The sequence below is a fragment of the Ruegeria sp. E8 genome (assembly GCF_056533985.1).
In genome coordinates this window covers 54516-108228 of the sequence record NZ_JBQFOY010000007.1, presented here as the reverse complement: position 1 = coordinate 108228, position 53713 = coordinate 54516, and the positions used below count along the sequence as shown (strand labels likewise).

General features: G+C 58.1%; 65 protein-coding genes (2 of these 65 only partly in view). 41 read left to right on the top strand and 24 right to left on the bottom strand.

From position 1 onward, the window contains the following. From ACR0LF_RS11745 to smpB, 10 genes are all read left to right on the top strand, one after another. Positions 1-574 carry the 3' end of an MFS transporter gene (locus ACR0LF_RS11745; protein WP_480579722.1) on the top strand. Its footprint begins 794 nt before the window's first position, so only the last 574 of its 1368 coding nucleotides appear in the window; its start codon lies off the left edge, out of view; its stop codon occupies positions 572-574. Beyond that, positions 571-1434, top strand: a complete 864-nt coding sequence (gene mepA / locus ACR0LF_RS11740; RefSeq protein WP_480579724.1) for a penicillin-insensitive murein endopeptidase — start codon at positions 571-573, stop codon at positions 1432-1434. The genes ACR0LF_RS11745 and mepA overlap by 4 nt, the downstream gene beginning before the upstream one ends. Continuing rightward, a complete protein-coding gene (locus tag ACR0LF_RS11735; RefSeq protein ID WP_480579726.1) occupies positions 1407-2291 on the top strand; it encodes an esterase-like activity of phytase family protein in 885 nt (294 codons plus the stop codon). The genes mepA and ACR0LF_RS11735 overlap by 28 nt, the downstream gene beginning before the upstream one ends. A 91-nt stretch (positions 2292-2382) precedes the next feature. Continuing rightward, entirely contained in the window at positions 2383-3027 is a 645-nt protein-coding gene (locus tag ACR0LF_RS11730) for a queuosine precursor transporter (RefSeq protein WP_480579728.1), read from the top strand. A gap of 263 nt (positions 3028-3290) precedes the next feature. Continuing rightward, positions 3291-3710 (top strand): alternative ribosome rescue aminoacyl-tRNA hydrolase ArfB, encoded by a 420-nt coding sequence (arfB, locus tag ACR0LF_RS11725; RefSeq protein ID WP_480579730.1) that lies wholly within the window; start codon positions 3291-3293, stop codon positions 3708-3710. 60 nt (positions 3711-3770) lie between these two features. Further along, positions 3771-4517: an SDR family oxidoreductase gene (locus ACR0LF_RS11720; RefSeq protein ID WP_480579732.1), complete on the top strand. Its 747-nt coding sequence runs from the start codon at positions 3771-3773 to the stop codon at positions 4515-4517. A gap of 82 nt (positions 4518-4599) precedes the next feature. Continuing rightward, on the top strand, positions 4600-5616 hold the full coding sequence (locus ACR0LF_RS11715) for a P1 family peptidase (protein ID WP_480579734.1): 1017 nt from the start codon (positions 4600-4602) through the stop codon (positions 5614-5616). A gap of 113 nt (positions 5617-5729) precedes the next feature. Then, positions 5730-6143: a c-type cytochrome gene (locus tag ACR0LF_RS11710; protein WP_480579736.1), complete on the top strand. Its 414-nt coding sequence runs from the start codon at positions 5730-5732 to the stop codon at positions 6141-6143. A 199-nt stretch (positions 6144-6342) separates the two neighbouring features. Continuing rightward, positions 6343-6885 (top strand): isopentenyl-diphosphate Delta-isomerase, encoded by a 543-nt coding sequence (gene idi / locus ACR0LF_RS11705; protein ID WP_480579738.1) that lies wholly within the window; start codon positions 6343-6345, stop codon positions 6883-6885. 58 nt (positions 6886-6943) lie between these two features. Further along, positions 6944-7420 carry an SsrA-binding protein SmpB gene (gene smpB, locus ACR0LF_RS11700; protein ID WP_480579740.1) on the top strand — a complete coding sequence of 159 codons (477 nt, stop codon included), beginning with the start codon at positions 6944-6946 and terminating at the stop codon, positions 7418-7420. On the opposite strand, the gene glpK is transcribed toward smpB, so the two are convergent. The 3 genes from glpK to panB form a co-directional block, all read right to left on the bottom strand. Next, entirely contained in the window at positions 7417-8895 is a 1479-nt protein-coding gene (gene glpK, locus ACR0LF_RS11695; RefSeq protein WP_480579742.1) for a glycerol kinase GlpK, read from the bottom strand. The genes smpB and glpK overlap by 4 nt on opposite strands. 69 nt (positions 8896-8964) lie before the next feature. Then, positions 8965-9816: a pantoate--beta-alanine ligase gene (gene panC / locus ACR0LF_RS11690; protein ID WP_480579744.1), complete on the bottom strand. Its 852-nt coding sequence runs from the start codon at positions 9814-9816 to the stop codon at positions 8965-8967. Beyond that, positions 9813-10652, bottom strand: coding sequence for a 3-methyl-2-oxobutanoate hydroxymethyltransferase (panB, locus tag ACR0LF_RS11685; RefSeq protein WP_480579746.1), 840 nt, complete (start codon positions 10650-10652; stop codon positions 9813-9815). Before panB ends, panC begins: the two co-directional genes overlap by 4 nt. 170 nt (positions 10653-10822) lie before the next feature. Here panB and ACR0LF_RS11680 point away from each other — a divergent pair, with 170 nt between their 5' ends. The 6 genes from ACR0LF_RS11680 (at position 10823) to ACR0LF_RS11655 (ending at position 18322) form a co-directional block, all read left to right on the top strand. Next, positions 10823-12310 carry an ABC transporter substrate-binding protein gene (locus ACR0LF_RS11680; RefSeq protein ID WP_480579748.1) on the top strand — a complete coding sequence of 496 codons (1488 nt, stop codon included), beginning with the start codon at positions 10823-10825 and terminating at the stop codon, positions 12308-12310. 63 nt (positions 12311-12373) lie between these two features. After that, positions 12374-13444 (top strand): ligand-gated ion channel, encoded by a 1071-nt coding sequence (locus ACR0LF_RS11675; protein ID WP_480579750.1) that lies wholly within the window; start codon positions 12374-12376, stop codon positions 13442-13444. Positions 13445-13484: 40 nt separating this feature from the next. Continuing rightward, entirely contained in the window at positions 13485-14432 is a 948-nt protein-coding gene (locus ACR0LF_RS11670; RefSeq protein WP_480579751.1) for an ABC transporter permease, read from the top strand. After that, entirely contained in the window at positions 14429-15244 is an 816-nt protein-coding gene (locus tag ACR0LF_RS11665) for an ABC transporter permease (protein WP_480579753.1), read from the top strand. The genes ACR0LF_RS11670 and ACR0LF_RS11665 overlap by 4 nt, the downstream gene beginning before the upstream one ends. Next, positions 15241-16839 carry an ABC transporter ATP-binding protein gene (locus ACR0LF_RS11660; protein WP_480579755.1) on the top strand — a complete coding sequence of 533 codons (1599 nt, stop codon included), beginning with the start codon at positions 15241-15243 and terminating at the stop codon, positions 16837-16839. The genes ACR0LF_RS11665 and ACR0LF_RS11660 overlap by 4 nt, the downstream gene beginning before the upstream one ends. 31 nt (positions 16840-16870) lie before the next feature. Then, complete coding sequence (locus ACR0LF_RS11655; protein ID WP_480579757.1) at positions 16871-18322, top strand: aldehyde dehydrogenase family protein; 1452 nt, start codon at positions 16871-16873, stop codon at positions 18320-18322. Here the strand turns inward: ACR0LF_RS11655 and pncB are convergent. Continuing rightward, complete coding sequence (gene pncB / locus ACR0LF_RS11650) at positions 18319-19611, bottom strand: nicotinate phosphoribosyltransferase (protein ID WP_480579759.1); 1293 nt, start codon at positions 19609-19611, stop codon at positions 18319-18321. The genes ACR0LF_RS11655 and pncB overlap by 4 nt on opposite strands. Positions 19612-19775: 164 nt before the next feature. Here pncB and ACR0LF_RS11645 point away from each other — a divergent pair, with 164 nt between their 5' ends. Beyond that, complete coding sequence (locus tag ACR0LF_RS11645) at positions 19776-20306, top strand: hypothetical protein (RefSeq protein ID WP_480579761.1); 531 nt, start codon at positions 19776-19778, stop codon at positions 20304-20306. Here the strand turns inward: ACR0LF_RS11645 and pncA are convergent. Continuing rightward, positions 20303-20896 carry a bifunctional nicotinamidase/pyrazinamidase gene (gene pncA, locus ACR0LF_RS11640; RefSeq protein WP_480579763.1) on the bottom strand — a complete coding sequence of 198 codons (594 nt, stop codon included), beginning with the start codon at positions 20894-20896 and terminating at the stop codon, positions 20303-20305. The two genes, ACR0LF_RS11645 and pncA, sit on opposite strands and share 4 nt — an antisense overlap. Before the next feature lie 96 nt (positions 20897-20992). Here pncA and trhO point away from each other — a divergent pair, with 96 nt between their 5' ends. Both trhO and ACR0LF_RS11630 read left to right on the top strand, forming a co-directional pair. Further along, positions 20993-21898: an oxygen-dependent tRNA uridine(34) hydroxylase TrhO gene (trhO, locus tag ACR0LF_RS11635; protein ID WP_480579765.1), complete on the top strand. Its 906-nt coding sequence runs from the start codon at positions 20993-20995 to the stop codon at positions 21896-21898. A gap of 65 nt (positions 21899-21963) precedes the next feature. Further along, entirely contained in the window at positions 21964-22473 is a 510-nt protein-coding gene (locus ACR0LF_RS11630) for a potassium channel family protein (protein ID WP_480579767.1), read from the top strand. A gap of 7 nt (positions 22474-22480) precedes the next feature. Here the strand turns inward: ACR0LF_RS11630 and ACR0LF_RS11625 are convergent, their stop codons facing one another. Continuing rightward, positions 22481-22810, bottom strand: a complete 330-nt coding sequence (locus ACR0LF_RS11625) for a hypothetical protein (RefSeq protein ID WP_480579769.1) — start codon at positions 22808-22810, stop codon at positions 22481-22483. 187 nt (positions 22811-22997) lie between these two features. Here ACR0LF_RS11625 and betB point away from each other — a divergent pair, with 187 nt between their 5' ends. After that, on the top strand, positions 22998-24452 hold the full coding sequence (betB, locus tag ACR0LF_RS11620) for a betaine-aldehyde dehydrogenase (protein WP_480579771.1): 1455 nt from the start codon (positions 22998-23000) through the stop codon (positions 24450-24452). Positions 24453-24873: 421 nt separating this feature from the next. Here the strand turns inward: betB and ACR0LF_RS11615 are convergent, their stop codons facing one another. From ACR0LF_RS11615 to ACR0LF_RS11595, 5 genes are read right to left on the bottom strand one after another with little or no spacing between them, the layout of a single operon-like run. After that, on the bottom strand, positions 24874-27009 hold the full coding sequence (locus tag ACR0LF_RS11615; protein ID WP_480579773.1) for a hypothetical protein: 2136 nt from the start codon (positions 27007-27009) through the stop codon (positions 24874-24876). After that, positions 27006-27875 (bottom strand): flagellar motor stator protein MotA, encoded by an 870-nt coding sequence (motA, locus tag ACR0LF_RS11610; RefSeq protein ID WP_480579775.1) that lies wholly within the window; start codon positions 27873-27875, stop codon positions 27006-27008. The genes ACR0LF_RS11615 and motA overlap by 4 nt, the downstream gene beginning before the upstream one ends. A gap of 47 nt (positions 27876-27922) precedes the next feature. Further along, complete coding sequence (locus tag ACR0LF_RS11605; protein WP_480579777.1) at positions 27923-28507, bottom strand: MotE family protein; 585 nt, start codon at positions 28505-28507, stop codon at positions 27923-27925. Further along, positions 28504-28989 (bottom strand): hypothetical protein, encoded by a 486-nt coding sequence (locus ACR0LF_RS11600; RefSeq protein ID WP_480579779.1) that lies wholly within the window; start codon positions 28987-28989, stop codon positions 28504-28506. Before ACR0LF_RS11600 ends, ACR0LF_RS11605 begins: the two co-directional genes overlap by 4 nt. Before the next feature lie 9 nt (positions 28990-28998). Then, a complete protein-coding gene (locus tag ACR0LF_RS11595) occupies positions 28999-29496 on the bottom strand; it encodes a flagellar basal body-associated FliL family protein (RefSeq protein ID WP_480579781.1) in 498 nt (165 codons plus the stop codon). 118 nt (positions 29497-29614) lie between these two features. Here ACR0LF_RS11595 and fliF point away from each other — a divergent pair, with 118 nt between their 5' ends. Genes fliF through fliP form a run of 4 tightly spaced genes read left to right on the top strand, consistent with a single transcriptional unit; the run spans position 29615 to position 32802 of the window. Next, on the top strand, positions 29615-31198 hold the full coding sequence (gene fliF / locus ACR0LF_RS11590; protein WP_480579783.1) for a flagellar basal-body MS-ring/collar protein FliF: 1584 nt from the start codon (positions 29615-29617) through the stop codon (positions 31196-31198). Beyond that, the gene (locus tag ACR0LF_RS11585) at positions 31198-31794 is read left to right on the top strand and encodes an ABC transporter ATP-binding protein (RefSeq protein WP_480579785.1); all 597 of its coding nucleotides are present in this window, start codon (positions 31198-31200) and stop codon (positions 31792-31794) included. The genes fliF and ACR0LF_RS11585 overlap by 1 nt, the downstream gene beginning before the upstream one ends. Next, on the top strand, positions 31787-32074 hold the full coding sequence (locus ACR0LF_RS11580) for a FliM/FliN family flagellar motor switch protein (protein WP_480579787.1): 288 nt from the start codon (positions 31787-31789) through the stop codon (positions 32072-32074). The genes ACR0LF_RS11585 and ACR0LF_RS11580 overlap by 8 nt, the downstream gene beginning before the upstream one ends. After that, complete coding sequence (gene fliP, locus ACR0LF_RS11575) at positions 32074-32802, top strand: flagellar type III secretion system pore protein FliP (RefSeq protein ID WP_480579789.1); 729 nt, start codon at positions 32074-32076, stop codon at positions 32800-32802. Before ACR0LF_RS11580 ends, fliP begins: the two co-directional genes overlap by 1 nt. Positions 32803-32912: 110 nt before the next feature. On the opposite strand, the gene ACR0LF_RS11570 is transcribed toward fliP, so the two are convergent. Beyond that, positions 32913-33512, bottom strand: coding sequence for an MlaC/ttg2D family ABC transporter substrate-binding protein (locus tag ACR0LF_RS11570; RefSeq protein WP_480579791.1), 600 nt, complete (start codon positions 33510-33512; stop codon positions 32913-32915). Beyond that, on the bottom strand, positions 33502-34272 hold the full coding sequence (locus ACR0LF_RS11565; protein ID WP_480579954.1) for an MlaA family lipoprotein: 771 nt from the start codon (positions 34270-34272) through the stop codon (positions 33502-33504). Before ACR0LF_RS11565 ends, ACR0LF_RS11570 begins: the two co-directional genes overlap by 11 nt. 348 nt (positions 34273-34620) lie before the next feature. Here ACR0LF_RS11565 and ACR0LF_RS11560 point away from each other — a divergent pair, with 348 nt between their 5' ends. Genes ACR0LF_RS11560 through ACR0LF_RS11545 form a run of 4 tightly spaced genes read left to right on the top strand, consistent with a single transcriptional unit; the run spans position 34621 to position 37363 of the window. Beyond that, positions 34621-35076 (top strand): RidA family protein, encoded by a 456-nt coding sequence (locus tag ACR0LF_RS11560; protein ID WP_480579793.1) that lies wholly within the window; start codon positions 34621-34623, stop codon positions 35074-35076. Further along, positions 35073-35840 carry a glycerophosphodiester phosphodiesterase family protein gene (locus tag ACR0LF_RS11555; RefSeq protein WP_480579795.1) on the top strand — a complete coding sequence of 256 codons (768 nt, stop codon included), beginning with the start codon at positions 35073-35075 and terminating at the stop codon, positions 35838-35840. The genes ACR0LF_RS11560 and ACR0LF_RS11555 overlap by 4 nt, the downstream gene beginning before the upstream one ends. Positions 35841-35885: 45 nt before the next feature. Further along, positions 35886-37073: a GNAT family N-acetyltransferase gene (locus ACR0LF_RS11550; protein WP_480579797.1), complete on the top strand. Its 1188-nt coding sequence runs from the start codon at positions 35886-35888 to the stop codon at positions 37071-37073. Then, a complete protein-coding gene (locus ACR0LF_RS11545; RefSeq protein WP_480579799.1) occupies positions 37070-37363 on the top strand; it encodes a 4a-hydroxytetrahydrobiopterin dehydratase in 294 nt (97 codons plus the stop codon). Before ACR0LF_RS11550 ends, ACR0LF_RS11545 begins: the two co-directional genes overlap by 4 nt. Here ACR0LF_RS11545 and ACR0LF_RS11540 read toward each other — a convergent pair. From ACR0LF_RS11540 to ACR0LF_RS11525, 4 genes are all read right to left on the bottom strand, one after another. Beyond that, positions 37360-37668, bottom strand: coding sequence for a hypothetical protein (locus ACR0LF_RS11540; RefSeq protein ID WP_480579801.1), 309 nt, complete (start codon positions 37666-37668; stop codon positions 37360-37362). The genes ACR0LF_RS11545 and ACR0LF_RS11540 overlap by 4 nt on opposite strands. 24 nt (positions 37669-37692) lie before the next feature. Then, positions 37693-38040 carry an EF-hand domain-containing protein gene (locus ACR0LF_RS11535; protein WP_480579803.1) on the bottom strand — a complete coding sequence of 116 codons (348 nt, stop codon included), beginning with the start codon at positions 38038-38040 and terminating at the stop codon, positions 37693-37695. An 11-nt stretch (positions 38041-38051) separates the two neighbouring features. Continuing rightward, entirely contained in the window at positions 38052-38297 is a 246-nt protein-coding gene (locus ACR0LF_RS11530) for a glycine zipper 2TM domain-containing protein (protein ID WP_480579805.1), read from the bottom strand. Positions 38298-38399: 102 nt separating this feature from the next. After that, positions 38400-38885, bottom strand: a complete 486-nt coding sequence (locus ACR0LF_RS11525) for a redoxin family protein (protein ID WP_480579807.1) — start codon at positions 38883-38885, stop codon at positions 38400-38402. Between the two features lie 99 nt (positions 38886-38984). Here ACR0LF_RS11525 and ACR0LF_RS11520 point away from each other — a divergent pair, with 99 nt between their 5' ends. Genes ACR0LF_RS11520 through ACR0LF_RS11505 form a run of 4 tightly spaced genes read left to right on the top strand, consistent with a single transcriptional unit; the run spans position 38985 to position 41584 of the window. After that, positions 38985-40196: an NAD(P)/FAD-dependent oxidoreductase gene (locus ACR0LF_RS11520; RefSeq protein WP_480579809.1), complete on the top strand. Its 1212-nt coding sequence runs from the start codon at positions 38985-38987 to the stop codon at positions 40194-40196. Continuing rightward, a complete protein-coding gene (rsmD, locus tag ACR0LF_RS11515; protein ID WP_480579811.1) occupies positions 40193-40753 on the top strand; it encodes a 16S rRNA (guanine(966)-N(2))-methyltransferase RsmD in 561 nt (186 codons plus the stop codon). Before ACR0LF_RS11520 ends, rsmD begins: the two co-directional genes overlap by 4 nt. After that, a complete protein-coding gene (locus ACR0LF_RS11510) occupies positions 40746-41381 on the top strand; it encodes an HAD family hydrolase (RefSeq protein WP_480579813.1) in 636 nt (211 codons plus the stop codon). Before rsmD ends, ACR0LF_RS11510 begins: the two co-directional genes overlap by 8 nt. Before the next feature lie 35 nt (positions 41382-41416). Further along, complete coding sequence (locus ACR0LF_RS11505) at positions 41417-41584, top strand: hypothetical protein (RefSeq protein ID WP_480856336.1); 168 nt, start codon at positions 41417-41419, stop codon at positions 41582-41584. On the opposite strand, the gene map is transcribed toward ACR0LF_RS11505, so the two are convergent. The 3 genes from map to sfsA all read right to left on the bottom strand — a co-directional run bounded on the left by map (position 41572) and on the right by sfsA (position 44058). Then, positions 41572-42384, bottom strand: a complete 813-nt coding sequence (gene map / locus ACR0LF_RS11500) for a type I methionyl aminopeptidase (protein ID WP_480579817.1) — start codon at positions 42382-42384, stop codon at positions 41572-41574. The genes ACR0LF_RS11505 and map overlap by 13 nt on opposite strands. A 237-nt stretch (positions 42385-42621) precedes the next feature. Then, entirely contained in the window at positions 42622-43335 is a 714-nt protein-coding gene (locus ACR0LF_RS11495) for a Rieske (2Fe-2S) protein (protein WP_480579819.1), read from the bottom strand. A 15-nt stretch (positions 43336-43350) separates the two neighbouring features. Continuing rightward, positions 43351-44058 (bottom strand): DNA/RNA nuclease SfsA, encoded by a 708-nt coding sequence (sfsA, locus tag ACR0LF_RS11490; protein WP_480579821.1) that lies wholly within the window; start codon positions 44056-44058, stop codon positions 43351-43353. Between the two features lie 51 nt (positions 44059-44109). Between sfsA and ACR0LF_RS11485 the strand changes: the two genes are divergently transcribed. Genes ACR0LF_RS11485 through ACR0LF_RS11470 form a run of 4 tightly spaced genes read left to right on the top strand, consistent with a single transcriptional unit; the run spans position 44110 to position 47026 of the window. Next, positions 44110-44832 (top strand): competence/damage-inducible protein A, encoded by a 723-nt coding sequence (locus tag ACR0LF_RS11485; protein WP_480579823.1) that lies wholly within the window; start codon positions 44110-44112, stop codon positions 44830-44832. Further along, complete coding sequence (locus ACR0LF_RS11480; RefSeq protein ID WP_480579825.1) at positions 44829-45539, top strand: GNAT family N-acetyltransferase; 711 nt, start codon at positions 44829-44831, stop codon at positions 45537-45539. Before ACR0LF_RS11485 ends, ACR0LF_RS11480 begins: the two co-directional genes overlap by 4 nt. Positions 45540-45569: 30 nt before the next feature. Further along, positions 45570-46127, top strand: coding sequence for a peroxidase-related enzyme (locus ACR0LF_RS11475; RefSeq protein ID WP_480579956.1), 558 nt, complete (start codon positions 45570-45572; stop codon positions 46125-46127). Beyond that, complete coding sequence (locus ACR0LF_RS11470; protein WP_480856335.1) at positions 46124-47026, top strand: OmpA family protein; 903 nt, start codon at positions 46124-46126, stop codon at positions 47024-47026. The genes ACR0LF_RS11475 and ACR0LF_RS11470 overlap by 4 nt, the downstream gene beginning before the upstream one ends. A gap of 189 nt (positions 47027-47215) precedes the next feature. On the opposite strand, the gene ACR0LF_RS11465 is transcribed toward ACR0LF_RS11470, so the two are convergent. Continuing rightward, positions 47216-48121 (bottom strand): LysR family transcriptional regulator, encoded by a 906-nt coding sequence (locus ACR0LF_RS11465; protein WP_480579829.1) that lies wholly within the window; start codon positions 48119-48121, stop codon positions 47216-47218. Between the two features lie 227 nt (positions 48122-48348). Here ACR0LF_RS11465 and ACR0LF_RS11460 point away from each other — a divergent pair, with 227 nt between their 5' ends. Beyond that, on the top strand, positions 48349-48789 hold the full coding sequence (locus tag ACR0LF_RS11460; protein WP_480579831.1) for a DUF4399 domain-containing protein: 441 nt from the start codon (positions 48349-48351) through the stop codon (positions 48787-48789). Positions 48790-48811: 22 nt separating this feature from the next. On the opposite strand, the gene ACR0LF_RS11455 is transcribed toward ACR0LF_RS11460, so the two are convergent. The 3 genes from ACR0LF_RS11455 to ACR0LF_RS11445 all read right to left on the bottom strand — a co-directional run bounded on the left by ACR0LF_RS11455 (position 48812) and on the right by ACR0LF_RS11445 (position 51562). Then, the gene (locus ACR0LF_RS11455; protein WP_480579833.1) at positions 48812-49189 is read right to left on the bottom strand and encodes a hypothetical protein; all 378 of its coding nucleotides are present in this window, start codon (positions 49187-49189) and stop codon (positions 48812-48814) included. Then, positions 49186-49437, bottom strand: a complete 252-nt coding sequence (locus ACR0LF_RS11450) for a hypothetical protein (protein ID WP_480579835.1) — start codon at positions 49435-49437, stop codon at positions 49186-49188. The genes ACR0LF_RS11455 and ACR0LF_RS11450 overlap by 4 nt, the downstream gene beginning before the upstream one ends. A 97-nt stretch (positions 49438-49534) precedes the next feature. After that, the gene (locus ACR0LF_RS11445) at positions 49535-51562 is read right to left on the bottom strand and encodes an FAD-dependent oxidoreductase (RefSeq protein WP_480579837.1); all 2028 of its coding nucleotides are present in this window, start codon (positions 51560-51562) and stop codon (positions 49535-49537) included. 137 nt (positions 51563-51699) lie between these two features. Here ACR0LF_RS11445 and ACR0LF_RS11440 point away from each other — a divergent pair, with 137 nt between their 5' ends. The 4 genes from ACR0LF_RS11440 to ACR0LF_RS11425 form a co-directional block, all read left to right on the top strand. Further along, positions 51700-52185 carry an RNA pyrophosphohydrolase gene (locus tag ACR0LF_RS11440; RefSeq protein ID WP_480579839.1) on the top strand — a complete coding sequence of 162 codons (486 nt, stop codon included), beginning with the start codon at positions 51700-51702 and terminating at the stop codon, positions 52183-52185. Between the two features lie 6 nt (positions 52186-52191). Then, positions 52192-52731, top strand: a complete 540-nt coding sequence (sigZ, locus tag ACR0LF_RS11435; protein ID WP_480579841.1) for an RNA polymerase sigma factor SigZ — start codon at positions 52192-52194, stop codon at positions 52729-52731. A 66-nt stretch (positions 52732-52797) separates the two neighbouring features. Then, complete coding sequence (locus tag ACR0LF_RS11430; RefSeq protein WP_480579843.1) at positions 52798-53508, top strand: glutathione S-transferase family protein; 711 nt, start codon at positions 52798-52800, stop codon at positions 53506-53508. 72 nt (positions 53509-53580) lie between these two features. Beyond that, positions 53581-53713, top strand: partial view of a radical SAM protein gene (locus tag ACR0LF_RS11425; RefSeq protein ID WP_480579845.1) — the start only. It continues 1241 nt past the right edge of the window; the window shows 133 of its 1374 coding nt (coding positions 1-133); it begins with the start codon at positions 53581-53583; its stop codon lies off the right edge, out of view.

The window sequence follows — 53713 nt, the reverse complement described above, 5'->3', positions numbered from 1 at the left end:
CATGTTCTATCGTGACGCGCTGAACGGGCTGTACAGTTTTGGTGGCGTCTACGCACGGCTGGTGCTGGAATGGGACCTGATCAAGATCGGCGTCTTTGGTATCGTCAGCGTTCTTGCCTCGGCCGTTTTTGCGTGGATCGGGGGGAAGGCGGATAAGAAATATGGCCCGAAACCGGTGATTTTGGTGGCGATCTGGGTGTTGATCTTTGTTTGCATCACAGTGGTGATGATGGACCGGACGCAGATCTACGGCATCAGCCTGCCCGAAGGGTCCAACCTGCCAGACCTGGTTTTCTTTGGCTGCGGTGTGCTTATCGGCGGCATGGGCGGTATTCTGCAATCGGCCAGCCGTTCGATGATGGTACGCCACACCGACCCCGAAACTCCGGTCGAAAGCTTTGGTCTCTATGGCCTATCGGGGCGCGCGACGGCTTTTGCGGCACCGTTGTTGATCGGGATTGCAACAACCGCAACCGGCAGTGCGCGTCTGGGGGTGTCACCAATCATTCTGTTGTTTATTCTGGGGCTATTCCTGATGCGCTGGGTCAGACCTGAAGGGGATCAGAGCAGATGATTTTACTACGTTTTTTGGCACTACTGGCAATCACGGCGCTGGCGAACACGGCCGCAGCGCAACCCTTGGCAAAGCAGTTGTTCGGGGCACAGAAGATAAGCTCGCAACAAAAAGCGGCTGCTTTCGGCAGTTATTCGCGCGGATGTGCAGCCGGGTCTGTGCAATTGCCCGAGACCGGGCCCACATGGCAAGCCATGCGACTGTCGCGCAATCGCAACTGGGGGCATCCCCAAGCGATCGATTACGTGCAGGACCTCAGCCGGTTTGCGGCAAAGCAACCGGGGTGGAATGGTCTCTATATCGGCGATATCAGCCAGCCACGGGGCGGGCCGATGACTTCGGGCCACCGTTCGCACCAGTTGGGGTTGGATATCGATATCTGGATGCTGCCGGGCGACAACATGCGCCTGTCGCGCAAGGCGCGCGAGAATATCTCGTCCATCTCGCTGCGTCGTTCCAATGGGGCTTACGTCAACAGCAACTGGACCAAACAGCACCACGCGGTTCTGCGCGAAGCCGCAAAAGACAAGCGCGTCGCGCGAATCTTTGTGTTCCCCGGCGCCAAGGTTCAAATGTGCAACGATGAAAAAGGTAATCGTGCTTACCTGCGCAAGATCAGGCCGTGGTGGGGGCATCACTATCACTTCCATGTGCGCCTGAAATGCCCGAGAGGGTCAAAGGGGTGCGTCAATCAGGATGCGCCACCCAAAGGCGATGGCTGCGCCGAAGCCCAGCAATGGGTGCGCAACATCCTGAACCCACCGCCGCCCGATCCAAACGCGCCGCCGCCCAAGAAACGCCGGGAATATGTTCTGGCAGATTTGCCAAAACAATGCGCCGCCGTTTTGCAATCCAACTGACTGCAGCGCTGTTTCTGGCCTCGACGGCCCTGGGAGTGGACGTAAAAACAGCCACGCACCAAACCAGTTTCGCATGGCGTCATCAGGCCGGTTGGTTTGGCGGGTTCTCGGCGCTTCATATTTCGGACAATGGGCGCCAGATGATCGCGCTCAGCGACCGGTCGCGGCTTGTAACCGCGCGTATTGAGCGGAGCGGGGGCGAGATCACCGGCATTCGCGTTCTGGGGCAATGGCCGGTTCTGTCCAGCAAAGGGCGTATCATGTCAGGGGGTGTCGGCGATTCCGAAGGGATCGCAGCGGCTGAAGACGGTGGTTTCTATGTCTCGTTCGAAGGGGTGCACAGGGTCGCTTATTACCGTGCTCCGGGTACAAAGGCACGCGTGTTGCCGCGCCCGGATGCATTTCGGGATCTCGCCGACAACGGTTCCTTTGAAGCTCTGGCCATCGACCCGCGCGGGCGGCTTTATACCATGCCGGAAAAAAACCGCACCGCCCGTGGGGACATCCCCGTCTATCGCTGGAACGGTACTGTCTGGTCGACCCCTTTGGTCCTGCCTCAGCGCAGCGGGTTCAAGCCGGTTGCCGCAGATTTCGGCCCTGATGGGCGGTTTTACGTGCTGGAGCGCAAGCTCTCGGCCTTTGGGTTTCGTTCGCGTTTGCGACGTTGGGAATTGACGAATGACATGCCAAGTGCCGAGGAAACCCTGTTCGAAACCGGGACCGGTCTGCATGACAATCTCGAAGGATTGTCGGTCTGGCGCGATGATCAGGGGCGGTTGCGGGCCACGATGATCTCGGATGACAACTTTCTGGCCCTGCAGCGGACCGAATTGGTCGAATACCTGCTGCCTGATTGACACGAGACAGATGAGGGTCTAAACGCACGGCTTGCCTTGGGACGAGCCCTTGGCCAAGTCGCCGCTACCTTGTCAAAACGGGCATCAAAACATGCAACGCGCTTACATACCCGGCATTATTGCCATGGCTGCCATTGTCGTGGCCTCAAACTTCCTGGTCCAGTTCCTGATCCTTGATGGGCTGCTGACCTGGGGTGCTTTCACCTATCCGCTGGCCTTTCTGGTCACCGACATCATGAACCGCGTCTATGGCGTCGGTCCGGCCCGCAAGGTCGTGTTCGCCGGGTTTGTCACCGGTATCATCTGCTCGCTGATCGGCAGCCAGATCATGCTTCAGGGTGACGGGTTCACCTATGCCGCCGTTCCGCTGCGGATTGCGGTTGCGTCCGGTACAGCCTTCCTGCTCGCGCAGCTGACCGACGTCACCGTATTCAACGCGATGCGTGGTGGCCGCTGGTGGCGCGCGCCGCTGGTGTCGACTCTGGTCGGATCGGCGCTGGACACCGCGCTGTTCTTCACCATCGCCTTCTCGGCCTCGGTTACTTTCTTCGGCGCCAATGCTGACGCCGCCATCAACTGGGCATGGGAGCCCGTGCCCTTCATGCTGTCGGGCCCGATGGCGCCGCTCTGGGTGACGCTGGCGTTTGCCGATTGGCTGGTGAAACTGTCGCTGGCTCTGATCGCTTTGATCCCGTTCCGGGTGATCGTCGCGCGACTGACTGCGCAGCCTGCGTAAAAAAGTGCTTTGAGAATGGCTCATCTTGTGTCAGGCTCAAAGTTAACCGCAACAGATAGAAAAGGAGGTGATCCAGTGTCAAGAAAGAGATTGGAGAGAGGTGTCGGAACAACCGGGGGGAAAGCCTGCTAGGGCAGCCCTTGGCGGAGCGCTCGCTCCGGCTGGTCGATTGATCTAACCGACCCGACCTCCTGAACTTTCGAAGGGCCGTCCCACCGGGGCGGCCCTTTCTGTTTCTGGCCACGCAAGTTAAGGTCGCGCCCATGTTGCGGATCACCGACGATATCGCCCTGCAGGATTGGGAAATGACCGAAAGCTTTGTGCGGTCCTCCGGCCCCGGTGGGCAGAACGTGAACAAGGTCTCGACCGCGGTTGAGCTGCGGTTCGAGGCTGCGCGCTCTCCCTCTTTGCCCGACCCGGTGAAGAACCGGTTGAAACGGCTGGCTGGTCGTCGCTGGACCAAGGATGGCGCGATCATCATTCAATGCGAAGAAACCCGATCGCAAGCCCGCAACCGGGAAATTGCGCGTACAAGGTTGGCTGAACTGATCACCCGCGCGTTGGTCAAACCCAAAAGGCGCATCGCTACGAAACCCACCTATGGCTCGGTCAAACGTCGACTTGCTGCGAAGAAAGCGCGCGGCGACGTCAAAGCGTTGCGGGGTAAGGTGCCCGAAGAATGATCTGGCATCTTGTCGGGGCGTTGATAGTCTGACCGCCAAAAGGGGTAGGAGGACAACGCCATGAGGCTGGAGGGAAAAACCGCAATCGTCACAGGTGGTGCATCCGGGTTCGGCGCTGGGATCGTTCAGAAGTTTCTGGCCGAAGGCGCACGTGTCATGATCGCGGACATCAATGGCGACGCAGCAAACGACTTGGTGGCGCAGCTTGGTTCCAACGCGGTGGCGCAGCAGGTCGATGTCGGCGACGGTGCCTCGGTCAATAAGATGGCGGACACGGCGCTCGCTTTGTTCGGGCAATTGGATATTCTGGTGAACAACGCGGGTGTCACCCACCTGCCCACACCGCTTGAGGATGTCAGCGAGGACGATTTCGACCGCGTATTCAATGTGAATATGAAATCCGTCTACCTGACCGCCCGCGCGTTGGTACCGCATATGAAGGCCCGCGAAACAGGCGCAATATTGAACGTTGCTTCAACCGCAGGCCTGTCGCCGCGCCCCAAGCTGAACTGGTACAATGCATCCAAGGGTTGGATGATTACCGCAACCAAGACAATGGCGGTCGAGCTGGCGCCAACGGGTGTGCGTGTGAACGCGATTTGCCCAGTGGCGGGTGAAACCCCATTGCTGAAATCCTTCATGGGCGAAGACACGCCCGAAATCCGCGCCAAATTCCTGTCGACAATCCCGCTGGGCCGCTTTTCAACCCCTCAGGATATGGCCAACGCCGCCTGTTTCCTATGTTCGGACGAGGCCAGCATGATCACCGGCACCGCGCTTGAGGTCGACGGAGGACGGTGCATCTGATCCGCTCTTCTTCTGTTCAAAAATACCTCCGCCGGAGGCAGCGCGCATCAGCGCGCTCTCCCGCTCAACCGCAGAGACTGAAATGACCCCCGGACCCAAAAACCTGATCACAGATGTCCCTGGCCTGATGGTCGGAAACGCTCAGGATGCCGCTTTGAAATCCGGCGCGACTGTCCTGACAGCCAATGACCCGTTCGTGGCATCGGTTCACGTTATGGGCGGCGCGCCGGGCACCCGCGAAACCGATCTTCTCGCGCCGGAAAAAACCGTGACACGAGTAGATGCGATTGCACTTTCGGGCGGGTCGGCGTTTGGGCTGGATGCCTGTTCCGGCGTCTCTGATGCCTTGCACCAGCAGGGCCGAGGGTACCCGGTCGGTGATGTTGTCGTGCCAATCGTTCCTGGCGCAATCCTGTTCGACCTGCTGAATGGTGGCGACAAGACCTGGGACAAGAACCCCTACCGCGACTTCGGTCGTGCCGCGTTCGAATCCGCATCGGATCAGTTCGAACTTGGGACCGCGGGCGCAGGCACCGGAGCGCTGGCCGCGATGCACAAAGGTGGCTTGGGCTCTGCTTCGCTGGTCTTGGACAGTGGTTTTACCGTGGGAGCGTTGGTTGCGGTCAACCCGCTGGGCAGCGTCACCACGCCGGGGGACCGGCATTTCTGGGCGGCACCGTTTGAGATAGATGGTGAATTCGGCGGTGTAGGGCCTGATACCAGCGCTGGACTCGGCTATCCATCGGCCAGCCGCAAGGCACAGGTGATGCGGCTCGTCGATCCCGACAAGGCGAACACCACCATTGCCATCGTTGCCACCGACGCAGCCTTGACCAAACCGCAGTGCCAGAGGTTGGCCGTTGCCGCACATGACGGTATTGCCCGCGCCATCGTGCCCGCCCACACGCCGGGGGATGGTGATCTTGTGTTTGGGGTCAGCACGGGCGCACAGGCCATCAAATCCGAAGCTGAGCCGGGCGTCATCGGGCACGCCGCCTCGCTGTGTCTGGCGCGGGCCATCGCTCGTGCCGTGTATCTGGCAACTCCGGCGGCAGGTGACCTTTTACCTTGCTGGTCCGAGGGACATGACAAAAGTTAAGGACACACTATTTGTCGCAGTGGCACAGTATATGCGCGCGGCAATCTGCGCGTTGACTCTTTTTTGCGCCGACGGTCCATTCGGTGCAGCCAATTTGTATCGGAGCAAAAGCTATGAATCGCATCCTCGCTACCGCAATCGTCGGCCTTCTGGCCCTGCCCGCCTATGCCGAAGGCGACGCCGAGGCCGGTAAGAAGGCCTTCAACAAATGCAAATCCTGCCACATGATCGCTGACCCGGAAGGCGAAGTCATCGTCAAGGGCGGGAAAACCGGCCCCAATCTCTATGGGATCGCTGGCCGTACCGCCGGAACCTATGAAGGCTTCAAATACGGTGACAGCATCGTCACCGCCGGTGAGAACGGCCTGGTCTGGGACGAGACAACCTTTGTCGAGTATTCGCAGGATCCCAAGGCATTCCTGAAAACCTATCTGGACGACACTGCTGCCAAGTCGAAAATGACCTTCAGGCTGAAAAAAGGTGGCGAAGACGTCTATGCGTACATCGTCAGTGTATCGGGCGAATAACAGCTGATACCGTGCATCCATGCGCAAGGACCAAAGGCCGCAGCCCCTGCGGCCTTTGGTGCGATTGATACCAGGATAAAACAGCGCCACTTTGGTATCTGACGGCAAACCGCAGAGTATGCCGCAACGCCAAGCCGACCCGGCAACAGCTAAACCCAACATCAGCCCAGTCAGGCGGATTGGCAGCAGGAGAGGACAGATGGGAATCATGATCCCGGCTTGGGTCGACGGAGAATTGACCCCTGTAGACAAGCTTGAAGCGCATGAAAAAGGGCTCAAGCACAAGGCTGTGTCGGTATTTGTCGTACGGGGGACCGAGATTCTGTTACAGCGCCGTGCATTGGGCAAGTACCACACGCCCGGCCTGTGGGCGAACACCTGCTGTACGCATCCGGATTGGGACGAAAGTTCATCGACCTGTGCCGTGCGCCGCCTGCGCGAAGAGCTTGGGATAACCGGTCTTTATCCTGAATACCGCCACCGGCTGGAATATCACGCCGATGTTGGCAACAGCATGGTGGAAAACGAGGTTGTCGATGTCTTTCTGGCCCATGTCCGCGGGCCGCTGAAAATTGAGCCTAACCCCGAGGAAGTCATGGAAATCCGTTGGATCGACTACCATGATTTGCTGGCCGAGGTGAAACGCCACCCGGATCGGTTTACGCCCTGGTTGAAGATTTACCTTCACAACCATGCCGACACGATTTTTGGCCCGGATCTGATCATTTCGGCCAAATCCTGACCGCTGCGGGAAATCCCTGCCTTGCAAGGGCGGCTCAAGCCGCCTAAATCAACGCGTCATGGCCAAGCAGAAGACAGACCCGAATTACAAGGTAATCGCCGAAAACAGGCGCGCCCGCTTCGATTATGCAATCGAAGAGGACATTGAATGCGGCGTCGTTCTGCAAGGGTCCGAGGTCAAATCCCTGCGCGCAGGTGGTTCTAACATCGCCGAAAGCTATGCCACGGTCGATAATGGCGAGCTATGGCTGGTTAACAGCTACATCGCGCCTTACGAGCAGGCCAAGGTGTTCAAACACGAAGAACGTCGTCGCCGTAAACTGCTGGTGTCACGCAAGCAGATGTCAGACCTGTGGAACGCGACCCAGCGCAAAGGCATGACGCTGGTGCCTTTGGTTTTGTACTTCAACCACAAGGGGTTGGCCAAGATTAAGATCGGCGTTGCCAAGGGTAAGAAAACCCATGACAAGCGCGAAACTCAGGCCAAGCGCGATTGGTCACGGCAGAAGCAACGCTTGTTGAAGGACCACAGCTAGAACGCCATTGCCGCCTGTACCGCGCGTTGCCAGCGGTCATAGGCCGCGTCACGCTCGGCTTGTTCTTGTGTCGGCTCGAACCGGTGATCCAGCGCCCATGTTTCGGCAAACCCGACCTGATCCGGGTAGATCCCGGCTTGCATACCTGCCAGCCATGCGGCCCCAAGGGCGGTCGTTTCCTGCATGACCGGGCGATCGACGGGAGCGCCTAGGCAGTTCGAAAGGCCCTGCATGGTCCAGTCAGACGCGCTCATCCCGCCATCGACGCGCAGAATGACATCGGCCTCAGCGCCCCAGTCGCCTTGCATGGCATGCCACAGGTCACGGGTCTGAAAGGCGATGCTTTCCAGCGTGGCACGAGCGAACTCGGCCCTTCCTGAATTGCGCGTCAGCCCGAACATCGCGCCGCGACAGTCAGGTTTCCAATAAGGCGCCCCGAGGCCGGTGAAGGCAGGCACAAGAACCACGTGCTGGTTCGGATCGGCCTGCGCTGCCAGATCACCGCTTTGTGGGGCTGCATCGATGATCTGCATTGCATCGCGCAGCCATTGCACGGCGGCCCCGGCAATAAAGATCGATCCCTCCAGCGCATAGGTCCGCTGGCCGTCCAACTGATAGGCAATTGTCGTCAACAGGCGGTTTTTCGACTGAACCGGCTGCGCGCCCGTGTTCAGCAACGCAAAGCAGCCCGTTCCATAGGTGGATTTCATCATGCCCGGCTGGAAACAGGCTTGCCCGATGGTGGCCGCTTGCTGGTCGCCTGCAACGCCCAGAATAGGAATGTCACCCCCGAACAAAGTCGTGGTGCCGAAGTCCGAGGCGCAATCCCTAACCTCGGGCAAGAGGGTCAGGGGCACATCCAGTAGATCGCAAATCTCGGCGCTCCACGCGCCTTTGTGAATATCGAACAGCAGGGTACGGGCGGCGTTGGTGGCATCGGTTGCGTGAACACGGCCTTCGGTCAGTCGCCAGATCAGGAAACTGTCAATTGTGCCGAACAGCAGCTCTCCGGCTTCGGCCCGTTCGCGGGCCCCTGAAACGGTATCCAGCAGCCATTTGACCTTGGTGCCCGAGAAATACGGATCCAGCAGCAGACCGGTTTGGGCGGTGACGTCATCCTCGCACCCGGCCTGTTTGTAGCGCGCGCAGATATCGGCGGTGCGACGGTCCTGCCAAACGATGGCGTTGTGGATCGCTTTGCCGGTCTGTTTGTCCCAGACAACTGTCGTCTCACGTTGGTTGGTGATCCCGATCCCGGCGATCTGATCCGCTGATACGCCAGTGGCCTCTATCACCTCGTGGCACACGTGCAGAACGCTGGACCAGATATCCTCGGGGTCATGTTCAACCCAACCTTCCTGCGGGAAGTGCTGGGGAAACTCGTGCTGTGCGGTGCCGACGGGCCGCATCTGCGCATCAAACAGAATGGCGCGCGAGGATGTGGTGCCCTGATCGATTGCCAGAATATAGGTCATGTCCGCTCTCCCCCGGTATCGTTTTGCGGGACTTTAGCGCAAACAATGCCGAAGGGGCCAGAGCAGAATTCAGACCGGATTGACCGGGATATTGTCGATCAGGCGGACACCATCAGCCCAGGCGGTGACGAACAAACGCGCAGGCTTGTTGGCCTTGGGCAGGCTTTCCAGCGTCTCGGCACAGCGCAGGTCGACATATTCGATGTCCGTAAATCCGGCATTCAACAAGGTCGACTTGGCATCCTGCGCCAGAGTGGCGAAATCACCGCCCGCGGCAAGGTCATCGGCCAATTGGCGCATGACCACATTCATGTGCGCCGCAACCTTCAAGCCCTCCGGTGACAGCAGAAGGTTGCGGGATGACATCGCCAGTCCCGAGGGTTCCCGCACTGTCGGGCAGCCAACAACCTCAATTGGAATATCCAGATCACGCGCCATGCGGCGGACGACCAGCAACTGTTGATAGTCTTTTTCTCCAAAATAGGCTCGATCTGCTTGGGTTTGCAGAAACAGCTTGGCGACCACGGTGGCCACGCCTTCGAAATGGCCGGGGCGGAACGGGCCTTCCATCACATCGGTCAGCCCGCCAACCGTAACTGTAGTCGAAAATCCGTCAGGGTAGATTTCCTGGGGGTCCGGCACATAGATCGCATCCACGCCATAAGGGGTCAGCTTCTCAGCGTCCTCATGCTCGGTGCGCGGATAATTTGCCAGATCGTTTGGGTTGTTGAATTGCTTGGGGTTCACAAAGATCGTCACAATCACCCGGTCGCAGCCCTCTTTCGCGGCCTGCGCCAGGGATAAATGCCCTTCGTGCAACGCGCCCATGGTCGGAACGACGCCGATCATTTCACCGCTACGGTGCCATTCGGTAGTCTTAGCACGTAGTTCAGCCAGAGAGCGCAAAATCGGTGCGGTCATGCTTTGGGTCCTTTGGTCGGAGCCCGATCGGCAAAGACATGTTCGTCTGCCGGAAAGGTCCGCGCGCGCACTTCGGCGGCGTATTCTGCGATGGCTGCTTCGGCCAACGGGCCCAGCTCGGCATAGCGTTTGACGAATTTGGGTTTGAATGCGGTGAAAAAGCCAACCATGTCGTCCACGACCAAAATCTGCCCGTCGCACCCGGCGGATGCGCCAATTCCGATGGTCGGGATCGCGATCTCTTGGGTGATCTGGTCGGCAAGACCTTGGGGGACTTTTTCCAGAACGACTGAAAACGCTCCGGCTTCGGTCACAGCGCGGGCATCTGCCATGACAGCTTCTGCCTGCTCATCCCGGCCCTGCACCTTATAGCCGCCCAGAGTGTTGATCGATTGCGGGGTCAGACCGATATGAGCCATCACCGGGATGCCGCGCTTGACCAAAAAGCGGATGGTTTCAGCCATTTCGACTCCACCTTCCAGCTTGACCGCGCCAGCACTGGTTTCCGCCATCAGGCGGGCGGCGCTTCGGAATGCCTGTGCCGGGCTTTCCTCATAGCTGCCAAACGGCATGTCGATGACTATCATCGCCTTGTCCAGCCCACGCGACACGGCCTGACCGTGCAGGATCATCATCTCCATCGTGACGCCCAGCGTGGATTCCAACCCGTGCAACACCATACCGACGCTGTCGCCCACCAGAACAAAGTCGCAATGCGCATCCATCAGGCGCGCCATGGGCGTTGTATAGGCGGTCAGTGAGACCAGCGGCTCGCCACCTTTTCGGGCGCGAATATCCTCGGCATTCGGGGCTTTCTTGCGGGCGGTGGCGCTCATGGGTCGCTCCTGCAGGTATTATGTTGCAGTGCGGCATAGCAGATCAGACGGGGACGAAGAAACCCCGGTTGCGCGAACATTCCCTTGATTGACCTCAGGTTTAAAGGAAGACTGGTCTTAAAACGGCCCTGAAAACAAGGGCACAGCCAGTTTCAGTAGGGAGAGTTCACATGACAAAATTCATGTTGCGGACATTTGCATCGACCTTGGCGGTAGGCGTTGGCCTGCTTGCCTCGCAGGCTTTGGCCAAGTCCGACATCACCATCGCGATGCAACTTGAACCCCCGCATCTGGATCCGACCAGCGCTGCGGCGCAGGCGATTGACTCGGTGGTCTACACTAATATCTTCGAAGGTCTGACCCGATTTATGGGCGATGGTTCGGTCGTACCTGGCTTGGCTGAAAGCTGGGAGATTTCTGACGATGGCACGGTCTACACCTTCAAACTGCGCGATGGTGTGACGTTCCATGACGGCACAACCATGGATGCCGAGGACGTCAAGTTTACCCTTGACCGCGCCACCGCCGAGGACAGTGCGAACGCTCAGAAGGCGTTGTTTGCCGGTATCGAAAGCGTTGAGGTTGTTGACCCGCTGACCGTCAAAGTCACTTTGTCCGAACCGAACGGCAATTTCCTGTTCAACCTGGCTTGGGGGGATGCGGTCATTGTCGCGCCCGAAAGCATCGACAACATCAAAACCAATCCGGTTGGCACCGGGGCCTACACCTTTGGCAACTGGGTGCAGGGCGACAGCATAACATTGAACCGCAATCCCGATTATTGGGGCGATCAGCCAGCGTTAGAGACGGCGACGTTCAAGTTTATTTCTGACCCAACCGCCGCTTTCGCCGCCATGATGGCCGAGGATGTCGACGTGTTTGACAACTTCCCCGCACCGGAAAACCTGCCTCAATTCGAAGCCGATCCCCGGTTTCAGGTTCTGGTGGGCACGACCGAGGGTGAAACGATCCTGTCCACCAACAACAAGCAGCCTCCGTTTGACGACATCCTTGTCCGGCAGGCACTGGCCCACGCCATCGACCGGCAGGCCATTATCGACGGGGCGATGTTTGGCTATGGCACCCCGATAGGTACGCATTTCGCGCCGCACCACCCGGCCTATGTCGATCTGACTGGTCAGTCTGCTTATGATCCTGAAAAGGCCAAAGCGATGCTGGCAGGAGCCGGATTTGAAAACGGGTTCGAGACCACACTGCACCTGCCACCGACCTCTTATGCCCGTCGTGGGGGTGAAATCGTCGCCGCTCAACTGGCCGAGGTCGGCATCACCGCCGAGATTATCAACGTGGAATGGGCGCAATGGCTGGAGTCGGTGTTCAAAGGCAAGGAATTTGGTCTGACCATCGTCAGCCACACCGAACCGATGGATATCGGCATCTATGCCCGGCCTGACTATTACTTCCAGTATGACAGCACGGATTTTCAGGCGTTGATGGACACGCTGAACGCCACCACCGACCCCGTGGAACGCACACGTCTGCTGGGAGAGGCGCAGCGCCTGATCTCAACCGATTATGTCAACGGGTACCTGTTCCAACTCGCGAAACTGGGGGTCGCAAATGTCGGTGTTCAGGGGCTGTGGGAGAACGCGCCCACGGCCGCAATTGATCTGACGCAGATCAGTTGGTCTGAATAAAAGCACCAACCGGGGCTGCCCGGTGCGGCCCCGGCACTTCACGAGGTTTGGCTGGGTTTTGTTATGACGTTGTTTCGTGCCATTTGCCTTATCGTCTCAGCCGCTTGCCTTACATCTTTTTCCCCGGGGCAGGCTGCAGCTCAGAACGTGTTGGGAGGGCGACTGGATGCCTTGGCCGGTACACCGGAAAACCCGCTGGAGGTCGGTATCGGCATTCGCATCGACCAGATAACCAGCGTCGATCAAAAAGCCGAGAATTATGGGGCGGTCGTTGTGCTGCGGGCGGAATGGACGGATCCGTCACTGTCATTTGATCGCGAAGAACTGGGGCGCGATATCCGGGTTTTCAATCCGCCCAACCTGGCCGATCATGCAGCGGAAATCGGTGCAGTCCTGCCCGCGTTTGTCATTCACAACCAGCAATCCAACAAGTGGATACACGAAAACGCGGCCTCTTTGCGGTATGACGGGCGGGTCATCTACGTCGAGAAATCCTCGCTGACGTTACAGGCACCGCATTTTGATTTCCGAAAATATCCGTTCGACACGCAGGAGTTTCACTTTGAAGTCGTGTCCATCTTTCCGACGGAATACGTCTCTTACTATCCGTTGGAAGAATACTCGGGCCTTGGCGACCTGCTGGGCGAAGAAGAGTGGATTTTGGATAACGCCCGTTTGGAAACGTCCGAGGTCATTGGCTTATCTGGCAGGAAAAGCGATCAGGTCGCGCTTGTTTTCGAAGGTCACAGGCACCTGACCTACTATGTCATTCGGGTGTTCCTGCCGATGCTGGTTCTGATTTCGGTTGGCTGGGCCCTGTTTTTCCTGGACGAATACCGCCGCAGGATCGAGATTGCAGGCGGCAATCTGTTGGTCTTCGTCGCGTTCAACTGGGCGATCTCTGCTGATCTGCCAAAGCTTGGTTATCTGACCTTTCTGGATTTTGTTCTTCAGTGCATGTTCCTGATGACCGGAGCATTGATCGTGTTCAACGTGGCTCTGCGGAAACTTAAAGTGTCCGGAAAGGAAGGCGCAGCGCGGACGTTGGACAATTACGCGATCAAGTGGATTTACCCGCTGGGTTATGCCGCGATCGTGGCCTACGCGGTTTTTGCCTATCTTCTGGTGCCTTAGGTGCTGGACCAGCACCAGATGTGACCCTAACGTGGTGCCAATGCTCCGCTACGCCTTCAAAAGACTGATCTCATTGCTTGTCAGCCTCGCCGTCGCCTCGGTGGTCATCTTCGCGGTGATCGAGGTCGCGCCGGGTGATCCGGCGTCGTTCATGCTGGGCGTCAACGCGCAGGAGGATACGCTGACCGCGCTGCGGGCTGAACTAGGCCTCGATGGCTCTAAGGTACAGCGGTACTTCAACTGGGTCGGGGGAATGCTGGTCGGGGATTTCGGCACCTCATATACCTACCGCACCCCAGTCTCCCAGATGATCGCAGACCGGTTGTGGGTGTCGCTGCCGCTGGCACTGTATGCGCTGACCCTGTCCACATTGATCGCCTTTCCTGCCGGGATTTACGCGGCGGCCCGCCGGGGCAAACCGGGAGATCTGGCAGTGATGGGGGCTACGCAGCTTGGCATCGCCGTTCCCAATTTCTGGTTTGCGATGATGCTTGTGCTGATCTTCGCCATCAACCTGCGCTGGTTCAATGCCGGTGGGTTTGTCGGTTGGGACAACGGAGTGTTGGCAGGACTTCATTCGCTGACCTTGCCTGCTGTGGCTCTGGCCTTGCCGCAAGCAGCGATTCTGGCCCGTGTGATGCGGTCGGCGTTGCTGGACATTCTGGGCGAGGACTTTATGCGCACCGCCCGGGCCAAGGGCCTGTCCCGTCGTCAGGCCCTTTGGCGACACGGTGTGAGAAATGCGCTGATCCCGGTACTGACCATCATCGGCTTGCAATTTTCCTTCTTGTTGGCAGGGTCGATCATCATCGAACAGGTGTTCTACCTGCCGGGTCTTGGGCGGCTGGTGTTTCAGGCGATTTCGGCTCGTGATCTGATCGTGGTGGAATCAGTCGTCATGTTGCTTGTTTTTGCAGTGATCACCGTGAATTTCCTGGTTGATCTGGCCTATGCGGCCGTCGATCCAAGGCTGAGGAGCAGGGCATGAGCCGCAATCTGATCCTCGGTGCGGTGCTGTCTTCACTGGTGGTTTTGGCCGCGCTGATCTCATTCGTCTGGACGCCTTATGACCATGCGGCGCTGGACATTCCCAACAAATTGCAGCCGCCGAATGCATTGCATTGGTTCGGAACCGATCATTTCGGGCGCGACATGTTTTCGATGATCATGGTTGGTGCGCGTACGTCGATTGCGGTGGCGCTGGTGGCGGTAGGTATCGGCATGGCGCTGGGCGTTCCCCTTGGTCTGACGGCAGCTGCGCGCAAAGGATCCTGGCTGGATGAGGTGATCATGCGTGGAAACGATCTGGTCTTCGCCTTCCCTTCGCTGGTCATCGCGATCCTGATCACTGCCGTGTTCGGTGCCGGTGCGATCAATGCCATCATTGCCATCGGCATTTTCAATATCCCCGTCTTCGCCCGCATCACCCGCGGGGCCGCCCTTTCGCTATGGGAGCGTGAGTTCATCCTCGCCGCCCGCGTATCCGGAAAAGGCGCGGCGCGAATCTCAGCCGAACACATCCTGCCCAATGTTGCCAACCTGCTGATTGTGCAGGGCACCATCCAGTTCAGCTTGGGTATTTTGGCCGAGGCGGGCCTGTCTTACGTCGGTCTGGGCGCACAGCCCCCGACACCCAGCTGGGGTCGGATGCTGGCAGATGCGCAGACAATGGTCAGTTTTGCCCCGCATTTGGCTCTGATTCCGGGCTTGGCGATCATCGTCACGGTGCTGGGTTTGAACCTGTTGGGTGATGGTCTGCGCGACTGGCTGGATCCTCGGATCAGGGTGGCGCGGGCATGAGTTTGTTGCAGATCGAAAACCTGTCGCTGACGATCCATGGGACACCGATCCTGAAACAGGTCAACCTGTCGATCGATCCCGGTCAGATCGTGGCCGTCACGGGTGAAAGTGGTTCAGGTAAGTCAATGACCGCATTGGCGGTGATGCAGCTTTTGCCGAACGGAGCAGAGGCGGACGGAGCGATCCAACTGGACGGTGACGACCTGTTGACCCGGTCAGAGGTCGAGATGTGCGCGTTGCGCGGTGCGTCCATTGGGATGGTGTTTCAGGAACCGATGACGGCGCTGAATCCTGTAAAAACCATCGGTGATCAGGTGATGGAGACCATCCTGATTCATAAGGCGATGCCACCGGTCCAGGCCCGTGCTCGTGCCGCAGACGTGTTGACCCGCGTAGGCCTGCCACCAGATCGGTTCCCTTTGACTCGCTATCCGCATGAGTTGTCCGGCGGGCAGCGTCAGCGTGTGGTGATCGCCATGGCCATTGCCCTGCGCCCCAAATTGTTGATCGCGGATGAGCCCACCACGGCGCTGGATGTCACCACGCAGGCGCAGATTCTCGATCTGCTCACGGGGCTGGTGCGCGAGTATGACATGGGCCTGCTGATGATCACCCATGATCTGGCCGTGGTGGCCGATATGGCGGACCAGATCACCGTCATGCGCCATGGTGAAGTGGTCGAGAGCGGGGCGACCAAACATCTGCTGCACAACATTCAGCACCCCTATACCCGCATGTTGTTCGAGGCCTCTGGCCATCAGGTCACGCTGCCTGAGCCTGCGCACCCTCGACCCTTGCTAGAGGTAAGTCAGGTTGTCCGGGACTACCGTCTGCCCCGCAAAGGCTTGCTGGATGCGCCGCGTCATCACCGGGCGGTGGACGGGGTTAGTTTTACCCTGAACCAGGGGGAACGGCTGGGGTTGGTGGGTGAATCCGGATGTGGAAAATCGACCCTAACACGAGCGATATTAGGCTTGGAAGAGGTGCAAGCCGGTCAAATCCTCCTGGACGGTCAGCCTGTTTTCACCGGCCACAAAGCCAACCTTGCAGTGCGCCGAAAGATGCAGGTGGTGTTTCAGGACCCCTACGGCAGCTTCAACCCCCGCCATCGTGTCGCGCGCCTGATCACTGAACCTTTCCATTTGCTGGAAACTCCTCCGACCGGATCAGAACGGCAGGATCGGATCGCCGAGATGCTGACGGCAGTCGGCCTCAGCCCGGATGATGCAAACAAGTACATCCATGAGTTTTCTGGTGGGCAACGACAGCGGATCGCCATTGCCCGCGCTTTGATCATCCGACCTGAGCTGATCTTGTTTGACGAGGCCGTATCTGCCCTCGACGTTTCAGTCCGCGCCCAGATCCTCGATTTGCTGGCCGAACTGTGTGAGGCCTATGACCTGACCTATCTGTTCATTAGCCATGATCTGAGTGTCGTGCGTACGATCACCGACCGCGTATTGGTGATGCAATCCGGCCGGATCGTGGAGCAGGGCGAGACCGAACAGGTGTTTGAAGACCCGCAACACCCATACACGCAAACCCTGATAGCCGCCGCGCCCCGATTACCAGAGATTGGGCGGATATCGGCGTAGAACCATTATTAGAGCCTGAACGGAGGCGCAAATGACTCAGAAGATTTGGTTTGATCCCACCTTGTGCCTGATCGGGGGACGCTGGAGCCAATCGGTTTCGAAAGACACCTTGCCTTTGATCAACCCCTCGGACGGGACCGAGATTTGTCGGATTGCCCGAGGCTCAGAGGCGGATATCGACGCCGCCGTCAAAGCCGCCCGATCCGCGTTGAACGGCGACTGGGGACGCAAAACAGCCCTCGAGCGCGGCCGTATTCTGACGCGCCTGGGCCAGCTGGTGCTGGAACGCGTGGACGATCTGGCGCAGCTTGAGGCGATGGATGTGGGCAAGCCGTTGACTCAGGCCCGGGCGGATGCGGTGGCCTTGGCGCGGTATTGCGAGTTCTACGGTGGTGCGGCGGATAAGGTGATGGGAGAGACCATTCCCTATCTCGACGGCTACACCGTCTATACCCTGCGCGAATCGCACGGGGTGACGGGCCATATCGTGCCGTGGAACTATCCGATGCAGATCATCGGGCGTTCGGTCGGTGCGGCGCTGGCCATGGGCAACGCCTGCGTTCTGAAACCTGCGGAAGAAGCCTGCCTGACCGCGTTAGCCTTTGCTCATCTGGCGCAACAGGCCGGTTTGCCAGCCGGTGCGTTGAACGTTGTGCCTGGTCTGGGGGCCGAGGCGGGCGCAGCTCTGTCAGCGCATCCGGGGGTTGACCACATCTCGTTCACCGGCTCGGTCGCCACAGGGGCTTTGGTGCAGCAGGCCGCGGGGCGCAATGTGGTGCCCGTGACATTGGAACTGGGCGGGAAATCCCCGCAACTGGTGTTTGACGATGCGGATCTGGATGCGGCGCTGCCGTTTTTGGTGAATGCGGGTATCCAGAATGCGGGGCAGACCTGTTCGGCCTCGTCCCGTATCCTGGTACAGCGAGGCGTCTATGAGCAGGTCAAGGCCCGTATGTCTGAGGCTTACGAACAACTCACGGTCGGGCCCGCGATGGACGATCTGCGCGTCGGGCCATTGATCTCGGACCGGCAGAGACAGATTGTCAGCGGCTTTCTGGAAAAAGGCGCGGACCTGACCATCGCCGCGCAGGGGCAGATTACCAAAAACGCGCCTGAGACCGGAGCTTACGTTTGCCCGACCTTGTTCGCGGACGTACCGCCAGATCACCTGCTGGCACGAGATGAGATTTTCGGCCCGATTCAGGTTCTGATCCCCTTCGACACCGAAGAACAGGCTCTAACCATAGCAAACAGCACCGAATACGGCCTTGTCGCCAGCGTCTGGACACGGGACGGCGCGCGGCAGATGCGGTTGGCAAAAGCGCTGCACTCGGGTCAGGTCTTTATCAACAACTATGGCGCAGGCGGAGGTGTAGAGCTGCCCTTTGGCGGTGTGGGGAAATCTGGCCATGGCCGCGAAAAAGGGTTTGAGGCGCTGTACGGCTTTTCACTGCTAAAGACGGTCGCCGCCTACCACGGTTAGACGATGACTTCGATCGCCTCTTGCGCGCCGACACCGAACACCTTTTTGTAGCGCTCGATCTGATCTTTCGGACCCATCGCCTTTTCCGGGTTGTCCGACAGTTTCACCGTCGGGCGCCCATTGGCGGATACTGCTTTGCAGACCAATGAGAACGGCGCCAGCGCGTCATTGGGAACAAGCCCGCGAAAATCATTGGTCAGCAAAGTCCCCCAACCGAAGGAAATATTGGCTCGACCTGCGAACTGAGCGTGCAGTTCCTGAATCTTTTCGACGTCCAACCCGTCCGAGAAGATGATCCGTTTCTGTGTCGGATCTTCGCCGCGCGCGTTCCACCAATCGATTGCCACCTCAGCTGCAGTTGCCGGATCTCCGCTGTCGACGCGAATACCGGTCCATCCCGCCAGCCAGTCGGGTGCGTTGTCCAGGAACCCTTTGGTGCCGTATGTATCGGGCAGGATGATGCGCAGGTTGCCGTCATGTTCGTCATGCCAGTCGCTGAGAACGTCGTAAGGGGCCTGCGCCAGTTCATCATCACTGTCGGCCAACGCGGAATAGACCATGGGCAGCTCATGCGCGTTGGTGCCGATGGCCTCAACCTCGCGCCGCATGGCGATCAGGCAGTTTGATGTGCCGGTAAAGGACCTGCCCAAGCCTTCGATCATCGCCTGCACGCACCAGTCCTGCCACAGGAAGGAATGCCGCCGTCTGGTGCCGAAATCTGCGATCCCCAATCCGTTGATCGAGCTGAGTTTCTCGATCTTCTCCCACACGCGTGTCATCGCGCGGGCATAAAGCACCTGCAACTCAAACCGGCGCATGTCGTTCAGCACCGCGCGTGAGCGTAGCTCCATCAGCACCGCCAGCGCGGGGATTTCCCACAGCATCACCTCGTGCCATTTGCCTTCGAAGGTCAGTTCGTATTGATCCCCTTTGCGTTCAAGGTGATAGGGCGGCAGGCGCAGATTCTCGAACCATTCCATGAAATCAGAGCGAAACATCTGACGTTTGCCGTAGAACATGTTGCCACGCAGCCAGGTGCTTTCCCCCCGGCTGAGGCTGAGCGAGCGGATATGATCCAACTGTTCCCGGAGCTCGCCTTCATCGATCAAATGAGCCAAAGGCACGTGATTCGACCGGTTGATCAGTGAAAACACCACATCTGTTTGAGGCTTGTTTCGAAACACTGACTGGCACATCAGCAGTTTGTAGAAATCTGTGTCGATTAAAGACCGGACAATCGGGTCAATCTTCCATTTGTGATTGTATACACGGGTCGCGATGTCGACCATGGGGAACTCCTGCGATTTCCGTAGTTAGATCAATCGACAACGGGAATGGCAAGAGTCGCTGATTTGGTGACAATGCCAGTATGACGACACAATACGGGCATATTGTGCATTGTTTTTACCGGTTAGTGAAAAGAGGGGATGGAAAGACGGAACTGAGTTTGTGAATGGGTCTCGAGTACGATTTTGATATTGTTAACGTAGCACTGAACGAAATTGACCCCGAAAAGCTGGGGTCAGACTCTGATGTGGAACGCCAGGTGTGTGCGGTGTTCCGAGATATCAGAACCGCCGATGCGTTACGGGGAACATCGCCGAAAATCCGCAAGATTTTCCAGGATGCCGGGTTTAGCCTCGAGTCGCGCAACAGCGGCATCGTGCCTGGTGTGTTTCCTGCCGAAGATCAGACGGATCGGGTGCGAATTCTGCGTTTGCTGTTTGAAAACATCAAATCCCGTGGGGTTAAGGGTGAGTACAGCGGCGAATTCAACATGTGGGATTTCCTGCATTATGTCCGGACAGCGCAACCCATGGCCGGGATCGTGCGCAGCCGACCGGTGCGTAAAGCGCCACCGCAGCCCAGTCAGCCAAGTCAAAATCGCCGCACTGTTCCGGGGCGCATAGGGCTTGCGTTGGGAGTTGCGGTTGTATTGTTCGTAATGATCAAGCTGCTGGCCGCTGCGGGCGCGACGCCCTAGGTCAACGTAACGCCAGCGTCGCGCATTGCCTGTTCTGCCACCGCCAAGGAGCCGTCCATGTCAATCGCGCGGCAGGCGTCCATGCGAACCGTGACATCAAACCCCAAACGGGCGGCATCCACAGCCGAGTAGTGAACGCAGAAATCGGTCGCCAAACCAACCAGTGTCAACCGGTCGATGCAACGGGTATCCAAATAGCCTTTCAGACCCGTGGGTGTCTGGTGGTCGTTTTCGAAAAACGCTGAGTAACTGTCGATGGCACTGCGAAACCCTTTTCGCAGGATCAGATCGCCGTCGGTGCGCAGTTCGGGATGAAAACTGGCCCCCTGCGTACCCTGAACGCAGTGGTCTGGCCACAGAACCTGCGGCCCATAGGGCATGTCGATCAGTTCGAACGGGTTTTTGCCGTCATGAGAGCTCGCGAACGAAGAATGCCCTGCGGGGTGCCAGTCCTGCGTCAGGATCACCGCGTCGAATTCATTCATCATGGCATTGATCGGGGCGACGATTTCGTCGCCTCCGGACACAGCCAATGCGCCACCGGGGCAGAAGTCGTTCTGAACGTCGATTACGAGCAGGGCATGGGTCATGGCGGCCTCCTTTAACTGCTTAATCGGTAGGCGGCAGGGCGCGGGGCGTCAATGCAATCCCTTGCGACTCTGGGTCTGCGGGGGTAGATCGCGCATATGTACACAATCGCTGCCCTGTATCACTTTACCCGTTTCCCGGACCCTGCCGCGCTGCGCGACCCGTTGTTGGAACTGTGCCGTGCGCAGTCTGTCACCGGTACTCTGCTGTTGGCGCACGAAGGGATCAACGGCACCGTCGCAGGCCCGCGTGCAGGGATCGATGCGGTGCTGGCGCATATCCGGGCCTTGCCGGGCTGCGCGGATCTGGAGTGGAAAGAGGCGACCGCAGACCATCCGCCTTTCGGCAAAATGAAGGTGCGGCTGAAGAAAGAGATCGTGACCATGGGCCAGCCGGATGTCGATCCGCGCGCCCGTGTCGGCAACTATGTCGAGCCGCAGGACTGGAATGATCTGATCCGTTCTGACGATGTTGTGTTGATCGATACCCGCAACGATTACGAAGTGGCGATTGGCACATTTGAAGGCGCAATAGACCCTGAAACGGCCAGTTTCCGCGATTTTCCTGCCTGGTGGGAAGACAACAAGGACCGTTTTCGCAACAAGCGCGTCGCCATGTTCTGCACCGGCGGTATTCGGTGCGAGAAATCCACCAACTACCTGCTGGGGCAGGGGGTCGAGGACGTCTATCACCTCAAGGGCGGTATATTGCGGTACCTCGAAGAAATGCCAGCTGAAGACAGTTCGTGGCAGGGCGAATGTTTTGTGTTCGACAATCGCGTCTCGGTTGGTCACGGTCTTGTCGAAGGGCCGCACAAGCTCTGCCATGGCTGCCGTCGTCCGATCCTGCCCGAAGACATGAAACGCCCGCAATACGAACATGGCGTGTCCTGTCACCAATGCATCGACGAAACCTCGGATGCCGACAAGATGCGCTTTCGCGAGCGGCAAAAGCAGATCGTGCTTGCGCGCGAACGGGGTGAGGCGCATTTGCGGCAGGATTGAATTCGGGTTGCAGGTTGTTGCCTTAGATCGGATGATCCTAAGCAGGCCCGTCTGAAAGAGCACGCATGCACCGCGAACCCACAACTCTGTCTGAATGGAAATCGACCCTGCTGGCAGCGTTGGGGCTGATTCTAGCAAGCTTCCTGGCCTGGTACGGCCTGTCCCGCCTGAACGAGGCGACCGCTGGCGACACGATAGGCACCGTCGCTTCGATAGGGCTCTTGATCTGGTTGGCGTCGCAGTCCTGGTATTACATGACGCAGGTGAAATCGCCCCGCAGGCTTTTGTTCCTGATGGGGGTGTCGTTCATTCAGGTCGTCCCATTCCTGTTCGCCGCCGTCTATGGGGCCTTTGGGTACAACGACCACTGCGTTATCGGTGCGCAGGGTCCGGGGGATATCCTGTATTTTTCCTATGTCACCTTCACCACTGTCGGATATGGCGACATGTCCCCAACCGGTTTGTGCCGTGGGCTCGCCGTGTCCGAGGCTGTGACGGGGTACATCCTGCTGGGCTTGTTCGTAGCGGCAGCAGTCGCGCTCTATGCCCGCAATCACAATCAGGAACGACCCTAACTAGGCTCTATTTATTGTAATCGATCCAGCGCGACATCATTTTCTTGTCGCGAAAACACTCAGATGGGATCGGGCGGCGTTTGCTGCGTGAAATCCGCTCGGCAAACGCGACTTGTTTTCCCGTCGGGTAATTGTCGAACTGCGAGGTCCCGCGTGGTTTGTGCGCTGAAATCCAGTCAGACAACAGCCGCCGGTCGCGCTGCGCTTCGACCGGAATCTCAAGGGCTGACTTCTCGGCAATCGCACGCGCATACCGCATTTGCCGGTCGGTCACCGGCAGCAGGTGGTAGTCGTTATTCGGCCCGTTCAGGGCAGCGTGACGTGTTTGCTGGGCCATCAGTTTGTCCTCTGACTATGTAGAACATAAATAGAACATTAACCGAAAATTTCAAGGTTTGAGGGGCCTGGCAGGCGTAAACCCGCTCTCCTGACGATTTTATTGACTGGTCAGTCAATAACCGCTAGGCCGATTTTCAACAGACCAATTGCCCCGTCCAAACGGGTGCGAAAGAAAAGGACACGGTATGAAGTTTCAGCCAAAGGCCAGCCATTTCATTGACGGCGAGTATGTCGAAGACACCAACGGCGCAGCCATTGACGTGATCTACCCCGCAACAGGAGAGGTGATCGCGCGACTTCATTCCGCAACACCGTCGATCCTAGATAAGGCTCTAAACAGCGCAAAAAGGGCTCAAGCAAATTGGGCGGCACTGTCAGGCACGGAGCGTGGCCGCATTCTGCGCCGCGCGGCCGATATCATGCGGGAACGCAACTACGAGCTGTCAGTTCTGGAAACCCATGACACCGGCAAGCCGATTCAGGAAACGACCGTGGCGGATGCTACCTCGGGCGCGGATGCGCTGGAGTATTTCGGAGGTTTGACGGCTTCACTGACAGGTGAGCATATCCCGCTGGGTGGTGGCGATTTCGTCTATACAATCCGAGAGGCGCTGGGCGTCTGCGTCGGAATCGGAGCCTGGAACTATCCCACTCAGATTGCCTGCTGGAAAGGTGCCCCGGCGCTGGCTTGCGGCAATACTATGGTGTTCAAACCCTCTGAAACCACACCCCTTTCAGCGCTGAAAGTTGCCGAGATTCTGGTCGAGGCCGGAGCACCCAAAGGCGTTTACAACGTGATCCAGGGCTACGGCGATGTAGGCGCATCGCTTGTGACCGATGCTCGTGTGGCCAAGGTCTCACTGACTGGTTCTGTTCCGACGGGCCGCATAGTCTATGCCGCGGCTGCGGATGGGATGAAGCACGTGACCATGGAACTGGGCGGCAAATCTCCGATGATCGTCTTTGACGATGCCGACATCGAAAACGCGGTTTCGGGCGCGATTTTGGGCAACTTTTATTCATCGGGTCAGGTTTGTTCCAATGGCACCCGCGTCTTTGTGCAGAAAGGCATCAAAGAGGCCTTCTTGAAGCGCCTGTCAGAACGTCTTGCAAACGCAAAAATAGGCGACCCGATGGATGAAGATGTCAGCTTTGGTCCGATGGTCAGCGAGAACCAGATGAACATCGCGCTTGGGTACATCGAAAAGGGCAAAGCGGAAGGTGCGCGACTGGTCTATGGCGGCGAGCGGATCGACGGTGATGGGTTCTACATGCAGCCCACCGTCTTTGCGGATGTCACTGACGACATGACCATCGCGCGCGAGGAAATCTTTGGCCCGGTCATGTCGGTACTGGATTTCGAGACAGAAGAAGAGGTAATGACCCGTGCCAACGACACCGAATTCGGTCTGGCCGCGGGCGTTTTCACCAATGACCTGACCCGTGCACATCGTGTCGTGGCCGGGTTCGAGGCGGGGACCTGTTACATCAACACCTACAATCTCGCCCCGGTTGAAGCGCCGTTTGGCGGGTCGAAAATGTCCGGTGTCGGACGAGAGAATTCGAAACTGGCGATCAACCACTTCTCGGAAATGAAAACTGTTTATGTCTCGATGAACGATGTCGAGGCACCGTATTGACGGCAATGACAAGCGTCATCCTGGATTGAGATCTCTGTTCCCGGCGATGTGTGTCGGGAACAGATTTTTGCCCATCTCAATCTGTGACCAGTTTTCCCTTTTGTGTGACGCAAGGACCCGCGCGCGAGGAGACAGACGCACGAGGTCCAAACACCAGAATGGGTTTATGTTCCTGAACATCCCACTCTGACCCGGTGACCCCGTTCAACTCTGATTGTTCTGGTCGCCGCTTTTTTTCGAAACAGGTGAAACGCCCAATGCCAAAGTTGATTGGTTTGAAGCTGTTTTTGCACGCGCCAGGTTCCGAACGCATCCGCATAGATGTTTCCAACCAACCAGATATCAGTGCAAAATTCTGATCTTGCCGCAACCGGGAAGCGTTTTTTCTTGCCTTCCAAAGCCCGAACAATCACGACACACATCACTCTATCCCAACAGCGTTCAATAGTTCTGCAACTCTTTGGTGCGTGATCTGGCTGTCCTGCAACAGATTTTCCGCATCCGTCAGCGGTTTTTCCGGCAACCGGATTGGCAAGGTCGAAAGAGCTTCAGTGACTCGATTCAATGTTGCGTATTTTCCGTTCGCAGGTTCGAGCCGCTCCTCCGACAGTCCGGCCAGCCAGAAGTAACGGTTCGCCGCCTCGCCTTGACCAAGGCTTCGCAACAAGTCACCGGCAGCACCCAAATCTTCCGCTATGCCCATGGCTTGCGCTCGTAGGGCAGTTGCATCCTCCGAGTCATCCTCGGCCAGTTCCAAAATGGCTTGATGAGGCCTCCCCGACAGCAAAGCCGCCCGAGCGCGCAAACGCGCCCGGTCCGATCGCCGCGTCTGATCCTGCGGTCTGTTTGCCAGCTCAAAGGCCTGCGCAGCAAATCCAAGCGCAGCAAGGCGGTCGGCCAGTGCAATAGCAGTATCCGTTGTCAGCACAACAGCCATTTCTGGCTGCATCATCTCCAGTGTTTGGCGCAGAAAAACTATGTCGTTCGATCTTTCGGAAAGCAGTTGCAGATGGCGATTTATGGCACCCGCACTGTCCGGGCCGTCGGGTAGATCATTGATTAAGTTGAACGCGCGGTCGAACTCCTGACTCAGGCTCAGAGCGATTGCATGGGCGCGGGCCGTCATCGGACCCAGGTCCGAGCGTCTGAACTCGACCGCGTAAGATGCCGCCAAATCAAGCTCTTGAGAGGAAACCGTCTTGCGTTCGGACCATCGTTTCTCGACCAGACGCGCTAAAGCTAACGGAGCTTCTGTCGCGGCCTCGGTCGAAGAAATAACCTCGGTCAGCAATTTTTCTTCACGTGAACTGTCACCTTCTGCTGCGGCCACGCTGGCCTTGGCTTGCGCAACGCCTGGCGTTGGTTCCGGTTCGATTCGGTCGATCGAACGTATGACCCTTCGCGCGGCCTCAAGTTCCTGTGCGTTCACCAATAAATCCGAAAGCCGCGTTCCAAGCTGGCGGCGAAGGTGGACTGGCAGTCTCGCATAGGCTTGCTCGATAGCTTCAACATCCGCGTCGGATGCAAGTTCCTGGTCTGACAACGCAGCCCAAAGCGCAGCGTCGCTGTCGCACCGTTGCAGGTCACGGAACGGGTTTGAGGAGAGCATCGGTCTTTCATCAACAACCCGCGCAATCGCCGCAATCCGGTCGGCGTCATCTGGCGTTGTTTCCAACAGGCTCAACATAGCCAGCGCCTCGGCCCCAAAGCCGTGAATAGTGTAGAGCTTCGCAAGTTGCAGCGCGGTTTCTTCGTCTAGTTTGTCAAATTCCTTATACAGCCCCTTGCGAAGAGCGGACACCTGTTCAGGAAAAGACGGTTCTCCGGACCAGGACGCAAAGTCCAGCTCGGCGGTCGGGATGCAGGCAGGCCTGCCGTTGATTTGCTGCAATTCTGCGTTCAGAACGCCCGACAAATCGTCCAGAACCGTGGTTAGACGCACGTTGGAAGTCAACCCGGGTGGGATGGTTGTGAGATCGGGCGCGACGGTGGTGCGCGGCCCGACGGGCGCCAAATTCAGGTCCAACAGCTTTCGATCACTTCCTTGCAAAAGTCGGGTTGACAGCTGGTCCTTTATTTCCTGCTCTTTCATGGTGAGAAGCGGCAGATCCAATCCCGTTCCTGCGGGTGGTTTCGTGTCCTGAGCCGTTTTTCGGCTTTGCGGTGGCGGTATATCCTCCAGAAGTGGCGGCAATTCTACTTCTGGTGCTATGTCCAGAACGATCATCGAATCTCTGAACCGGAAAGCGGAGGCCGCACAGTCACATCCGAACTCCATCTCCAGCGCAGAACCGGGTTGATCCTGTGACAATGAGGTCAGACGATTCGTGGTCAAACGCCTGAAAACCGAGTTGGTCAGAAACGTCACCACATCCAAGTCAATTGTGAGGCTTGCGCCGTTCTTGCGGTGTGCCAGCGCCCAGCCCGTATCCGGTGGTACGTTGAAAACCAGACGTGTGTATCCGTCATGCTCACCGGATCGTACGGTCACACCCTCAGAGGCAGCCGTTGTTGCTGCCGCGACCAAAGCCGCGACCAGAAATCCGCTACGTTTCATGCCGCAGCCTGCTTGAGTTCTTTCAGGGCGTCTTCCAGCTCGGAAAAGCCGGGACGGTTATGAGTTGGAGTATTCTGGCGCCCGACCTCAATGCACATGGCGGCATTGTGATTATGCAGATTGGCAACCAGAACTTCCTTGATCAGTTGATAAAAGTGGTTGTCTTCTTCAACCACGGTTTTCAGCTTGCCTGCGAAGGGACCAACCAGGCCATAGGCCAGAAAAACGCCCAGAAACGTGCCCACCAGGGCACCACCGATCAATTTACCCAAAACTTCGGGTGGCTGATCGATCGATCCCATCGTTTTGATCACCCCCAGAACCGCCGCAACGATCCCCAATGCGGGTAGCCCGTCTGCCACCGTTTGCAGCGCATGGCTAGAGTGCATGGCATGATGAAAATTCGCCTCCATCCGCTTTTCCAGAACCTCTTCAACCTGATGTGGATCGTCGTAATTCATTGCAGCGGACCGCATTGTATCGCAAATCAGGTCGATGGCTTCCTTGTCGGCCTGAATCTTGGGATAGGCGGCAAACAGACTGGAGTTTTCGGGGTCTTCGATGTGCTGTTCGACCTCCACCGGATTGGCGCGGGCAATTCGGATCAGCGAAAAAAGCAGACACAGCAAATCGCGATAGTCTTCGGGTTTCCATTTCGGGCCCTTGAACACTTTCCCCATGTCTTTGATCGTATGCTTCACGCCACCCATGTCATTGCTGATCAGAAAGGCGCCGACGGCAGCACCACCGATCATCATCATTTCGAAAGGAAGCGATTTCAAAATGATGGTCATCTTGCCGCCCGCAGCCAGATAGCCACCAAAGACCATCACGAAAATGACGACGATTCCAACAATTCCAATCATTTGAGATCTCCGGCTATGTTGTTCGCAATTCTGGGATACACCGGCGGCTATTCCTGTGGGGCCGAAGCGTTGCGGCCTGCCATGACAACGCTGACCGTATAGGCCGCTTCGGGACTGAGGCCGGCCAAAACCCCGGCCGCCGCGTCCGGGGGCATGCGCGCCAAGAACCCCGCCGCAAAGGTCGGATCCATGGTTTCAAACAGTGCTGCTGCGTCTTTTGGCTTCATGTTCTGATAGACATCTGTCAGACGCGTCAGATCATTCTCGGCGGCTTTGTCTGCCACCGCCAAAGTGGCCCGAAGGGAGTCTTCCGCCTCTCTGAGGGCAGTCAGGCGCGTTTCGATCGCGTGCCTCGCGATCTCAATCGCTTTTTCCTGCTCGCGCAAAGCATCTTCTTTCTGTTTGACGCGTTTCTCACGGCGCAAAAGCTCGGTCAGCACGACCTGTACGTCGCGTGTGTCTGACCTGGCTGGCAAGTTGTCCGAGGCTTCGGGATCCGCAGGTTTGGCTAGCGCAGGGCCTGCCTCTAATCCAACCCGAATGGCGGCCGAACCAATCATCAACAAGGAAATCATCGCAAGGACGCCACCACGCGGGCGCGCTTTTTGCCTGTTACCTTGCGCGCGGCTCATACCTGAGCCTCGCTTTGCTTACGGTCATGCCTGAAGAACATCAGCCCCTCTGGCGCTTTGGGTTGTTCTTCCTTTGTCTCGGAAGCGACTGGTTCCGCCGTTTCAGGGCTCTCCTCCGGATCGGCTCCCTTTTTCTCATCAGGCTGCGCGACGTCGGGGGGCGAAACCGCATCTTTGGAATCCGCCGAATCTTTTTCGGGAACAAGGTCATGCATGGACGCCATCATAAGCTCCAGCCGCTGCGCCACGGTTTCAGCCCGCTGTGTCAGTGCCTTTAGCTGATCCCCTGATTGGTCAGAGGCACTCCGTGCGCTGTCCAATGATTTCTTCAGTTCTTCCGCCTGGGTCGACAGCACGGCCACTGCGCCGCCAACGCCTTTTTCAAGGTCTGTAAAACGTCTGAGGCGTCGTGACAGCACGAAGCAGTACAGCCCCGCACCCAGCGCGCCCGCGACCAGCAAGATATCTGCAATCAGCTCCAATTCCGCCTCCTAGTTCAGCACAAATTCCATCACAAGCACGTCGCGAACGCGCCCTGCGCCAACGACAATCTCAATGCGCCGCAGCAAGTGGCCCCGGATGCGCATCAACGCCAGCGAATCCTCAAGATCCCTGAGTTCGACGGCCCGCAGGTATCCGTTCAGAACATCCATGATTCGTGGCAGCATTTTTTCCACATCAGCTATGTACGGTGCGTTAACTTCGAGCTGAGCGTGAAACTTCAGGTGCCGCGATCCGCCTGAATTCACCTGTACGACAACAGATGGCAAATCGACGAAACCGACATCGGCCAAGGCTTTGGCAGGTTTTTCTTTTTCGGCGTCAATACTTGCCTCTTTCGTGGCTTTACCGCCCAAAGGAAGCAACCCGGACGAGGTCAGGAAATACCCACCTGCAGCACCGGAGATGGCCAGAATCAGCCCCACGATCCAACCTTTTTTTCCTTTTTTATCAGGCGCCTCCGCCTGTTCTGCCGTTGCGTCGGTCATGACGTCCTCATTCATCCGTTCTGCTCCGTCATAACCTTGCAGGGACTAACCGATTGTTAAGGGCAATCGTCCAAACAGGGGGTACGCCGGGCAGAATGTCGGCGAGTCGGAGGTGAGCGTGCAGCAGATCGGAACTGTCTGGGCAAGTTTGGACAGGCGTAAACAAGTTATCGTCGCCGGTGCGGTTGTGCTGGTGTTTTTAGGGATCCTCGGGATGTCGCGTCTTGTGACGGCTCCGTCCATGACGCTGCTTTATGCAGGTCTGGAAAACGGTGCCGCCGGGGATATCGTGCGTGCGCTGGATCAGCGCGGTGTGGCGTATGAGATTCGCGGCGGATCGATTTATGTGCCCGGTACGCAGCGCGATGAATTGCGGATGACACTGGCAAGTGAGGGCCTGCCCGCAAACGGCAACAAAGGCTACGAACTGCTTGATTCCCTAAGCGGGTTCGGCACCACGTCTCAGATGTTCGATGCCGCCTATTGGCGCGCGAAAGAGGGGGAGCTGGCGCGGACAATTGTTGGCAACCCGCATGTCAGCCAGGCGCGTGTTCATATTGCAAACGGCTCTGCCAATCCGTTTCAACGCAGTTTGGCGCCAACGGCCTCGGTTTATCTTGTGCCCTCGGGGGCGGACATTACGGGCGATCAGGCCAAGGCTATCCGATTCCTTGTTGCCTCGGCCGTCAGCGGGCTGATGCCGGAACACGTGACGGTGGTCGATTCGAACGGCGCTGTGATCGGCGGGCAGGATACCGCTGTGGCCGCGGATACAGCAGATGATAAGTCGCGCCAGTTGCGAGAACGCGTTCTGCGTCTGGTCGAAGCGCGAGTCGGCACCGGTAACGCTGTCGTCGAAGTCAGCGTGGATACCGAGACCAAGACCGAATCCATTCGCGAGCGGCGCTTTGACCCCAAAGGTCGGGTGGCGATCAGCACGGATGTCGAAGAACGTTCGGACAGTGCTCGCAATCAGTCATCGGATGTCACGGTGGCATCGAACTTGCCCGATGGTGACGGGGCGGGTGGAGACGAATCAAACTCGACCGCCACCCAGACTCGGGAGCGGGTGAATTACGAAGTTTCTGAGACCGAACTGGAGGTGCATACAGCCCCAGGTGCGATCAAACGCCTGACGGTTGCAGTTCTGGTCAACGGAACGCGAACGGTGGATGCCTCAGGGTCCGAAACGTTTGCACCCTTGCCTCAGGAAGAACTGGCCGCGCTTGAAGAGCTTGTGGCATCAGCGGTGGGCTACAACGAAGCGCGTGGCGACGTTATCACTTTGAAATCCTTGAACTTACCTGCAGTTGAGCCGCAGGGTACGGTGGTTTCGTCATCTCTCTGGCGGAACATTCATCTGGACGCCATGTCCTTGATTCAAATGGCTGTTCTGGCTCTCGTCTCACTGGTTCTGGCGTTGTTCGTGATCAGGCCGATCCTGATGAAACCAGCATCGGCTCAGGCGCTGTTGCCCGCTGCGGACGGTGCAGAGGCCGGGTCTTCGGCCCTGACCGGAGAAATCGCTGCAGATGAAACGTCCGAATTCGCGCCCCTGACTGTTGAAAGCAGTGTTCCGGTGATTGGCTCGAACGCGACAGAAGATCCGGTCGACCGGCTGCGTGCCATGATCGGTGACAAGCAGGAAGAGACTGTCGAGATTCTGCGCAGCTGGCTTGAAGAAGGCGAGGAGAGGGTGTGATGTCGATTGCCCATCTGCTTGAGGATTTCACCACACAGGCCGGCACAGGGCCCGTTCTTCTTCTGGATGAGGATACGCTGGAAGAACAACGGCTCGCTGCTTTTGAAGACGGCTATGGGGCGGGGTGGGAAGACGCATCACAGGCGCAGGAACAAAGCCGCGGTCAGGTTTCGGCCGAATTGGCCCGATCGCTGGAGGATATGTCCTTCACCTATCACGAGGCGATCACCCGCATGACGTTGTCTCTGGAACCCATGTTCGACAGTTTGGTTCAGACCGTTCTGCCCGAGATGGCCGAGCGGGGACTGGCTCCCCGCCTTGTCGAACAACTCTGCGAGATGGCGCGTTCGCAGGTGGAACAGCCGATGCAGATTATGGTGCCGTCAGGATGCGCCAAGGACGTTGCTGCGCTGTTACCGCCAAACATGCATTCCACCCCTCAGGTCATCGAACACCCTGAGTTAGAGCCTGGTCAGGCGCGCCTTCAGGTTGGCACAAACCGGCGCGAAGTGGATTGCAGCGGTTTGCTGGCCGCCATCGAACAGATCTTTGACGCTTATGTCTTTGAGGCAAGAAAGGCTTTGTCCAATGAATGACACTCAAATCCCGAAACCCGAAAAACCCAACCCGTTCGACTCGGTCCCGATTGAAGTGACCGTCTCGGTGGGGCGCGCGCGCCCGCTGATCCGGGACCTGTTGAACATGGGGGAAAACGCGGTGCTGACGTTAGACAAGCGCATCGAAGACCCGGTTGACCTCTTTGTCGGGGATCAATTGGTGGCCCGCGGTCTGCTCGAGGAAATGGAAGGTGATCAGGCGGGGCAACTTGCGGTGCGCCTGACCGAGATTGCCGATCTGCAAAACGGAATCGGTTGATGCGCCATGTGCTCTGGTTGGCTCTGGTGGTCGTGCTGACGCCATCATTGGCCGCTGCTCAGGATGTGACCTTGTCGTTGGGCGAGGGCGGATCGATATCTGCCCGGACAATCCAATTGATATTGCTGATCACGGTGCTGAGCATCGCTCCTGGGTTGGCCATCATGATCACCTGTTTTCCGTTTCTGATCACCGTTCTGTCCATCCTGCGGCAGGGCATTGGTCTGCAACAATCACCACCCAATATGCTGTTGGTCAGTCTGGCGCTGTTTTTGACCTATTTCATCATGGACCCGGTTTTCACCGAGGCGTGGAATTCCGGCATACGCCCGATGATGGAAGAAACGATGGACGTCGAACCGGCACTGGAACGCGCGTTGGAGCCGTTTCGTGCCTTCATGGCGGCCCGGCTGGATACGGACACGTTCTATGCCATGGCAGCATTGCGGCCGGGTGGGGATGCGATGGAATTGTCGGCGCAGGCACCGCTTTCGGTTTTGATGCCGTCATTCATGCTGTCGGAAATCGCGCGGGCGTTTCAGATCGGGTTTCTGATTTTCCTGCCGTTTCTGATCATCGATCTAGTGGTCGCGGCGGTGCTGATGTCGATGGGCATGATGATGGTGCCACCGGCAATTGTATCCTTGCCGTTCAAACTGGCGTTTTTTGTGATTGCTGATGGATGGGCGTTGATCGCAGGTGCATTGGTGCGCAGCTACATGCCGTGACATCGGCGTCAACGAACGACCACCCAATGAAAAGGGGCCGGATCATACCGGCCCCTGACTATCACCTGACGGGTTTGCTGTAGCTGTAACACGTCTGCCCGGGAACCAGATCAGCCTGTCTTTTTCAGGTCCTTGATCAATTGATTCAGGTTTCCTTTGCGGGCATCCAGCATCGCCCCGATTTCGGTACGCTCGGTCAACAACAGGTTCACGCCCTCGATAAACATGTTGTAGAACTTGTCGCGCCCCGATTTGTCCGAGACCAGAAAGGTCACGTCAAACGGGGACGAGCCACGCAGTTTGACCTTTGTGCGCACTTCGTACCCGGCCTTGATCTTGCGAGCGTCACGTACATTGACCTCGCCGCCGATGAACTCACGGAAGCGGCGGCCATATTTTCGCGAGATATAGCTTTGAAACGCTTTGGTGAATTGTCTTAGCTGCGCAGGACTGGCGGTGCGGGCATCCGCGCCCAATGCATATCGTGCCATGATCGGCACATCGGCATATTGCACAAAGATTTTCTCGAAATCGCGCAGCATCGCCTTTTCCGATTTGCCCGAGGCGATCACCCGATTGATATCGGCAACGACGCTGTTGACCAGCGCCTTGGCCGCGGCTTCGGTCTGAGCCAAAACGGGCGCAGGCAATACCGCCAGGGCCAGGCCTGCTGCGATGAAATGGCGGCGGTTCAACTGGTTATTCTGCATAGGGGTCCTCGTAGGGGTCTAGATAGGGGTCCCTGACCGGGTCGGTCCCGGTTTCGGCATAGGGGTCAGAATACAAGTCCAGATAGGCGTCTTCATCATCTCTTGCCAGTTCAAAGCGGCGATTTTGCAGGAAGATCAGGCGTGCTTGCGCGTAACTGTCTGCGCTTTCATAAAGAATCGAATCGACCGTGTCCGAAAACCGCCCGCGATCACCCATGCGGCGCACGATTTCTGCGTAAACACCCAGATTGTCGGCCGGTCTCGTCGGAGAGAAGTTGATCGGGTTCGAGAACAGGTTGACCACCACCCCAATCGCATCCCGCTGGGTCGACGGGCCATAGAAAGGCAGTTCAATATAGGCGCCTTCCCCCACGCCCCAAACGTGCAGGGTCTCGCCGAAGTCCGTGTCAACCGGTGGCAGGTTCAACTCATCAGCGGGCGAAGACAGGCCAAACCCGCCCACTGTCATGTTGATCACGAAGCGCAGCAGCGCATTGCCCATCTGTTTCGGGTTGCCCTGAAGCAGGTAATCGACCGCCTGTCCGGGGAGCGAGATGTTTTCGGCAAAGGTGCTGAAACTGGTGACCATGGGATCGGGGACGATCTTAACATAGCCTTTTGAGGCGGGTCGGAACAGAAACCGGTCTACGCCCAGATTGAACTTGTGGATCGCGCGGTTGTTTCTTTCGTATGGATCGAACACCTCGCTGCGCGAAGTCTGTTCAGGTGGCCGTGTCGCGCAGGCGGACAGAACGACCATGAGTGACAATACAACAAGGTGCTTCAGGCGAAATCTGCTCGACACGATCTTTGATTCTCCCAAATGGCCCGACACGTGCGTTGCCGGGCAATCAATCACAATCCACCAAAATTCACGTGCCGGGGTAGCACAAGTTTCCGTCACATAGTCGTTTCGGGTCTTAAATGAAACACCTAGCGTGTAACCTGTCCGTCAGGGCCGGGTAAAGTGATCGCGTATCAACACGTCATTTTAAGTAAAGATACGCTCAGATCGCAGGTAAGCCTGAAATTGCCGGTTTCCGTCTTTCCCCAGCCGTGCTTCCCGGTTAGCGTCCGGCAGAGTCAAATTCAGGGAAGGACCCTTTCAATGAGCATCGCTGCAAAACTGGAAAGCCTCGGCGTCACACTGGGCGACGCACCTGCGCCAGCGGCCAATTATGTGCCTTTCGTGCGCGTGGGCAACATCGTGTATGTGTCCGGTCAGATCTCGAAAGCTGACGAGCTGATTACCGGCAAGCTGGGGGATGACATGGATGTTGAGGCCGGCGCTGCTGCGGCGCGCGTCTGTGCCATCAATCTGCTGGCGCAGGTCAAAGCGGCCTGTGGCGGGGATATCGAAAAACTGGTGCGTGTGATCAAGCTGACCGGTTTTGTCAATTCGACCGCAGATTTCACGGCTCAGCCGCAGGTGATCAACGGCGCGTCGGATTTCCTGGTCGAAGCGCTGGGTGACGCTGGCCGTCACTCGCGTTCCGCCGTCAGTGCTGCGGCGCTGCCGTTGGGCGTGGCAGTTGAAATCGAAGGCATTTTCGAGGTCGAATGAGACCACCCCTACCAGCCCCGTTTTTGCAGGTCCCGATTGCCCATCGGGCTCTGCACGACATTTCGGGCAACCGCCCGGAAAACAGCCGGGCGGCCATTCGTGCCGCTATTGACGCCGGTTACGGGATCGAGATCGATCTTCAACTGACATCGGATGATCGGGCCATGGTGTTTCATGACTATGACATGGCGCGGCTGACCGGGCAGTCCGGGCCGATCCGGCAGGTCTCGGCGGCTGTGGCATCTGGTGCGACCCTTCTGTTTGGCGATGACGGCATTCCAACACTGGATGAGGTGCTTGGGATGGTCGCGGGCCAAGTGCCGTTGCTGATCGAGTTGAAGGATCAGGACGGTGCAATGGGCACAAATGTGGGCGCGTTGGAGCGTGACACCGTGCGCGCATTAGAGGGCTACGAGGGCCCGGTGGCCCTGATGTCTTTCAATCCCAACTCCGTCGCTGAACTGGCGCGGCTTGCCCCGCATCTGCCACGCGGCATCACCACCTGTGCCTATGAACCCAGCGTTGAGCTTTTGCCGCAGAACGTCTGCGATCACCTGCGGGACATTCCGGATTTCGATCGCGTCGGGGCCAGTTTCATCAGCCATGAAGCCGCTGACCTGTCCCGCCCTCGAGTGGCCGAGCTGAAAGCGCAGGGTGTGCCGATCCTGTGCTGGACAATACGGTCGCCCGAACAAGAGGCAGAGGCCCGCAAGGTTGCCGACAATGTGACCTTCGAAGGCTATCTGGCTGCGCATTCGGGTTGAACCCCTGCCACTCCGTCACAGATAAAGGGCAGGCGCGGAGGACACATGGATCAGGCACAAATCGAGGTTCAGGTACTGGGCGCTCTGTCGCAGATATCAGCGGCAGAGTGGGATGCCTGCGCCTGCCCCGAGACCGCCGATGGCGGGCGGCCTCTTGATCCCTTCACCACCCATCGCTTTTTGCTGGCGCTTGAGGAAAGCGGTTCGGTCGGGCGTGGCACGGGGTGGCAGCCGCAATACCTGACCGCCTTTCTGGACGGGTTGCTGATCGCCGCGGCGCCGATGTACGCCAAATCGCACAGTCAGGGCGAATACATCTTCGATCACAGCTGGGCCCATGCCTATGAAAGTGCGGGCGGGCGCTATTATCCCAAACTCCAGATTGCCGTGCCGTTCACACCTGCAACCGGGCGGCGTTTTCTGGTGCGCCCGGGGTATGAGAGGATCGGAATGTCGGCCCTCGTGCAAGGCGCGGTGCAACTGGCGGCGGACAATCAGGTTTCGTCGGTTCACGCCACTTTCTGCACCGAGGACGAGGCGCTGGCCGGAGAACAGATGGGCCTGATGCTGCGCAGCTCGCAGCAGTTTCACTGGCTGAACGACGGCTACGCTGAATTCGGCGGGTTCCTTGCGGCCTTGTCGTCGCGCAAGCGCAAGAATATCCGCAAGGAACGGGCGCAGGCCTGTAGCTTTGGCGGTGAAATCCGCACCCTGACCGGGGATGAGTTGCACCCCGTGCATTGGGATGCGTTCTGGCGGTTTTATCAGGATACCGGAGCACGTAAGTGGGGCTCACCCTATCTGACGCGTCAGTTCTTTGACATCGCGCAGGAAACCATGGCGGATGACATGGCCTTGGTGCTGGCGGAACGGGACGGCTATGCCATCGCGGGCGCGTTGAACTTTATTGGCCGTGAAACGCTTTTTGGCCGGTATTGGGGATGCACCGAACATCATGCCTGTCTGCATTTCGAACTGTGCTATTATAGGGCGATAGACTTTGCCATTGCCCACGGTCTGGCCCGGGTTGAGGCGGGCGCACAGGGCGAACACAAGCTGGCGCGAGGCTATTTGCCGACGCGCACGCATAGCTTGCACTGGGTTGGCGATCCGGGTTTTGCCGATGCGGTCAAAAAATTTCTGGACGCCGAAGGCCGTGCAGTGGGAGAAGAGATCGAGATTCTGACGGATTACGGTCCATTCAGGAAATCGAACCCGGAGGAACAGCAATGACTGAACTTTTGTCGACCGAGACCCGTGGCCCGCTTCTGGATCCGCTGTTCAAAAACGGCTGGACCATGGTCGAGGGCCGCGACGCGATCACCAAGACCTTCATTTTCGACAACTTCGTGCACGCCTTTGGCTGGATGACGCAAGTGGCGATCTGGGCCGAAAAATGGAACCACCACCCCGAGTGGTCCAACGTTTACCGTACTGTCGAGGTTGTTTTGTCCACCCACGACGTGGGTGGATTGTCATCGCTGGACGCCAAGCTGGCCCGAAAGATGGACAGCCTGTGCTAGCGATCCATGCCTGAACCTTCGCCACCGGCGAGGGATGCGGCGGTGCCCATCTGCCTGAACTCGGCGGGCGTGACAGTACCGTCGCTGACGTCAATGGATCGTGGGATACTCGTGGTCTTATTCCCGATCTGGCGCACACTTCGCGCGGCCGGGTTGATATCCAGACACCGGTTTTGGTAGCAGGTCAGCCCGGACAAGTTGATCTGAATGCGGGCTTCTCCGTCCGGTCCCGTCACCACGGGGGCCTGCGGAACATCGCAGGCCGCGATCAGTGCCAAAGCGCCCAAACCAATCCATTTGTTCATACCAAACTCCCGTCCCTGGCGGGATTAATCCAGCTGGCCGTTGCCGTCCTGATCCGCCGTGTTGAAATCTTTATCCATCTGCGCGTCATATTCCGCTCTTGAAATAAAGTTGTCCCTGTTCCGGTCAACATTCTGAAACTGCTTGATGTCCAGAAACGGCTTGGCCTCGTCCAGACCCAGAGTGCCGTTCTTGTCTTCATCCATTGTCTGAAACGCATAATCCGAGAACGCATTGAACTCGTCCTTGGACAAGAACCCGTCATTGTTTGCGTCAATTGCGTTCAGTTCTTTTTCATGCAGCTCGGCCACGGTTTCGGCATGAAGTGCCGAGGCGAGAAAAGCGGCTGCGATTACGAAAATTGCCCGTGTCATGTCCACCCTCCTCAGCACGCGAATCTTTGGCCTTCAAAGCCACCGGCGGCAGCGCCTGCCGCGGTCAGGATCGTCTTGCCCGATCCACCGCCGAATTGGTTTCCGATTGCGCCGCCGATCAGTGCACCGCCCAGAGTGCCGCTGAGACACGCGATTTCGTGCTGGCGCGCAGCTTGCTGCTGTGGGGTGGGCGCCGGTCCGCAGGCCGTCAACAGGGCCGCGCCCGACAAGATGAGAAAAAATGCCTTAAGTTTCATAAAGAACTCCCCGGATTTATACGCCGAGTATTTGCGCAATGGGGCATTGCTTCAAGTTAAATTGGCTGTAAATGGCCCCGGACAGACCGGGGCCATGGAAAATCAGATCACGTCCAGCAGACCTTCACCGGCGGAAATCTCGCAGGCTCCGGGGTTTTCTTCCAGGTTCAGGGCGGTGACCTTGCCGTCCTCGACCAGCATCGCATAGCGTTTGGAACGGGCGATCAGGCCAGCAGGCGGTGCGTCGAAATCCATGCCAATGGCCTTCGTGAATTCCGAGGCGGCATCCGCCAGCATGGTCAATCCGGTCTCGGTCGCGCCCGTGGCTTCGCCCCAGGCCTTCATGACAAACGGGTCATTGACCGAAATACAGATGATCTCATCCACACCTTTGGCATCGAACTGGTCTTTCGTGCGCATAAAGCTGGGCACATGCGCGGAATGGCAGGTTGGTGTGAAGGCGCCGGGCACGGCAAAGATCACCACTTTGCGGCCTTTGGTCTTGTCTGAAACGCGAACTTCTTCCGGCCCGTCCGCACCCATCTGGGTCAGTGTGGCTTCGGGTAGGGTATCTCCTGTTGAAATCATTTTTTGGCTCCTGTCATTAGGATTTGCAGAATTGGGCTCTGCCGCAATATAGGTGGTCGAAACGATGAGACCACGGGAAAACTGCAGGGTGGGTGAAACATGAGCCATATTGTCGTGATCGGCGCAGGGCAGGCGGGTGCGTCTTTGGTGGCGCGTCTGCGCAAAGACGGGTTTGACGGAGAGATCACTCTGATCGGGGCTGAGCCGCATCTGCCCTATCAGCGCCCGCCTTTGTCCAAGGCCTATCTGCTGGGTGAGATGGAGCTGGAACGCCTGTTCCTGCGGCCCGAAAACTTTTATGCCGAAAACAACATCACCCTGCGTCTGGGGCAGCGCGTCACCGGCATCGACCCCAAGGCCAAAACGGTCACTCTGGGCGATGAAGTCATCTCGTATGACGAGCTGGCGCTGACCACCGGATCAGACCCGCGCCGCCTGCCTGCCGCCATTGGTGGTGATCTGGAGGGCGTCCATGTGGTGCGCGATCTGGCCCATATCGACGACATGGAACCCAAAGTCACCGAAGGAGCCCGCGCGCTGATCGTAGGCGGTGGTTACATCGGGCTTGAGGCTGCGGCCGTCTGCGCCAAGCGGGGCGTCAAGGTCACTCTGGTCGAGATGGCGGACCGCATCCTGCAACGGGTTGCCGCGCGTGAGACCAGCGATTACTTCCGCTCTTTGCACGGCGGCTACGGGGCCGATATCCGCGAAGGCGTCGGGCTGGATCGGTTGATCGGTGAAAATGGTAAAGTCACCGGTGCCGTATTGACCGACGGCTCCGAGCTGGAGGTGGATTTTGTCGTGGTTGGCGTGGGCATCGCCCCCTCGACGCAATTGGCCGAGATGGCGGGGCTTGAACTGGACAACGGCATCAAGACCGACGCCCATGGTCGCACATCGGACCCGACGATCTGGGCGGCAGGCGATTGCGCCTCGTTCCCGCACGCGGGCGCACGCATCCGTCTGGAAAGCGTCCCGAACGCCATCGATCAGGCCGAGATTGTGGCCCAGAACATGTTGGGTGCGGCCAAGGATTATGTGGCGACGCCGTGGTTCTGGTCGGACCAGTATGACGTGAAACTGCAGATTGCGGGCCTGAACACCGGCTACGACCGCGTTGTGACACGGCAGGGCGAGGGGCAGACCGTATCCTTCTGGTATTACAGCGGCGACAAGCTGATCGCCGTGGACGCGATGAATGACCCGCGCGCCTATATGGTCGGAAAACGCCTGATCGAGATGGGCAAAACGGCTGATCCAGAGGTCGTGGCCGACCCGGACGCGGACCTGAAGCCGTTGCTCAAAGCGTGAGAATCATCGCCGGAGAATTCGGGGGCCGCGCGTTGGCCTCGGTCGGCAAAGGCGATGCAGGCGCGCATCTGCGCCCGACCACCGACAGGGTGCGCGAAAGCCTGTTCAATGTGCTGGCTCATCAGATCGATTTCGATGGCCTTCGTGTGCTTGACCTGTTCGCAGGTACCGGCGCGCTGGGGCTCGAGGCGCTGTCGCGCGGCGCGGCGCATGTTACCTTTGTTGATGACGGGCGGGTAGCGCAGGGGCTGATCCGCAAGAATATCGATCTGACCCGCAGCAGGGATCGAACGGACCTGATCCGACGCGATGCGACCCGCTTGGGTGAAAACCCGGGTGCGCCCTATGATCTGATCTTCCTTGACCCGCCTTACGGGAAAGCCATGGGCCAGAAAGCTGTCGCCGCGCCGGCCAATGGCTGGATCGCCGACGGCGCACTGCTCGTGTGGGAGGAAAACACCCCGATGCAGGCCCCGGTCGGGTTCACATTGCATGACAGCCGAAAATATGGCGACACGCATATCACGCTGATGTGGAGCGGCGATCCAGATGCATGATCTGGTGATTTTCGATTGCGATGGCGTTCTGGTCGACAGTGAGCCCCTGTCCAATCAGGTGATGGTAGCGAACTTTGCCCGACATGGATTGTCCTTGACGGCAGAGGAATGCCACCGGATTTTTACCGGCAAAACCATGCCGGAAGTGCAGGACATCGCGCGTGGTTTGGGGGCCGATTTGCCCAAGAACTGGATCGAAGAATTCGATGCAGAAACCGATGCCCACTTGCGGCAGGGTGTTCCGTTGGTTCCGGGCATAGAAGAATTGCTGACGCTGTTGGATACGCGGGGACTCCCCTTCTGCGTTGCGTCAAATGGTGGACCGGACAAAATGCGGGTCACTCTGGGGCAGAATGGCCTTTGGGATCGCTTCAAGGATGTGATGTTCTCGGCCTACACGATGGGCGTCGGCAAGCCTGATCCCACCATGTTCCTAACTGCCGCGCAGCAATTCGGCGCGCAGAATCCGGTGGTGATTGAAGACAGCGCCAGCGGAGCCACCGCAGCAGCCCGTGCCAAAATGCGCTGCCTGGCCTATGTGCCTCACGGAAATGGTGAAAAACTGGTCGCACTCGGGGCGGAGGTCTTTACCGATATGGCCGAGGTTCCGGCCCTTTTGGGAATTTGACCCGACCGTGGTAAGCTCGCGCCATGGACCGCGCTTTGACACCACCCCTCTGGACCTTTTCCAAGGATACCGACGTTACAACTGGCCCCGACCCCAAGCCCATGCGCGCACCGGTCTTCATCCACGACGCAGTGACGCCGTGGGGGTCCGAGACGATGTTGTTGAAACTCCTGCGCGAACAGGCCGCCGATCAGGAGGAATAGGTCGGGTGGAACTTGCCGCCGGGTGACAGGGTGAAAAGCTCAACCCCGTCGGACGTCACGCCCACCGAATGCTCGAACTGCGCCGACAGCGACTTGTCGCGGGTTACGGCGGTCCAGTCGTCGGCCAGCGTCTTGGTTTCGGGGCGACCCAGATTGACCATCGGCTCGATGGTAAAGAACATGCCCTCTTCCAGAACCGCACCGGTGCCCGGACGGCCGTAATGCAGCACATTTGGCGGCGCGTGAAACACCCGGCCCAGTCCGTGGCCGCAGAAATCACGCACGACGCTCATCCGATGCGCTTCGACATAAGCCTGAATTGCGTGGCCGATATCCCCGAACGTGTTGCCCGGCTTGACCATCTCGATGCCCTTGAACAGCGCATCGTGGGTCACCTGGATCAACCGTTCCGCCTTGCGCGGCAGTTTGCCCGCCACATACATGCGTGACGTGTCGCCGAACCAGCCATCCACGATGACGGTGACGTCGATATTCAGGATGTCGCCATCCTTCAGCTTTTTCTCGCCGGGAATGCCATGGCAGACCACATGGTTCACACTGATGCAGCTGGCGTGCTGATACCCTTTGTAGCCAATGGTGGCCGAGGTCGCGCCGGCGTCTTCAACCATCTGGGTGATAAGCCCGTCAATTGCACCCGTGGTCTGGCCCGGAAACACGTGTTCGGCAATATCATCCAGAATCCGCGCCGCCAAAGCCCCTGCCGCGTGCATCCCGGCAAAGTCACCTTGTTCATAGATGCGGATGCCGTCCTTGGTCAGGCGGCCACGATGTTCTTTCATCGACGCTAAGCTCCAAAAGTTGCGCGCAGCATTCCTTTTACGCTGCTTGTGCAGAAAGTACCAGAGGGTGTGGGGTTTCGGAAATCAGATGGCGCAAAAAACGGTAACTTCAAGCGTCAACCGGCGGAAGTTATTTTGAGTGTCGGTGTCGGCGATTATGTTCAGGCGGTAAAGCAAGCAAACTGTGCTATGCGGACAAAGCTGTCCTTGCTCTGTCGCTGGCTTATGGTGCTGCTTTTAGAGTCTTGGTGCGTCGCCTACGTCGACGACGATTGCACTACCATCGTCGGAGAAACGCCATGGCAAAACCTGAAGGTCCACTTCAGTTGGCCCTACTCTGACCCTCCCCCAAAGATCAAAATGAACACCTTGGCATGGGTCATAGAAGCCCCCGAAATCCCCGGCATCCGGTAGTACGATGCACCCATGCCCGCCAGTGTTGATTGGGCTCACGACAAACCATTCGAACCTCAAAACGCGGTCAGGTTCGATCTCTATTTCTACGTTAGCCCGGACCTCTTCGAGAAGGCTTGCACTTCCGCTGAAATCAATACCAAGCAACTCAAGAGCCTGAACTTTCTGTTCAAAATCTCGCCGCCAAACGATCACAGGAACTTCGTCAAGCTTGAACGTTGCAGTTTGGCCAGGTTCAAAACTCCCCACGCTCAGATTGTAGACGTTAGACCGTGAAACGCTCGCTACGTCTGCCGATGGCACCGTTGCCTGAAACAGAAAGTAAACACCAGTCGCGACGGTTAATAGTAACCATCCACCCGCCGCCCAGAATAGGAAGTTACGGTTTTTCACGGTTGTTGGTTTCAATACTGAGTGATCCCGTAGTGTTTTGTTGATCGTTTGGAATGCAGAGCCTTTGGTCAAGAGGGCAATGTCACTAAGTTCGATTTTTGGAACAGTTTTGCAGCTTGCTTTTGGCCATATGAAGAATACCAATTGGGCTCAATGCGGTCATTCATTCATCCTGGTTCCATTCATGTCCAACCAAACCCCATCCGGTGAAATCTTCGTCCCATACACCAACCGCTCCACCCCCTTCGACTGTGCCGTCTCGAATGCCGTCGCATAGGCCGGGTCGATATCCGCCGCCAGCGCAAATCGGTCGCAATCCGTGCGCTGCACCAGATACAGCATGATCGCCCGGTGCCCCTGTGCGACCATTGACGCCAGCTCTCCCAGATGTTTGGTGCCGCGCGCGGTGACGCTGTCGGGGAACTCGGCCAGACCGCGATGGCGAGAGAGGGTAACGCTTTTCACCTCGACATAGGCATCTGGCAGGCCCTCGCCGGTCAACAGGAAGTCGATGCGGCTGTTTTCGCCGTATTTCACCTCGGGCCGTACGGTGTCATAGGCGGCAAGCTCGGGAATCTCACCTGCCTGCAGTGCCGCGCGCAGCGTGCGGTTCGGGACCGAGGTATCGACGCCGGTGAAATGCCCGTTCTCGTGATCCACCAGCCGCCAGCCGTATTTCAACTTTTTCTTCGGATCGTCATTGGGTTCCAGCCAGATTTTCTCGCCCGGTTCGGCCAACCCCATCATCGACCCCGGATTCGCGCAATGGGCCGTCACTTCGTGCCCGTCTTCCAGCGCGCAATCGGCCAGAAAGCGTTTATAGCGGCGGATCAGGCGGGCGGGGACAAGGGGGGTTTCAAATCGCATGGTTCAGGGCCTATACCTGCCCCTGAAGACGATCAAGAGGGGGACAGTGCCATGGCCAATCCAACCGCAGCAATGCTGGTTATCGGGGATGAAATCCTGTCCGGTCGCACCCGTGATGCGAACATGCACTTTCTGGCGCAGGAACTGACCAAGCACGGCATCGATCTGAAAGAGGTCCGCATCGTCAGCGATGACGCTGCTGCTATTGAGGGGGCCGTCAAATCTCTCTCCGACACCTATGACAATGTCTTTACCAGCGGCGGCATCGGCCCGACCCATGACGATATCACCGCAGATTGCATTGCACGGGCTTTTGGCACTCCAATTGATGTACGCGATGACGCGCGCGCGCTGCTGCAGGCGCATTACGAAAAGTCCGGGCTGGAGCTGAATGCCGCCCGCCTTCGCATGGCGCGCATCCCGGAAGGAGCTGTGCTGATCGACAATCCGGTCTCGACCGCGCCGGGCTTTACCTTGACGAATGTGCATGTGATGGCCGGTGTTCCACTGGTCTTTCAGGCGATGGTGGCCAGTGTTCTGCCAACGCTGACCGGCGGCAGCCCCTTGCTGTCGCAAACCCTGCGCGTGGATCGTGGTGAGGGCGATATTGCCGCAATCCTGTCTGCATTGGCCGAGGAGTTCAGCGACCTGTCCATCGGGTGCTACCCGTTTCAGATCAACGGTGTCTTCGGGGCCAATGTAGTGGTCCGCGGCACAGATGGAGGGCGGATCGATGCGGCCACAACCCGCTTGGCGAAAGAGCTTGAACTGTGAACTTCAACTGGACTGAAATTGTCGACGGCACCTGGCCCGCAGCGGGGTATCAGAGGCTTGGCCCATTTCAATTGCGCGAAGGCCAGGGCGGGGGATCGCGCGTGTCCGCAGCCAGTGCGCAGGACCCGGCAACCGAGGCGGAGATTGACGCCGCAGAGGCCGCAATGCAGTCCATGGGACAGAAACGCATCTTCTGTTTGCGGCCCGGCGATGAGGCGCTGGATGCTCAGTTGGCCCGCCGGGGGTATGACATTCTGGACCCGGTCAATATTTACGTTTGCCCCGTCCTTCATCTGACGGATCAAAAGCTTCCCCGCATCACGGTGTTTTCGATCTGGGAACCGCTTGAGATCATGCGCGAAATCTGGGCCTCGGGCGGTATCGGGCAGGAACGGTTGGCCGTTATGGAGCGCGCCAAAGGCCCCAAGACCGGCTTCTTGTTGCGCCACAATGACAAACCCGGTGGCGCGGCCTTTGTGGCGATGCATGGGGATGTGGCAATGGTTCACGCGATTGAAATCCTGCCTGAGCATCGTCGTCAGGGGTTGGGCCATTGGACCATGCGTGCCGCAGCGTTTTGGGCGCGAGATAACGGTGCGCAGAGCCTCAGTGTGATCTGCACCAAAGCGAATACAGGTGCCAATGGTCTTTATCGCTCCCTCGGGATGGAGATCGCAGGCAAATACCATTACCGTCACCTTGTCTGAACTGAAGAGGTCGTCGTGACACAAAAAGACATGCCCACTGCGCTGAACCTGCCCATGGTCGATCCATTGCCGCAGGAGACGCAGAAATACTTTGATGTTTGTGTCGAAAAGCTGGGCATGGTGCCAAATGTGCTAAAAGCCAACGCGTTCGACATCGACAAGCTGAACGCCTTCACGGCGATGTATAACGACCTGATGCTGGCCGACAGCGGGTTGTCAAAACTCGAGCGCGAGATGATCGCCGTGGTCGTCTCGTCCATCAACAAATGCTTCTACTGTCTGGTCGCGCACGGCGCGGCGGTTCGGCAGCTATCGGGCAATCCGCAACTGGGTGAGATGCTGGTGATGAATTACCGCGTCGCGCCGCTGGAGCCTCGGCAACGTGCGATGTTGGACTTTGCCGCCAAGATGACGATTGCCAGCGCCGAGATTGAGGAGCCTGACCGCCAAAGCTTGCGTGACGTGGGCTTTACGGACCGGGACATCTGGGACATCGCCAATGTCACCGGGTTTTTCAACATGTCCAACCGAGTGGCCAGCGCGACCGCGATGGAGCCCAACGAAGAATATCACGCGCAGTTCCGATGATCCGAGCGGCCGCCCTCATTTCAATGCTACTGGCAGGGCCGGTTCTGGCGCAGGATCTGACCCTGCCGGCAAGCGCGCGCCAGATCAGCGACCGGACCTCACCGCTGGACAGCTATGACCTGCCCACCGGGCCTTACACAAATGGCTCTGTCCCCGCCGACACGATCGAGGGGCATGTCGAACGGTTTACCTGGCGACTTCAGGCGGGGTCCAGCACGACCTTGCAGCTTCTGGCACCGTTACGGGATCAGATCGAGGCTCAAGGCTATGAGATTCAATTCGAATGCGAAGCCCGTACTTGCGGCGGGTTCGATTTCCGCTTTGGTACCGAAGTTGTGCCGACCCCGGATATGTATGTGGCCATTCAGGATTATCGGTTTTTGTCGGCGACCAAGGGGCCGGTTGCCCTCAGTCTGCTGGTCAGCCGCAATCCTCCGGACGGCTACGTTCAGATGATCCGGGTGACGCCGCAGAATGCGCCGGACCCGGATCCGGTTGTAATCGAGCAAGCGGTCGAGGGCACGGTCGGATTGCTGGACGCTTTAAGGACATCGGGCCATGTCATCCTTGATGATCTGCATTTCCCGACAGGCGAGGTTGCGCTGGGCGACGGGCCATTTGAATCTCTGGCCTTGCTGACGACGTACCTGACCGAAAACCCCAAGGTGCGATTGGCGCTGGTGGGCCATACCGATGATACCGGAGCGTTGCAGGCGAACATCGCTGTCAGCAAAAGCCGGGCCGAGGCCGTGCGCACCCGGCTGATCGACGCGCATGGCGTGGCATCCGATAGGATCGAAGCGCAGGGTGTCGGATATCTGTCTCCGATCACGTCGAACGCAACACCCGAAGGGCGCGACCTGAACCGCCGGGTCGAAGCGGTTCTGCTGGTCAACTGACGCACAGCAGGTAAAGCGGCAAGCTGGTCGCGGCATGTGCTGGCGCGCATCTCTGAGTCTCCACCGCCGGGCCAGAATGGGTTGACGGAAAGCCCCTGCCCTTCCGCACGGTCCATGGGGCTGTCGATCATCGGCAAAAAAAGACCCGCACTTTCACATGCGGGCCACAGGGAGGTCTTCAGGGAGAAATTACCAGTCCATCGGACCCTTCTCGTGGAAGGAGTCGACGAGGAAATCGATGAAAGCCCGAACTTTGGGCTGGGTGAAACGACCCGGCGGGTAGACGGCGTACACGCCTTGAACCTCGTCCGGCAAAGACGGCATGGCATCGACGACCAGCCCGGCTTTCAACGCTTCGGCATAAAGATAGCTGGGCAGATAAGCGATCCCCAGGCCAGAAACGGCTGCGTTCAGCAGGGATTGGCCGTCATTCACGCTCAGCCAGCCTGCAGTGCGCACCTGACGTTTTTCGCCGGAGGGTGCAGTCAGCTTCCAGACATTGCCCGAGGACTGGCTGGAGTAGTGCAGCAGCTTGTGTTCGTTCAGATCGTCGATCTTCTGCGGACGGCCAAATCGTTCGACATAGCTGGGCGCGGCGACCATGCGTTTGACCGTCTCGGTCAGTTTGCGGGCGCGCAATGTGCTGTCTTCCAGCTCACCAATGCGCACGGCCACGTCAAATCCTTCGGAAATCAGCTCGACGTAACGGTTGTTCAGAACCATGTTCACGGTGATGTCGGGGTAGGCGGAAAGGAACTCGGACAGGACCGGCGACAGGTGATTGACGCCGAAATCCGTGGCAACGCTGATGCGCAACAGGCCGGACGGGGCCGATTGCATCGATGTGACCAGCGAATCCGCTTCACCCGCATCATTCAGAACGCGACGCGCGCGATCATAATAGGCCAGTCCGATTTCCGTTGGTGACACCCGTCGCGTGGTGCGGTTCAGCAACCGGGCGCCCAGACGCGCTTCAAGGCTCGATACGTGTTTGGACACGGCCGATTTGGAGATGCCCATCTTTTTGGCCGCATCGGTGAAGCCACCCTGGTCCACCACATTGGCGAAGGCTTCCATTTCGGTAAGTCGGTCCATACTCGTTCCCCAGATCTTGATTTCCGTCCCAACCATGACCCTGAATCTGGGCGGAAACGGGGCAGACATGGGATAATATCAGGGATTTGAATCGGATCGTTTGCGTATGAGAAACGCAGAAACAGTGGTTTCCAAACTCGCCTCAGACCCTGTGATACTGTGTTTTCAGGACAATTGCGCTAAAGTGTGAGTTTGAGAATGGCATTTTTGTGACCTGGGAGGAGACTATGAAAACCGTTTTCGCGATCATTGCCCTTTGTCTGTCGGTTGGTATCGCACAAGCCGGGGGCGAGACACCTTCGAATCCCGATGCAAAGGTCTATTTCGTCAATTTATCGGACGGTGACACCGTGCAATCGCCGGTCACTGTTGTCTTTGGCCTCAGCGGTATGGGCGTCGCTCCTGCCGGGACCGAGAAAGAAAACACCGGCCATCACCACTTGCTGATCGACCGCCCCCCACTGGGCGAGGGCGAGGATGGCGCGGATGAGCTGGCCTATGGCTTGCCATCGGATGATAACCATCTGCATTTCGGCGGTGGCCAGACCGAGGTGACGCTGGATCTTCCTGCAGGTCAGCACACGCTGCAACTGGTTCTGGGCGATGCAGGTCATGTGCCGCACGCTACTCCGATTGTGTCCGAAGTGATTACGATTACGGTGGAGTAGGGCGCCCTTATCTTCGAAGTTCTTATGCCGCGGTGGGCAACAGGAAAACGCCGCGTGCCAGCGTCGAATTCAACCGTTCCTTTGAGTACCATTGGTCGAGTACGGTCTTGGCCATCAAATCTGGGTTGTCTTGCGTGAATGCCTCAAAGCTCTCGGTTCGAGTGTTGGCGAGACGCTCTGCAATCAGGCTCATGAACGCGTAAGTGATTGTCAGGTTGAACTTGTCCGGGGCACCTGCTTTGGCCGCAAGCGTGCGAATGCCTTTGGCATAGATCGCGGCGGCATCTATGAAATCGTACTTGCGCAGCAGATCATATGCGACCTGTACATGTTCGGCATGTCCGAATGTCGCGTTGTCGATGGCGTGTGCCTCAAACGCACTGGTGATGTCGGCGCTCATTCTTCGTCCTCCTTGAAGCGGTGACTGTCTTCGGCTGTCCAGTCGAGGTCGTAGACACTTTTGAGCTGTTTGATTTTTTCCAGCGTATCCTCGGAAAACGCTGGCTTGTTTTCAAAGCTGTGCAGGGCGATGCCCTCAATCAGGTCGCCAAGGGTCATGTCCAACGACTCTGCCAGTCCTTTGAGGACTTTCAGCAGGCGCTTTTCGATCCGAATTCCTGTTTGGGTGCGTTCTATTTTTTGACTCATATAGTACATATGTACATTGGTAACAAGAAAGTCAATCGGAATGAAAAAAGCCGCCTCATACGAGACGGCTTCGTTAAGCGCAAATTTGATATTCGGGTCAGAACGTGGCCGCCAGCCGTGTGCCCTGATTGATCGCCCGCTTGGCGTCCAGTTCCGCCGCGACATCCGCGCCGCCAATCACGTGCGGGGTGAGCCCGCGTTGGATCAAAGCGTCCGCCAGCGACCGGTCCGAGACCTGACCAGCGCAAAGCACGATGTTGTCCGCCGCGATTACAGTCGGGTCCGCGCGTTCTTCGCCAAAGCTGATGTGCAGACCGTCCTCGTCGATGCGCTCATAGTTCACGCCACCCACGAAATTGACATTCTTCATTTTCAGCGTCGTGCGATGAATCCAGCCGGTGGTTTTGCCCAAACCTTTACCATGAGCCTGCTTCTTACGCTGCAGCAAGGTGACATCTCGCGCAGGTGCCGTCGGCTGTGGACCTTCTGGTGCCAGACCCGAGCGGTGTTCGTCCGGGTCGGTCACACCCCATTCCTTCATCCAAAGCGGCAGGTCGGTTGTGGCGCTGTGGCCGTCTTCCAGCAGAAACTCCGACACGTCAAAGCCGATACCACCAGCGCCGACTACTGCGACGGACTTGCCGACCTCGGCCTTGCCACGCAACACGTCGATATAGCTGAGAACGTTGTCGCGATCCTGTCCCGGAATCTGCGGATCACGCGGAGAGACACCGGTGGCGATGACCACCTCGTCAAAGCCGGTCAAGTCATCGGCGCTGACCTCACGGTTCAGTTCCACCTTTACGCCCAGATCGTCCATCATGGTGCGATACCAGTCGACCAACCCCCAGAACTCTTCTTTACCCGGGACCTGCTTGGCCATGTTCAGCTGACCGCCTAATTCAGCAGCGCGGTCGAACAGGGTAACGTCATGCCCGCGCTGGGCTGCGGTCATTGCGGTGGACAGACCGGCGGGGCCCGCGCCAACAATCGCAACCGTCTTGCGCATTGCGGCTGGCTCAATCACCAATTCCGTCTCATGACAGGCGCGCGGGTTGACCAGACAGGATGTTAGCTTGCCGCTGAACGTGTGATCCAGGCAGGCCTGATTGCAGGCGATGCACGGCGCGATCTTGGCACTCTCACCCGCAATCGCCTTGTTCACGAAATCCGCGTCTGCCAGCATCGGCCGCGCCAGAGAGACCATATCGGCGCAGCCGGTTGCCAGAACCTCTTCGGCGACCTCGGGCGTATTGATGCGGTTCGAGGTGATCACCGGGATTCCAACTTTGCCCATCAGCTTTTTCGTCACCCACGCGAACGCTGCGCGGGGAACGCTGGTGGCAATGGTCGGAATCCGCGCCTCGTGCCAGCCAATGCCGGTGTTGATGATCGTGGCGCCGGCCTTTTCGATCTCTTGCGCCAGTTGCACAACCTCGTCATGGGTCGAGCCATTGGGGATCAGATCGATCATCGACAGGCGATAGATGATAATGAAATCCGCGCCCACAGCCTCGCGCGTGCGGCGCACGACCTCGATCGGCAGTCGTATCCGGTTTTCATAGGACCCACCCCAGCGGTCGGTGCGCTTGTTGGTATGGGTCACGATGAACTGGTTCAGGAAATACCCTTCCGAGCCCATGATCTCGACCCCGTCATACCCTGCCTTTTGGGCCAAACGGGCGGCGTTCACGATGTCGGCGATCTGCTTCTCGATCCCTTCCTCGTCCAGCTCATTGGGCGGGAACGGAGAGATCGGCGATTTCACCGGGCTCGGGGCCACACATTTCGGACCATAGGCGTAACGGCCCGCGTGCAGGATTTGCATCGCGATCTTTCCGCCCGCTTCATGCACGCGCTGGGTCACGATGGAATGGTTCGCCACTTCTGTGTCGTTGGTCATCATCGACGCGCCGGGCAGGACCGAGCCTTCGAGGTTGGGGCCAATCCCGCCCGTCACCATCAATGCCACGCCACCGCGCGCCCGATCCGCATAGAATTCCGCCACCCGGTTCCAGTCGCCGGTTTCCTCAAGCCCGGTATGCATCGAACCCATCAGCACGCGGTTCTTCAAGGTCGTAAAGCCCAGATCCAGCGGGGCCAGCATGTTTGGGTACGCAGTCATGGCAAAACTCTCCCTCCCGAATTTGCCTGTTAGATTGACGTTCGCGTCAACTTTGTCACGCGAAACCCCACGTCACCCTCTTTGCTGTTGCGCTGGCGATTGCTAGAGGTGGGCGAAACAACCCGATGAGGCCGCGTATGACCCCCGAAGAAATCGCCAAACTGCCCTATCGGCCCTGCGTCGGGCTGATGCTGATGAATGCCGAGGGCAAGATTTTCGTAGGTCAGCGCAATGACCGCCATAAGGACGCCTGGCAGATGCCACAGGGCGGCGTCGACAAAGGCGAAGACCCGCACGACGCGGCCTTACGTGAGCTGTGGGAGGAAACCGGCGTAACTGCTGATCTGGTTGAGGTCATTGCAGAAACCGACGGCTGGCTGCCCTACGATCTGCCCCATGACATCGTGCCCAAAATCTGGAAGGGCCGTTATCGCGGGCAAGAGCAGAAATGGTACCTGTTGCGCTTCACCGGCCTGGACGACCAGATCGATATTCAGACTGAACACCCGGAATTCACACGCTGGAAATGGCAGGAACCCAGCCGGTTGATCCAAGAGATCGTGCCTTTCAAACGGGAGGTCTATGAGCAGGTGGTTGCGGCTTTTGCGGATCATCTGTCATAAACTTGCATGCGCATTGAAGACATCTGGCCCAAATACCGTGCGCGCCTGAAGGCGTTCCTGCATTCGCGCGTGTCCAATACGGCGGATGTTGACGATCTGCTGCAAGAGATTTCGATCAAAGTGTTCAGGGGTCTGCCCAGTTTGAAAGATCCGACCAAGCTGCAACCCTGGCTGTTTCAGATGGCAGATCGAACGATCATCGATTTCTACCGCAAATCAGCGCGCGTACAGGCGCATCCGGATGACCTCTGGTATCAAAGCGATGATCCGGAAACCCGTCAGGACCTTGAAGGCTGTGTCGAGCCTTTCATTCTCGGATTACCTGACGAAACGGCGAAAATGTTGATGGCCATCGACATTCACGGTGTATCGCAGCGTGACTATGCCGCCTCTCATGATCTGTCTTATTCGACCCTCAAATCGCGCGTGCAAAAGGGTCGGGCCGAATTGAGAAAAGCGTTCGAAGATTGCTGTGATATCTCAATGGATGTGCGAGGCAATATTGCGGACATTCAGGAAAAAACACCGGCCTGCAAAAATTGTTGATCCAAACGTCGTCTTTTTGGGGTGGGCTTCGTCTGACAGATGAAACCACCCGGAAAGGAAAGACGTATGATCCGTATCATCAGTTTCAAAATCTGCCCGTTCGTTCAGCGCGTGACTGCGATGCTCGAAGCCAAGCAGGTACCTTATCAGATCGACTACATCAGCCTCAGCGACAAACCCGATTGGTTTCTGGCGCTGTCCCCAACCGGTCAAGTGCCCGTGCTGGTTACCGAAGCGGGAACGCCCTTGTTCGAATCCGATGCCATTATCGAATACATTGATGAGGTAACCGCGCCCTTGCAGGAGGCTCTGACACCGGAACAGCGCGCCCTGAACCGAGCCTGGAGCTATCAGGCCAGCAAACATTATCTGGCGCAATGCAGCACCATGCAAAGCGCTGATCAGTGGGTTTTTGAAGAGCGCATGGCCAAACTGAAGACGTCCTTCGAGAAGGCGGAAAAGCAGTTGGGGGATGGTCCGTTTTTTGGGGGAACGACACTTGGCAATGTGGACATCGCGTGGCTGCCACTTTTGCACCGCGCGGCCATTGTTTCGGATCACAACGGGCATGACATGTTGGCTGCCTATCCCAAAGTAAAAGCGTGGCAGCGGGCGTTGCTGGACACCGGTATCCCGGAGAAATCCGTGTCTGGGGATTTCACGTCGCAGTTCACCGACTTCTACTTGTCACAGCGTACCTGGTTGGGACGCGGCGCCAATCTGGAAGAAGCACCGGTTTCTAAAGATGTCAAAACAGCCGTTGGTTGCTGTGGCTGACACGATCAACACGCTGCACGTTGGCGTGAGGGGGCGTGGTTTGGTCTGAACCCCCTCATTAGCTTGGCGCGTATGAAGGATAACGCGCCAGGCTATTCCAGGATTGAGCCCGCTGGTCGAAGGTTCATCGGTACGGATCGTCGCGCCCCGCTGCGTGACGGGCTGCACCGCTGCGGTGAATATGGTGCCGGTCAGACGGCCGGGC

Coding starts and splice junctions, on each gene's coding strand:
- mepA (WP_480579724.1), top strand. CDS start 571: ATGATTTTACTACGTTTTTTGGCACTACTGGCAATCACGGCGCTGGCG.
- ACR0LF_RS11735 (WP_480579726.1), top strand. CDS start 1,407: ATGCGCCGCCGTTTTGCAATCCAACTGACTGCAGCGCTGTTTCTGGCC.
- ACR0LF_RS11730 (WP_480579728.1), top strand. CDS start 2,383: ATGCAACGCGCTTACATACCCGGCATTATTGCCATGGCTGCCATTGTC.
- arfB (WP_480579730.1), top strand. CDS start 3,291: ATGTTGCGGATCACCGACGATATCGCCCTGCAGGATTGGGAAATGACC.
- ACR0LF_RS11720 (WP_480579732.1), top strand. CDS start 3,771: ATGAGGCTGGAGGGAAAAACCGCAATCGTCACAGGTGGTGCATCCGGG.
- ACR0LF_RS11715 (WP_480579734.1), top strand. CDS start 4,600: ATGACCCCCGGACCCAAAAACCTGATCACAGATGTCCCTGGCCTGATG.
- ACR0LF_RS11710 (WP_480579736.1), top strand. CDS start 5,730: ATGAATCGCATCCTCGCTACCGCAATCGTCGGCCTTCTGGCCCTGCCC.
- idi (WP_480579738.1), top strand. CDS start 6,343: ATGGGAATCATGATCCCGGCTTGGGTCGACGGAGAATTGACCCCTGTA.
- smpB (WP_480579740.1), top strand. CDS start 6,944: ATGGCCAAGCAGAAGACAGACCCGAATTACAAGGTAATCGCCGAAAAC.
- glpK (WP_480579742.1), bottom strand. CDS start 8,895: ATGACCTATATTCTGGCAATCGATCAGGGCACCACATCCTCGCGCGCC.
- panC (WP_480579744.1), bottom strand. CDS start 9,816: ATGACCGCACCGATTTTGCGCTCTCTGGCTGAACTACGTGCTAAGACT.
- panB (WP_480579746.1), bottom strand. CDS start 10,652: ATGAGCGCCACCGCCCGCAAGAAAGCCCCGAATGCCGAGGATATTCGC.
- ACR0LF_RS11680 (WP_480579748.1), top strand. CDS start 10,823: ATGACAAAATTCATGTTGCGGACATTTGCATCGACCTTGGCGGTAGGC.
- ACR0LF_RS11675 (WP_480579750.1), top strand. CDS start 12,374: ATGACGTTGTTTCGTGCCATTTGCCTTATCGTCTCAGCCGCTTGCCTT.
- ACR0LF_RS11670 (WP_480579751.1), top strand. CDS start 13,485: ATGCTCCGCTACGCCTTCAAAAGACTGATCTCATTGCTTGTCAGCCTC.
- ACR0LF_RS11665 (WP_480579753.1), top strand. CDS start 14,429: ATGAGCCGCAATCTGATCCTCGGTGCGGTGCTGTCTTCACTGGTGGTT.
- ACR0LF_RS11660 (WP_480579755.1), top strand. CDS start 15,241: ATGAGTTTGTTGCAGATCGAAAACCTGTCGCTGACGATCCATGGGACA.
- ACR0LF_RS11655 (WP_480579757.1), top strand. CDS start 16,871: ATGACTCAGAAGATTTGGTTTGATCCCACCTTGTGCCTGATCGGGGGA.
- pncB (WP_480579759.1), bottom strand. CDS start 19,611: ATGGTCGACATCGCGACCCGTGTATACAATCACAAATGGAAGATTGAC.
- ACR0LF_RS11645 (WP_480579761.1), top strand. CDS start 19,776: ATGGGTCTCGAGTACGATTTTGATATTGTTAACGTAGCACTGAACGAA.
- pncA (WP_480579763.1), bottom strand. CDS start 20,896: ATGACCCATGCCCTGCTCGTAATCGACGTTCAGAACGACTTCTGCCCC.
- trhO (WP_480579765.1), top strand. CDS start 20,993: ATGTACACAATCGCTGCCCTGTATCACTTTACCCGTTTCCCGGACCCT.
- ACR0LF_RS11630 (WP_480579767.1), top strand. CDS start 21,964: ATGCACCGCGAACCCACAACTCTGTCTGAATGGAAATCGACCCTGCTG.
- ACR0LF_RS11625 (WP_480579769.1), bottom strand. CDS start 22,810: ATGGCCCAGCAAACACGTCACGCTGCCCTGAACGGGCCGAATAACGAC.
- betB (WP_480579771.1), top strand. CDS start 22,998: ATGAAGTTTCAGCCAAAGGCCAGCCATTTCATTGACGGCGAGTATGTC.
- ACR0LF_RS11615 (WP_480579773.1), bottom strand. CDS start 27,009: ATGAAACGTAGCGGATTTCTGGTCGCGGCTTTGGTCGCGGCAGCAACA.
- motA (WP_480579775.1), bottom strand. CDS start 27,875: ATGATTGGAATTGTTGGAATCGTCGTCATTTTCGTGATGGTCTTTGGT.
- ACR0LF_RS11605 (WP_480579777.1), bottom strand. CDS start 28,507: ATGAGCCGCGCGCAAGGTAACAGGCAAAAAGCGCGCCCGCGTGGTGGC.
- ACR0LF_RS11595 (WP_480579781.1), bottom strand. CDS start 29,496: ATGACCGACGCAACGGCAGAACAGGCGGAGGCGCCTGATAAAAAAGGA.
- ACR0LF_RS11585 (WP_480579785.1), top strand. CDS start 31,198: ATGTCGATTGCCCATCTGCTTGAGGATTTCACCACACAGGCCGGCACA.
- ACR0LF_RS11580 (WP_480579787.1), top strand. CDS start 31,787: ATGAATGACACTCAAATCCCGAAACCCGAAAAACCCAACCCGTTCGAC.
- fliP (WP_480579789.1), top strand. CDS start 32,074: ATGCGCCATGTGCTCTGGTTGGCTCTGGTGGTCGTGCTGACGCCATCA.
- ACR0LF_RS11570 (WP_480579791.1), bottom strand. CDS start 33,512: ATGCAGAATAACCAGTTGAACCGCCGCCATTTCATCGCAGCAGGCCTG.
- ACR0LF_RS11565 (WP_480579954.1), bottom strand. CDS start 34,272: ATGGTCGTTCTGTCCGCCTGCGCGACACGGCCACCTGAACAGACTTCG.
- ACR0LF_RS11560 (WP_480579793.1), top strand. CDS start 34,621: ATGAGCATCGCTGCAAAACTGGAAAGCCTCGGCGTCACACTGGGCGAC.
- ACR0LF_RS11555 (WP_480579795.1), top strand. CDS start 35,073: ATGAGACCACCCCTACCAGCCCCGTTTTTGCAGGTCCCGATTGCCCAT.
- ACR0LF_RS11550 (WP_480579797.1), top strand. CDS start 35,886: ATGGATCAGGCACAAATCGAGGTTCAGGTACTGGGCGCTCTGTCGCAG.
- ACR0LF_RS11545 (WP_480579799.1), top strand. CDS start 37,070: ATGACTGAACTTTTGTCGACCGAGACCCGTGGCCCGCTTCTGGATCCG.
- ACR0LF_RS11540 (WP_480579801.1), bottom strand. CDS start 37,668: ATGAACAAATGGATTGGTTTGGGCGCTTTGGCACTGATCGCGGCCTGC.
- ACR0LF_RS11535 (WP_480579803.1), bottom strand. CDS start 38,040: ATGACACGGGCAATTTTCGTAATCGCAGCCGCTTTTCTCGCCTCGGCA.
- ACR0LF_RS11530 (WP_480579805.1), bottom strand. CDS start 38,297: ATGAAACTTAAGGCATTTTTTCTCATCTTGTCGGGCGCGGCCCTGTTG.
- ACR0LF_RS11525 (WP_480579807.1), bottom strand. CDS start 38,885: ATGATTTCAACAGGAGATACCCTACCCGAAGCCACACTGACCCAGATG.
- ACR0LF_RS11520 (WP_480579809.1), top strand. CDS start 38,985: ATGAGCCATATTGTCGTGATCGGCGCAGGGCAGGCGGGTGCGTCTTTG.
- ACR0LF_RS11510 (WP_480579813.1), top strand. CDS start 40,746: ATGCATGATCTGGTGATTTTCGATTGCGATGGCGTTCTGGTCGACAGT.
- map (WP_480579817.1), bottom strand. CDS start 42,384: ATGAAAGAACATCGTGGCCGCCTGACCAAGGACGGCATCCGCATCTAT.
- sfsA (WP_480579821.1), bottom strand. CDS start 44,058: ATGCGATTTGAAACCCCCCTTGTCCCCGCCCGCCTGATCCGCCGCTAT.
- ACR0LF_RS11485 (WP_480579823.1), top strand. CDS start 44,110: ATGGCCAATCCAACCGCAGCAATGCTGGTTATCGGGGATGAAATCCTG.
- ACR0LF_RS11475 (WP_480579956.1), top strand. CDS start 45,570: ATGCCCACTGCGCTGAACCTGCCCATGGTCGATCCATTGCCGCAGGAG.
- ACR0LF_RS11470 (WP_480856335.1), top strand. CDS start 46,124: ATGATCCGAGCGGCCGCCCTCATTTCAATGCTACTGGCAGGGCCGGTT.
- ACR0LF_RS11465 (WP_480579829.1), bottom strand. CDS start 48,121: ATGGACCGACTTACCGAAATGGAAGCCTTCGCCAATGTGGTGGACCAG.
- ACR0LF_RS11460 (WP_480579831.1), top strand. CDS start 48,349: ATGAAAACCGTTTTCGCGATCATTGCCCTTTGTCTGTCGGTTGGTATC.
- ACR0LF_RS11455 (WP_480579833.1), bottom strand. CDS start 49,189: ATGAGCGCCGACATCACCAGTGCGTTTGAGGCACACGCCATCGACAAC.
- ACR0LF_RS11450 (WP_480579835.1), bottom strand. CDS start 49,437: ATGAGTCAAAAAATAGAACGCACCCAAACAGGAATTCGGATCGAAAAG.
- ACR0LF_RS11445 (WP_480579837.1), bottom strand. CDS start 51,562: ATGACTGCGTACCCAAACATGCTGGCCCCGCTGGATCTGGGCTTTACG.
- ACR0LF_RS11440 (WP_480579839.1), top strand. CDS start 51,700: ATGACCCCCGAAGAAATCGCCAAACTGCCCTATCGGCCCTGCGTCGGG.
- sigZ (WP_480579841.1), top strand. CDS start 52,192: ATGCGCATTGAAGACATCTGGCCCAAATACCGTGCGCGCCTGAAGGCG.
- ACR0LF_RS11430 (WP_480579843.1), top strand. CDS start 52,798: ATGATCCGTATCATCAGTTTCAAAATCTGCCCGTTCGTTCAGCGCGTG.